General features: G+C 72.0%; 48 protein-coding genes and 1 pseudogene (1 of these 49 running past the window's edge). 29 read left to right on the top strand and 20 right to left on the bottom strand.

Annotated elements, in window-relative coordinates; genetic code table 11:
- Positions 1-94: 94 nt before the first annotated feature.
- The 4 genes and pseudogenes from ACWD5Q_RS17295 to holA all read left to right on the top strand — a co-directional run.
- Positions 95-1,831 (top strand): annotated as a pseudogene (locus ACWD5Q_RS17295) (ComEC/Rec2 family competence protein); the annotation flags it as partial.
- 4 nt (positions 1,832-1,835) lie between these two features.
- The gene (locus ACWD5Q_RS17300; protein WP_451427845.1) at positions 1,836-2,675 is read left to right on the top strand and encodes an arylamine N-acetyltransferase family protein; all 840 of its coding nucleotides are present in this window, start codon (positions 1,836-1,838) and stop codon (positions 2,673-2,675) included.
- 145 nt (positions 2,676-2,820) lie between these two features.
- Positions 2,821-3,066 carry a hypothetical protein gene (locus ACWD5Q_RS17305; RefSeq protein WP_451427846.1) on the top strand — a complete coding sequence of 82 codons (246 nt, stop codon included), beginning with the start codon at positions 2,821-2,823 and terminating at the stop codon, positions 3,064-3,066.
- A 72-nt stretch (positions 3,067-3,138) separates the two neighbouring features.
- A complete protein-coding gene (gene holA / locus ACWD5Q_RS17310; RefSeq protein ID WP_451427847.1) occupies positions 3,139-4,128 on the top strand; it encodes a DNA polymerase III subunit delta in 990 nt (329 codons plus the stop codon).
- 225 nt (positions 4,129-4,353) lie between these two features.
- Here holA and rpsT read toward each other — a convergent pair whose 3' ends face one another.
- Complete coding sequence (gene rpsT / locus ACWD5Q_RS17315; RefSeq protein ID WP_451427848.1) at positions 4,354-4,620, bottom strand: 30S ribosomal protein S20; 267 nt, start codon at positions 4,618-4,620, stop codon at positions 4,354-4,356.
- Positions 4,621-5,025: 405 nt separating this feature from the next.
- On the opposite strand from rpsT, the gene lepA reads away from it, so the two are divergent.
- The 5 genes from lepA (at position 5,026) to ACWD5Q_RS17340 (ending at position 13,192) form a co-directional block, all read left to right on the top strand.
- Complete coding sequence (gene lepA, locus ACWD5Q_RS17320; RefSeq protein WP_451427849.1) at positions 5,026-6,894, top strand: translation elongation factor 4; 1,869 nt, start codon at positions 5,026-5,028, stop codon at positions 6,892-6,894.
- A gap of 233 nt (positions 6,895-7,127) precedes the next feature.
- Positions 7,128-9,002: an AMP-dependent synthetase/ligase gene (locus tag ACWD5Q_RS17325; RefSeq protein ID WP_451427850.1), complete on the top strand. Its 1,875-nt coding sequence runs from the start codon at positions 7,128-7,130 to the stop codon at positions 9,000-9,002.
- Between the two features lie 292 nt (positions 9,003-9,294).
- A complete protein-coding gene (locus ACWD5Q_RS17330; protein WP_451427851.1) occupies positions 9,295-11,232 on the top strand; it encodes a SpoIIE family protein phosphatase in 1,938 nt (645 codons plus the stop codon).
- 48 nt (positions 11,233-11,280) lie between these two features.
- Entirely contained in the window at positions 11,281-12,513 is a 1,233-nt protein-coding gene (hemW, locus tag ACWD5Q_RS17335; RefSeq protein WP_451427852.1) for a radical SAM family heme chaperone HemW, read from the top strand.
- A 100-nt stretch (positions 12,514-12,613) separates the two neighbouring features.
- The gene (locus ACWD5Q_RS17340) at positions 12,614-13,192 is read left to right on the top strand and encodes a Uma2 family endonuclease (RefSeq protein WP_451427853.1); all 579 of its coding nucleotides are present in this window, start codon (positions 12,614-12,616) and stop codon (positions 13,190-13,192) included.
- On the opposite strand, the gene ACWD5Q_RS17345 is transcribed toward ACWD5Q_RS17340, so the two are convergent.
- Complete coding sequence (locus tag ACWD5Q_RS17345) at positions 13,170-13,979, bottom strand: DUF3097 domain-containing protein (protein WP_451427854.1); 810 nt, start codon at positions 13,977-13,979, stop codon at positions 13,170-13,172. The genes ACWD5Q_RS17340 and ACWD5Q_RS17345 overlap by 23 nt on opposite strands.
- Positions 13,980-14,025: 46 nt before the next feature.
- The gene (locus tag ACWD5Q_RS17350; protein ID WP_451427855.1) at positions 14,026-14,760 is read right to left on the bottom strand and encodes an MBL fold metallo-hydrolase; all 735 of its coding nucleotides are present in this window, start codon (positions 14,758-14,760) and stop codon (positions 14,026-14,028) included.
- A gap of 195 nt (positions 14,761-14,955) precedes the next feature.
- On the opposite strand from ACWD5Q_RS17350, the gene hrcA reads away from it, so the two are divergent.
- The 9 genes from hrcA (at position 14,956) to ACWD5Q_RS17395 (ending at position 25,404) form a co-directional block, all read left to right on the top strand.
- On the top strand, positions 14,956-15,972 hold the full coding sequence (gene hrcA / locus ACWD5Q_RS17355; RefSeq protein WP_451427856.1) for a heat-inducible transcriptional repressor HrcA: 1,017 nt from the start codon (positions 14,956-14,958) through the stop codon (positions 15,970-15,972).
- A complete protein-coding gene (dnaJ, locus tag ACWD5Q_RS17360) occupies positions 15,973-17,109 on the top strand; it encodes a molecular chaperone DnaJ (RefSeq protein WP_451427857.1) in 1,137 nt (378 codons plus the stop codon). It begins immediately after the preceding gene.
- 192 nt (positions 17,110-17,301) lie between these two features.
- Complete coding sequence (locus ACWD5Q_RS17365) at positions 17,302-18,378, top strand: nitronate monooxygenase (RefSeq protein WP_451427858.1); 1,077 nt, start codon at positions 17,302-17,304, stop codon at positions 18,376-18,378.
- Complete coding sequence (locus tag ACWD5Q_RS17370; protein WP_451427859.1) at positions 18,375-19,112, top strand: 16S rRNA (uracil(1498)-N(3))-methyltransferase; 738 nt, start codon at positions 18,375-18,377, stop codon at positions 19,110-19,112. Before ACWD5Q_RS17365 ends, ACWD5Q_RS17370 begins: the two co-directional genes overlap by 4 nt.
- 18 nt (positions 19,113-19,130) lie before the next feature.
- Positions 19,131-19,523, top strand: a complete 393-nt coding sequence (locus ACWD5Q_RS17375; protein ID WP_451427860.1) for a VOC family protein — start codon at positions 19,131-19,133, stop codon at positions 19,521-19,523.
- A 170-nt stretch (positions 19,524-19,693) separates the two neighbouring features.
- Complete coding sequence (locus tag ACWD5Q_RS17380) at positions 19,694-22,915, top strand: S41 family peptidase (protein ID WP_451427861.1); 3,222 nt, start codon at positions 19,694-19,696, stop codon at positions 22,913-22,915.
- Between the two features lie 192 nt (positions 22,916-23,107).
- Positions 23,108-23,461: a histidine triad nucleotide-binding protein gene (locus tag ACWD5Q_RS17385; protein WP_451427862.1), complete on the top strand. Its 354-nt coding sequence runs from the start codon at positions 23,108-23,110 to the stop codon at positions 23,459-23,461.
- Between the two features lie 6 nt (positions 23,462-23,467).
- Complete coding sequence (locus tag ACWD5Q_RS17390) at positions 23,468-24,373, top strand: ribonuclease Z (RefSeq protein ID WP_451427863.1); 906 nt, start codon at positions 23,468-23,470, stop codon at positions 24,371-24,373.
- Positions 24,374-24,393: 20 nt separating this feature from the next.
- Positions 24,394-25,404: an adenosine deaminase gene (locus ACWD5Q_RS17395; protein WP_451427864.1), complete on the top strand. Its 1,011-nt coding sequence runs from the start codon at positions 24,394-24,396 to the stop codon at positions 25,402-25,404.
- A 182-nt stretch (positions 25,405-25,586) separates the two neighbouring features.
- Here ACWD5Q_RS17395 and ACWD5Q_RS17400 read toward each other — a convergent pair whose 3' ends face one another.
- Complete coding sequence (locus ACWD5Q_RS17400) at positions 25,587-26,999, bottom strand: MFS transporter (protein ID WP_451427865.1); 1,413 nt, start codon at positions 26,997-26,999, stop codon at positions 25,587-25,589.
- Positions 27,000-27,214: 215 nt separating this feature from the next.
- Positions 27,215-27,997, bottom strand: coding sequence for an IclR family transcriptional regulator (locus ACWD5Q_RS17405; protein ID WP_451427866.1), 783 nt, complete (start codon positions 27,995-27,997; stop codon positions 27,215-27,217).
- 166 nt (positions 27,998-28,163) lie between these two features.
- On the opposite strand from ACWD5Q_RS17405, the gene ACWD5Q_RS17410 reads away from it, so the two are divergent.
- On the top strand, positions 28,164-29,471 hold the full coding sequence (locus tag ACWD5Q_RS17410; protein WP_451427867.1) for a glucarate dehydratase family protein: 1,308 nt from the start codon (positions 28,164-28,166) through the stop codon (positions 29,469-29,471).
- Positions 29,472-29,596: 125 nt separating this feature from the next.
- Positions 29,597-30,727: a carbohydrate kinase family protein gene (locus ACWD5Q_RS17415; protein ID WP_451427928.1), complete on the top strand. Its 1,131-nt coding sequence runs from the start codon at positions 29,597-29,599 to the stop codon at positions 30,725-30,727.
- 84 nt (positions 30,728-30,811) lie between these two features.
- On the opposite strand, the gene era is transcribed toward ACWD5Q_RS17415, so the two are convergent.
- From era to ACWD5Q_RS17460, 9 genes are all read right to left on the bottom strand, one after another.
- Entirely contained in the window at positions 30,812-31,762 is a 951-nt protein-coding gene (gene era, locus ACWD5Q_RS17420; RefSeq protein WP_451427868.1) for a GTPase Era, read from the bottom strand.
- A 124-nt stretch (positions 31,763-31,886) separates the two neighbouring features.
- The gene (locus tag ACWD5Q_RS17425) at positions 31,887-32,240 is read right to left on the bottom strand and encodes a cytidine deaminase (protein ID WP_451427869.1); all 354 of its coding nucleotides are present in this window, start codon (positions 32,238-32,240) and stop codon (positions 31,887-31,889) included.
- 105 nt (positions 32,241-32,345) lie between these two features.
- Complete coding sequence (locus tag ACWD5Q_RS17430; RefSeq protein WP_451427870.1) at positions 32,346-33,653, bottom strand: hemolysin family protein; 1,308 nt, start codon at positions 33,651-33,653, stop codon at positions 32,346-32,348.
- A complete protein-coding gene (gene ybeY, locus ACWD5Q_RS17435) occupies positions 33,650-34,147 on the bottom strand; it encodes an rRNA maturation RNase YbeY (RefSeq protein WP_055489941.1) in 498 nt (165 codons plus the stop codon). Before ybeY ends, ACWD5Q_RS17430 begins: the two co-directional genes overlap by 4 nt.
- Before the next feature lie 12 nt (positions 34,148-34,159).
- Positions 34,160-35,236: a PhoH family protein gene (locus ACWD5Q_RS17440; RefSeq protein WP_451427871.1), complete on the bottom strand. Its 1,077-nt coding sequence runs from the start codon at positions 35,234-35,236 to the stop codon at positions 34,160-34,162.
- Between the two features lie 196 nt (positions 35,237-35,432).
- Positions 35,433-36,740 carry an MFS transporter gene (locus ACWD5Q_RS17445; protein ID WP_451427872.1) on the bottom strand — a complete coding sequence of 436 codons (1,308 nt, stop codon included), beginning with the start codon at positions 36,738-36,740 and terminating at the stop codon, positions 35,433-35,435.
- Positions 36,737-38,062 (bottom strand): GH1 family beta-glucosidase, encoded by a 1,326-nt coding sequence (locus ACWD5Q_RS17450; protein WP_451427873.1) that lies wholly within the window; start codon positions 38,060-38,062, stop codon positions 36,737-36,739. The genes ACWD5Q_RS17445 and ACWD5Q_RS17450 overlap by 4 nt, the downstream gene beginning before the upstream one ends.
- A 66-nt stretch (positions 38,063-38,128) precedes the next feature.
- The gene (locus ACWD5Q_RS17455) at positions 38,129-38,395 is read right to left on the bottom strand and encodes a protealysin inhibitor emfourin (protein ID WP_451427874.1); all 267 of its coding nucleotides are present in this window, start codon (positions 38,393-38,395) and stop codon (positions 38,129-38,131) included.
- A gap of 32 nt (positions 38,396-38,427) precedes the next feature.
- Complete coding sequence (locus tag ACWD5Q_RS17460; RefSeq protein WP_451427875.1) at positions 38,428-39,507, bottom strand: M4 family metallopeptidase; 1,080 nt, start codon at positions 39,505-39,507, stop codon at positions 38,428-38,430.
- A 357-nt stretch (positions 39,508-39,864) separates the two neighbouring features.
- Here ACWD5Q_RS17460 and leuA point away from each other — a divergent pair, with 357 nt between their 5' ends.
- The 3 genes from leuA to ACWD5Q_RS17475 all read left to right on the top strand — a co-directional run bounded on the left by leuA (position 39,865) and on the right by ACWD5Q_RS17475 (position 43,949).
- Complete coding sequence (leuA, locus tag ACWD5Q_RS17465; protein WP_451427876.1) at positions 39,865-41,586, top strand: 2-isopropylmalate synthase; 1,722 nt, start codon at positions 39,865-39,867, stop codon at positions 41,584-41,586.
- A 181-nt stretch (positions 41,587-41,767) separates the two neighbouring features.
- Complete coding sequence (locus ACWD5Q_RS17470) at positions 41,768-42,472, top strand: TerB family tellurite resistance protein (protein WP_451427877.1); 705 nt, start codon at positions 41,768-41,770, stop codon at positions 42,470-42,472.
- Positions 42,473-42,737: 265 nt separating this feature from the next.
- Positions 42,738-43,949 carry a sialidase family protein gene (locus ACWD5Q_RS17475; RefSeq protein WP_451427878.1) on the top strand — a complete coding sequence of 404 codons (1,212 nt, stop codon included), beginning with the start codon at positions 42,738-42,740 and terminating at the stop codon, positions 43,947-43,949.
- Between the two features lie 3 nt (positions 43,950-43,952).
- On the opposite strand, the gene ACWD5Q_RS17480 is transcribed toward ACWD5Q_RS17475, so the two are convergent.
- The 5 genes from ACWD5Q_RS17480 to ACWD5Q_RS17500 are packed head-to-tail and all read right to left on the bottom strand — an operon-like array spanning position 43,953 to position 50,586.
- Positions 43,953-44,888, bottom strand: coding sequence for a dihydrodipicolinate synthase family protein (locus ACWD5Q_RS17480; protein ID WP_451427879.1), 936 nt, complete (start codon positions 44,886-44,888; stop codon positions 43,953-43,955).
- On the bottom strand, positions 44,888-46,000 hold the full coding sequence (locus ACWD5Q_RS17485; RefSeq protein ID WP_451427880.1) for an oligopeptide/dipeptide ABC transporter ATP-binding protein: 1,113 nt from the start codon (positions 45,998-46,000) through the stop codon (positions 44,888-44,890). Before ACWD5Q_RS17485 ends, ACWD5Q_RS17480 begins: the two co-directional genes overlap by 1 nt.
- Positions 45,997-47,979 (bottom strand): dipeptide/oligopeptide/nickel ABC transporter permease/ATP-binding protein, encoded by a 1,983-nt coding sequence (locus tag ACWD5Q_RS17490; protein ID WP_451427881.1) that lies wholly within the window; start codon positions 47,977-47,979, stop codon positions 45,997-45,999. Before ACWD5Q_RS17490 ends, ACWD5Q_RS17485 begins: the two co-directional genes overlap by 4 nt.
- A complete protein-coding gene (locus ACWD5Q_RS17495; protein WP_451427882.1) occupies positions 47,976-48,938 on the bottom strand; it encodes an ABC transporter permease in 963 nt (320 codons plus the stop codon). Before ACWD5Q_RS17495 ends, ACWD5Q_RS17490 begins: the two co-directional genes overlap by 4 nt.
- Before the next feature lie 19 nt (positions 48,939-48,957).
- Positions 48,958-50,586 (bottom strand): ABC transporter substrate-binding protein, encoded by a 1,629-nt coding sequence (locus tag ACWD5Q_RS17500; protein WP_451427883.1) that lies wholly within the window; start codon positions 50,584-50,586, stop codon positions 48,958-48,960.
- A 238-nt stretch (positions 50,587-50,824) separates the two neighbouring features.
- On the opposite strand from ACWD5Q_RS17500, the gene ACWD5Q_RS17505 reads away from it, so the two are divergent.
- Complete coding sequence (locus ACWD5Q_RS17505; protein WP_451427884.1) at positions 50,825-51,574, top strand: FadR/GntR family transcriptional regulator; 750 nt, start codon at positions 50,825-50,827, stop codon at positions 51,572-51,574.
- 147 nt (positions 51,575-51,721) lie between these two features.
- On the opposite strand, the gene ACWD5Q_RS17510 is transcribed toward ACWD5Q_RS17505, so the two are convergent.
- The gene (locus tag ACWD5Q_RS17510) at positions 51,722-52,258 is read right to left on the bottom strand and encodes a GNAT family N-acetyltransferase (protein WP_451427885.1); all 537 of its coding nucleotides are present in this window, start codon (positions 52,256-52,258) and stop codon (positions 51,722-51,724) included.
- A 248-nt stretch (positions 52,259-52,506) separates the two neighbouring features.
- Here ACWD5Q_RS17510 and ACWD5Q_RS17515 point away from each other — a divergent pair, with 248 nt between their 5' ends.
- The 5 genes in view from ACWD5Q_RS17515 to ACWD5Q_RS17535 are tightly spaced (at most 48 nt apart) and all read left to right on the top strand, a layout consistent with a single transcriptional unit that may run on beyond the window.
- On the top strand, positions 52,507-53,292 hold the full coding sequence (locus tag ACWD5Q_RS17515; protein WP_451427886.1) for an SCO2525 family SAM-dependent methyltransferase: 786 nt from the start codon (positions 52,507-52,509) through the stop codon (positions 53,290-53,292).
- Positions 53,293-53,340: 48 nt separating this feature from the next.
- Positions 53,341-55,182 (top strand): SCO2524 family protein, encoded by a 1,842-nt coding sequence (locus ACWD5Q_RS17520; RefSeq protein ID WP_451427887.1) that lies wholly within the window; start codon positions 53,341-53,343, stop codon positions 55,180-55,182.
- 4 nt (positions 55,183-55,186) lie between these two features.
- Positions 55,187-56,101, top strand: a complete 915-nt coding sequence (locus ACWD5Q_RS17525; protein WP_451427888.1) for an SCO2523 family variant P-loop protein — start codon at positions 55,187-55,189, stop codon at positions 56,099-56,101.
- Positions 56,098-57,051, top strand: a complete 954-nt coding sequence (locus ACWD5Q_RS17530) for an SCO2522 family protein (protein WP_451427889.1) — start codon at positions 56,098-56,100, stop codon at positions 57,049-57,051. Before ACWD5Q_RS17525 ends, ACWD5Q_RS17530 begins: the two co-directional genes overlap by 4 nt.
- A gap of 1 nt (position 57,052) precedes the next feature.
- On the top strand, positions 57,053-57,671 hold the 5' portion of the coding sequence (locus ACWD5Q_RS17535) for an SCO2521 family protein (RefSeq protein ID WP_451427890.1). Its footprint extends 347 nt past the window's final position; only the first 619 of its 966 coding nucleotides appear in the window; the start codon lies at positions 57,053-57,055; its stop codon lies off the right edge, out of view.

Raw genomic sequence — 57,671 nt, forward strand, 5'->3', positions numbered from 1 at the left:
CGACCGAACCAGCTACAAAGCCACCACCAGCATCGAAATCCTTGCGGCCGCAAGCCCTTGACAACGTGCCCCAGCCACAAACTTCACGGCCTTGGGGCTAGACCCGGACGCGCGGGCGCTGCTACCCGGACTGGTCGTCGGGGACACCTCGCGGGTCGCGCCCGAGCTGGACGACGCCTTCCATCGGACGGACCTCGCGCACCTGCTCGCGGTGAGCGGGGGCAACTTCACGATCCTCCTGGCCCTGCTCGTCGGCCCGGCCGGACTGGCGCAGCGCGCGGAGCGGCGCGGACTCGCGCCCCGGCTCGGCATCCCGCTGCGGGGGACCGCGCTGCTCGGCGGAGTGCTCACGCTCGGGTTCGTGGTCGTGTGCCGGCCGGACCCGAGCGTGCTGCGGGCCGCGGCCTGCGGAGCGATCACGCTGCTCGCCCTTGCGACCGGGCGGCGTAGATCCCTGATCCCCGCGCTGGCCACGGCGGTGCTGGTGCTGGTCCTCTGGGACCCCTGGCTCGCCCGGAGCTACGGGTTCCTGCTCTCCGTGCTGGCGACCGGTGCCCTGCTCACGGTCGCCCCGCGCTGGAGCGCGGCGCTGCGGCGGCGCCGTGTGCCGCCGCGACTTGCCGAGGCGCTGGCCGCCGCGGCTGCCGCGCAGGCGCTGTGCGCGCCGGTCGTCGCGGTGCTGTCGGCGCGGGTGAGTCTGGTCGCGGTGCCGTGCAATCTGCTCGCGGAGTTCGCCGTGGCGCCGGCCACCGTGCTGGGGTTCGCCGCGCTGGCGGCGGCGCCGGTGACGATGCCGGTCGCCACGTCGCTGGCGTGGTGCGCGAGTTGGCCCGCCGGATGGATCGCGGACATCGCGCGCACCGGTGCCTCGTTGCCGGGCGGCGCGGTGGACTGGCCGGGAAGCTGGGCCGGGGCGGTGCTGCTGGCGGTGGTGACGGCGGTCGTCGTCCTCGTCGGCCGGCGGCTTCTGCGGCGCCCCTGGGCGGCCGGGGTCTGCATCGTGGTGCTGCTGCTCGTGGTGGTGCGGCCGCCGCCGCTGACCCGGGTGATCACCGGATGGCCGCCGCCGGGCTGGCGGTTCGCGATATGCGATGTGGGGCAGGGAGACGCGACGGTGCTCGCGGCAGGCCACGGCACGGCGGTGGTCGTGGACGCGGGGCCCGATCCGGTGCTGGTCGACCGATGCCTGACCGCGCTCGGTGTCACTCGCGTCCCGCTGCTCGTGCTGACCCACTTCCACGCCGACCATGTGGCGGGGCTGCCGGGAGTGCTGCGCGGCCGGTCGGTGGGGGCGATCGAGACGACCGGGTTCGAGGAGCCGCCGGAACAGGCGGCGTTCGTCCGCGCCCGGGCGGCCGCCCGGCACATTCCGGTGACGCGCGCCGTGGCCGGGGAGCGCCGCCGCATCGAGGCCCTCGACTGGCGGGTGCTGTGGCCTCCGCCGGACCCGGCACCCTCGCCGGACGGTCCGAACGACGCGAGCGTCGCCCTGTTCGTACGGTCGGCGGGGCTGACCCTGCTCCTGCTCGGCGACCTCGAACCTCCGGCGCAGGAGGCACTGTTGAGATCGCCCGAGGGTGCCGGGCTGGGCCCCGTGGACGTTCTCAAGGTCGCCCACCACGGGTCGGCGTACCAGGACCCCGAGCTGATGCGGAGGGTCGCGCCGCGGCTCGCGTTGATCTCGTGCGGCCGGGACAACCCGTACGGCCATCCGGCGCCGGCGACGGTCGTGGGTTTGCGGGGCGAGGGCGCGCTGGTGCTGCGGACGGACCGGGACGGGGCGATCGCGGTCGTCGGGGCGGGCGGTGAACTGAGGGCCGCGAGAGACTGAGGTCATGAATTCCGCACAGGCTGACGCGTATCTCCACAGGATCGGGGCTGCCCACCCCGCGTGGCCCACCATCGATGTGCTGCGCGAGCTGCAACTCCGCCATCTGCAGACCGTCCCGTTCGAGAACCTGTCGATCCATCTGGGCGAGGAGATCGTGCTGGAGGAGAAGCGGCTGTTCGACAAGATCGTGGGGGCTCGCCGAGGCGGCTTCTGCTACGAACTCAACGGCGCGTTCGCGGCGTTGCTGGCGGCGCTCGGCTTCGATGTCACGCTGCTCGCGGCGCGGGTGTACGGGGAGGAGGGGAGGCTCGGGGTGCCGTACGACCACCTGGCGTTGCGGGTGCGGACCGTGGACGGAGGCGACTGGCTGGTCGATGTCGGGTTCGGGGCGAACAGCCACTTTCCGCTGGCGTTCGGGGAGCGGGGCGAGCAGCGGGATCCGGGCGGTGCGTTCCGGGTGATCGAGGCCGGGGTGGACGCGGCGGGGGTACGAGGGGGCGGAGGTTCGGCGGAGTCCGGTGACCTCGATGTGCTGCGGGAGGGCAGGCCGCAGTACCGCCTGGAGGTACGCCCGCGGGTGCTCGAGGACTTCGCCGTCGGAGTCTGGTGGAACACCACCTCGCCGCTCTCGCACTTCGTGCGCTCGCTGGTGTGTTCGCGGGTCGCCGAGGAGGGAGGGCGGATCACGCTCAGCGGCCGCCGTCTCACGGTGACGGCTCCGGACGGGCGTAAGGAGGTGTCGGAACTGGCGAGCGACGAGGAGGCGCTGGCGGTGTACCGGGAGCGGTTCGGGATCGTCCTGGACCGGGTGCCGACGGTGCGGCAGGGCGACCGGACCGACTGACCGGGAGCCGGGTTCACGGCGTCAGGACGTCATGGCCGGAGGCGCTTTCCGTGCGCGGGGCGGTGCGGGCGACGGCGTGGGCGGGCGGGAACTTTCCGGGCGCCCCCCGGCGTCGGCGGTGTCCCGCGTAGCGGAAGATGGCCAGGTGAGCGATGTGAGACATGTGCTGGTGCTGCCCGACCGTGACGCGGCGGAAGCGGTGGCGGAGGCGCTCGGGGAGCGGTTCGCCCTGGATGAGGAGCCGCGGATCGTACGGGACGCGCTGGCCGGTGAGGACGACGCCGAGGACGCGCAGTGGCTGGTGGTGCTGCGGGACGAGGAGGAACGCCTCGACCCGGCGGCGTTGGACACGTTCGTGGGGGAGTGGGACGGCTGGCGGGAGGAGCCGTAGTCGGTCCGGGGACCGGCCGGGCGGGGCGGCGGCGGGACCGCGATGTCAGTGGCGCGTGCGATGCTGTCCGTGATGGCCAAGAAGACCGCGCATGACGACCCTCTCGCCCCCGTCACCCTTGCCGTGGGCCAGGAGGACCTGCTGCTCGACCGTGCCGTGCGGGAGGTGGTGGCCGCCGCCCGGGCCGCCGATGCCGACACGGACGTACGGGACCTGACCTCGGACCAGTTGCAGCCCGGCACGCTCGCCGAGCTGACGAGTCCGTCACTGTTCGCCGAGCGCAAGGTCGTGGTCGTACGCGACGCGCAGGATCTGGGGGCCGACACGGTCAAGGAACTGAAGGGGTACTTCGCCTCGCCCGCCGAGGAGATCACCCTCGTGCTCCTGCACGCGGGCGGAGCCAAGGGCAAGGGCCTGCTCGACGCCGCCCGCAAGGCGGGGGCGCGGGAGGTGGCCTGCCCGAAGATGACGAAGCCGGCGGACCGGCTGGCCTTCGTGCGGGGGGAGTTCCGGGCCCAGGGGCGTTCGGCGACGTCCGAGGCGAGCCAGGCGCTGGTCGACGCGATCGGCAGCGATCTGCGGGAGCTGGCGTCCGCGGTGTCGCAGCTCGTCGCGGACGTCGAGGGGACGATCGACGAAGCGGTGGTCGGGCGGTACTACACGGGTCGGGCCGAGGCATCGAGCTTCACGGTCGCGGACCGGGCGGTCGAGGGACGTGCGGCGGAGGCACTGGAGGCGCTGAGGTGGTCGCTGGCCACGGGGGTGGCGCCGGTGATGATCACGAGCGCGCTCGCACAGGGGGTGCGCGCGATCGGCAAGCTGTCGTCGGCCCGGGGCGGGCGTCCCGCGGACCTCGCCCGGGAGCTCGGCATGCCGCCGTGGAAGATCGACCGGGTGCGCCAGCAGATGCGGGGGTGGACGCCGGAGGGGGTGGCGGTCGCGCTGCGGGCGGTGGCCGAGGCCGACGCGGGCGTGAAGGGCGGCGGTGACGACCCGGAGTACGCCCTGGAGAAGGCGGTCGTCACGATCGCGAGGGCGGCCCGGTCCAGGGGCCGGGCGTAGACCGACGACCCGGGCCCGGAGGCGGCGCCCGTACGGCGGCGCGTAGGCGGCGCGCACGCCGAAGGCCCCGCCGTCCGTCCTGGGGAAGGACGGGAGGCGGGGCCTTCGGTCGAGCTCGTGGGTCCGCACCCGCGTGGCGAACGCAGGCCGCGTGCGGACCCGGGGTGCCGGGTGGGAGCGGATGAGAGAGGGCCCGCTCGGTTCCCTCCGGCGTCAAATCAAGTGTCAGCCCTTGAGGGCACCGACCTTGGAAGCCAGCGCCGACTTCTTGTTGGCGGCAGCGTTCTTGTGGATGACGCCCTTCGAGACGGCCTTGTCGAGCTGACGCGCGGCGGCGCGCTGGAGCACGGTGGCCTTCTCGACGTCACCCGCGGCGGCGGCCTCACGGGCCTTGCGGATCGCGGTGCGAAGCGAGGACTTGACGGCCTTGTTGCGCAGGCGCGCCTTCTCGTTCGTCTTGTTCCGCTTGATCTGGGACTTGATGTTCGCCACGAATGAGCCTCTACAGGTTCAGGCACGGGAGACGGGCTGTCTCACGCGCCGGTGATTTCTTGGAGACGTGTCTCCGCTGAGAGGGCAAGAGACACAGCCACCCAGGCTACCAGCCGCCTTCCGGCCCGCCCAAACCGGTCTCGCGGGCCTCCGTCCCGGCCCCCGGGCCTCCGTCCCGGCCCGTGGAGGCCGCCCGGCCCCGTGCGTGCGCCGCCCCCCCGCACCCCAAACCGCTCCCAAACCGGTCACAATGCTCCTTGTGTGCGTCCCCGCGCACGCCCCCGCGGCCCGTCTCGGCCCGGCCCGCACCGGTCGCAGCCTCCCGCGCGTGGGACCATGGAAGCTACGTATCGATCCGACCCGAGACCGCAGACACTGCGGACGCCTCAAGAATCAGGACCCTGCGTGCCCGCGATCCCTAGCCATGTGCCCGAGCCGAGCCGTACCGCCCCGGCTCTGATCCGCAATTTCTGCATCATCGCGCACATCGACCACGGCAAGTCCACGCTCGCCGACCGGATGCTCCAGCTGACCGGCGTCGTCGAGCAGCGGCAGATGCGCGCTCAGTACCTCGACCGCATGGACATCGAGCGCGAGCGCGGCATCACGATCAAGTCCCAGGCGGTGCGTCTGCCGTGGGCCCCGACCCATGATCCGGGCAACACGCACATCCTGAACATGATCGACACCCCGGGGCACGTCGACTTCACCTACGAGGTCTCGCGGTCGCTCGCCGCGTGCGAGGGTACCGTCCTCCTCGTCGACGCCGCCCAGGGCATCGAGGCCCAGACCCTCGCCAACCTCTACCTGGCGATGGAGAACGACCTCACGATCATCCCCGTACTGAACAAGATCGACCTGCCGGCCGCGCAGCCCGAGAAGTTCGCCGAGGAACTCGCGAACCTCATCGGCTGCGAGCCCGGCGACGTGCTCAAGGTCTCCGCCAAGACCGGTCTCGGCGTCGAGGCGCTGCTGGACAAGGTCGTCGAGCAGATCCCGGCGCCGGTCGGCGTCGCGGACGCGCCCGCCCGAGCGATGATCTTCGACTCGGTGTACGACTCCTACCGCGGCGTGGTCACGTACGTCCGTGTCATCGACGGTCAGCTCAACAAGCGCGAGCGCATCAAGATGATGTCGACCGGCGCGACCCACGAGCTGCTGGAGATCGGCGTCAACTCGCCCGAGATGCTTCCGGCCGACGGGCTCGGGGTCGGCGAGGTGGGCTATCTGATCACCGGTGTGAAGGACGTCCGCCAGTCCAAGGTCGGTGACACCATCACCAGCCAGGTCAAGGGCGCCGAGGAGCCCCTCGGCGGGTACAAGGACCCCAAGCCGATGGTCTTCTCGGGTCTGTATCCGCTGGACGGGTCCGACTACCCCGACCTGCGCGAGGCCCTCGACAAGCTCCAGCTCAACGACGCCGCGCTCGTCTACGAGCCGGAGACGTCCGCCGCCCTCGGCTTCGGTTTCCGCGTCGGCTTCCTCGGCCTGCTCCACCTCGATGTGATCCGCGAGCGGCTGGAGCGCGAGTTCGGGCTCGACCTGATCGCCACCGCGCCCAACGTGGTCTACCGCGTGGTCATGGAGGACGAGACCGAGATCACGGTCACCAACCCCAGCGAGTTCCCCGAGGGGAAGATCGCCGAGGTCTACGAGCCGGTCGTACGGGCCACGATCCTCGCGCCCACCGAGTTCATCGGCGCGATCATGGAGCTGTGCCAGACCCGCCGCGGCACGCTGCTCGGCATGGACTACCTCTCCGAGGACCGCGTCGAGATCCGTTACACCCTCCCGCTCGCGGAGATCGTCTTCGACTTCTTCGACCAGCTCAAGTCCAAGACCCGCGGCTACGCGTCCCTCGACTACGAGCCCACCGGCGAGCAGAACAGCTCCCTGGTCAAGGTGGACATCCTGCTGCACGGCGACAAGGTCGACGCCTTCTCCGCGATCACCCACAAGGACCAGGCGTACGCGTACGGCGTCCGGCTCGTCGCCAAGCTGAAGGAGCTGATCCCGCGGCAGAACTTCGAGGTGCCGGTGCAGGCCGCCATCGGCTCCCGGGTGATCGCCCGCGAGACCATCCGCGCCATCCGCAAGGACGTCCTCGCCAAGTGCTACGGCGGTGACATCTCCCGTAAGCGGAAGCTGCTGGAGAAGCAGAAGGAGGGCAAGAAGCGGATGAAGATGGTGGGTTCCGTGGAAGTTCCGCAGGAGGCCTTCATCGCGGTGCTCTCCAGCGATGACAGCGCGGGGCCGGCCAAGGGCAAGAAGTAGCCGCCGCCGGCGGTGCAAACCGGGTGGAACGGGCCCGTCGTGCGCGGCGCGGCGGGCCCGCGCGGTGCGTCGGGTGGTTCCGCGGGGGAAGCGAGAGGCCTTGGCCCCTTACGAAGTGGCTGGTCGGGCTTTACCCTGATGCCTGCTCGGTAGTTACTCGCGAGTTAAGCAAGGCGCGCGAGTGGAAACAACAGAAGTGAGCCAGCCACACCGTCGCGGGCCCGGAGGATGTCGTGAGCCATCAGCAGACTGTGATCGAGAACCGTCCGCCGTCTGTCGCGGCCCTCTTCCTGGAGCGCGTGGCGGCCACGCCGGACACCGAGGCCTACCGCTACCCCGTACCGTCGCCCGCCGGCGAGGGGCCCGACGAGTGGAGGTCGCTGAGCTGGGGACAGGCCGCCGAGCGGGTCCACGCGATCGCCGCCGGACTGATCGAGCTGGGCGTGCGGCCCGAGGAGCGCATCGCGCTCGCCTCCTCCACCCGTCTCGAATGGATCCTCGCCGACCTCGGCATCATGTGCGCCGGCGCGGCCACGACCACCATCTATCCGCAGACCAACGCCGACGAGTCGGCCTTCATCCTCTCCGACTCCGAGAGCAGGGTCCTCGTCGCGGAGAACGCCGACCAGCTCGCCAAGGCCCTTCAGAAGCGCTCCGAACTGCCCGACCTCCACCACGTCGTCGTCATCGACCCGGCGGGCGTCGAGTCCGGGGACTGGGTTCTCACCCTCGCCGAGCTGGAGGCCCGTGGCGCGGCCTACCTGCGCAAGCACCCGGGGCTGATCAAGGAGCGGGTCGGCGCGATCACCAGGGACCAGCTCGCCACCCTCATCTACACCTCCGGCACCACCGGCCGTCCCAAGGGTGTCCGCCTGCCGCACGACAACTGGGCCTACATGGCGAAGGCGATCGCCGCGACCGGGCTGGTCGGCAGCGACGACGTGCAGTACCTGTGGCTGCCGCTCGCGCACGTCTTCGGCAAGGTGCTCACCTCCGGCCAGATCGAGGTGGGGCACGTCACCGCGGTCGACGGCCGCGTCGACAAGATCATCGAGAACCTTCCGGTGGTGCGGCCGACCTACATGGCGGCCGTGCCGCGCATCTTCGAGAAGGTCTACAACGGCATCGCCGGCAAGGCCCGCGCGGGCGGGGCGGCCAAGTACAAGATCTTCCAGTGGGCCGCCGAGGTCGCCCGCGAGTACGCCAAGGTCACCCAGGACACCTTCCGGCGCACCGGCACCCGCTCCGCGCCCTTCGCCCTCGCCGCCCGGCACAAGGTCGCCGACGCGCTCGTCTACGCCAAGATCCGCGAGGCGTTCGGCGGCCGGCTGCGGGCCTGTGTCTCCGGCTCCGCCGCCCTCGCGCCCGAGATCGGCTACTTCTTCGCCGGAGCCGGCATCCACATCCTGGAGGGCTACGGCCTCACCGAGTCCTCCGCGGCCTCGTTCGTGAACCCGGGCGAGGCGTACCGCACGGGCACGGTCGGCAAGCCGCTGCCCGGCACCGAGGTGCGCATCGCGGAGGACGGCGAGATCCTGCTGCGCGGCCCCGGCATCATGCAGGGCTACCACAAGCTGCCGGAGAAGACCGCCGAGGTGCTGGAGGCGGACGGCTGGTTCCACACCGGGGACATCGGCGAGCTGTCCCCGGACGGCTATCTGCGCATCACCGACCGCAAGAAGGACCTCATCAAGACCTCCGGCGGCAAGTACATCGCGCCCGCCGAGGTCGAGGGGCAGTTCAAGGCGGTGTGCCCGTACGTCTCCAACATCCTGGTGTACGGCGCCGACCGGAACTACTGCACCGCGCTCATCGCCCTGGACGAGGCCGCGATCCTCGAGTGGGCGAAGGGGAACGGCCTGGAGGGCAGGTCGTACGCCGAGGTGGTCGCCGCGCCCGCCACGGTCGCGATGGTCGACGGCTATGTCCGCGAACTCAACGCCGGGCTCCAGCGGTGGCAGACCATCAAGAAGTTCCGGCTGCTGCCGCGCGACCTCGACGTCGAGCACGGTGAGATCACACCGAGCCTGAAGCTGAAGCGGCCGGTGGTGGAGCGGGAGTACAAGGACCTCATCGACGAGATGTACGCGGGGACGCGCGAGGCGTGAGAGGCCGCTCGCGGCCACGGGGCCGGGGAGCGGTCCCCGGCCCCGTACCACTCGGGCGAATCGAGACGAACGTCGATGGGCTTGACGAACCGTCACAAGCCCCCCGGCGGACAGAGGACGTAGATCCGTTGCCCGAATCCGACCGACTCCGAGCGCATCTGTAGCACCCTTCTCACCCTTAGCAGGCCACTTCGGTAACTCGGTGCTTATGGGCGGGTCCGGTCTGTCACTCTGTCCGCATCGCCAAAGGCGTATGCGCCGGAGTTCGTCGGAACCGCTCGGGGAGCCGTCCATGGGGGCCATTCCCACGCAAGGGGAGACCATCTTCCGTGCCCCTGACACGCCCGCGCACGAGGGCGCGGAGCTGCACACGGTGGTGCGTACGACGCTGCCCGGCGGCCCGCTCGCGCCGGGCGCCGCCCGCCGCTTCGTGTGCGCCGCCCTCTCCATGTGGGCCGAGGCGGCCGAGCCCGGCACCTTCACCGAGCGACTGGCCGACGACGCCCTGGTCGTGGTCAGCGAACTGGTCACCAACGCGGTCGTGCACGCGGGCACCGACGTCGACATCGTCTGCCGCCTCCACGAAACGGACGACGAACCGCCCGGCCTCCTCGTCGAGGTCTCCGACCACCACCCCTCGCGCCCGGTGCGGGACGAGACCACCGAGTGCGCCCACGGCATACCCGAGTACGGCCGCGGTCTGCGTCTCGTCGCCGCGCTCTCCACGGCCTGGGGGATCACCTACCGCACCGCGACCAAGACCGTCTGGGCGCGGCTGCCCCTCGACGGCGCCCCGCCGGCCCCGGACGGCATCGAGGCGTACGCCGGTGAGGACGCCCCCGAGCGCGGCCCGGGCACCGGCGAGATCCTGGGGCCCGAACCCGTCGTCCTCACCGACCCCGGACGCGGTGCGCCCGAGCGGGACTGGCGCGGCCGCGGCGCGCTCTCCTTCCTCGCCGAGGCGTCCGACCTGCTCACCGGACAGCTCGACGAGGATCTGGTCGCCGCGCTCACCGGGCAGCTCCTCGTGCCGCGGCTCGCCGACTGGTGCGCGGTGTGGCTGGAGGACGAGGCGACCGGCTGGCACGGTCCCGAGACGGCGGTCGCCACCGGGCCGCGGCTGGCCCGGGTCTGGCACGGCAGCGAGAACCGCATCGAGGAACTGCGCCGGGCGCTGGAGAAGGACCCGCCACGGCTGCCGGAGTCGGTGCGTTCCCGGGCGGTGCCCGTGCCCTGGCCCGGGGAGGCGCTCGGCCCGCGCGGCGCGACCGGGGCGGCGCTGGCCTACCGGCTGATCGCCGGCGGCCGGCCGCTCGGCACGCTGGTCATCGGCCGGGCGGGGCTGCCGTGCTTCCCCGACGAGGTCACCGGGCTCGTCGAGGACCTCAGCCGCCGGGTGGCACTCGCCATCGGGGCGGCCCGCCAGTACGCGCGCCAGGCCACCATCAGCAGGGTGTTGCAGCGGGGGCTGCTGCCCGGAGCCGTCGCCGAGATCCCCGGGGTGAGCAGCGCGCTCGTGTACGAGCCGTGCGACAAGGGCGGCCCCAGCGGCGACTTCTACGACCTCTTCCCGGCCGGCCGCGGGCGGTGGCACTTCGCGCTCGGCGACGTCCAGGGCAAAGGCCCGGAGGCGGCGGTCGTGATCGGGCTGGCCCGGCCCTGGCTACGGCTGCTGGCCCGCGAGGGGTACGAGGTCCCCGACGTCCTGGACCGTCTCAACCAGCTCCTTCTCGACGACGCCACGGAGGCGTCGGACGCGGCGGCGCGGGCGCTGGTGGCGGCGGGTGCCCCCGTGCCGGTCGCCGACGGCGGCCCCCACGCGCGTTTCCTCTCCCTGCTCTACGGGGAACTCGTCCCCTTCGACGGCGGGGTGCGCTGCACGCTCGCCTCGGCCGGACATCCGCTGCCGCTGCTGCTGGGCCCGGACGGCGACGTACGGGTCGTGGCCCAGCCGCAGACCCTCCTCGGGGTCGTCGAGGACGTCACCTACGGGTGCGAGACCTTCGAGCTGCACCCCGGCGACACGCTGCTGTGCGTCACGGACGGGGTGACCGAGCGGCGCAGCGGGTCCCGCCAGTTCGACGACGGGGACGGGCTCGCGGCGGCGCTCGCCGGCTGCGCCGGGCTGAGCGCCCAGCTCATCGCGGAGCGGATCCGGACCCTGGTGCACGAGTTCGGGAGGAAGCCGCCGGAGGACGACCTGGCGCTGCTGGTGCTGCGCGCGGAGTGACGTGCCACACCCGGCCGGTCACGTCTTCGGTGCTGGACAATGGAGGACATGCCTTCCGCTCTCCCCGACGGCGAGCCCGTCCCCGCCGACGGCGCCCTGCCCGCACACGCGCTCGCCGGAGCCGCCGAACGCCCCCTCGGGTTCTATCTCCATGTGCCGTACTGCGCGACGCGCTGCGGCTACTGCGACTTCAACACGTACACGGCGACGGAGCTGCGCGGCACCGGCGGGGTGCTGGCCTCCCGCGACAACTACGCGCAGACGTTGATCGAGGAGATCCGGCTGGCCCGCAAGGTGCTGGGCGACGACCCGCGCGAGGTCCGCACGGTCTTCGTCGGGGGCGGCACACCGACACTGCTGGCCGCCGCGGACCTCGTACGGATGCTGGGCGCGATCCGTGACGAGTTCGGGCTCGCGGACGACGCCGAGGTGACGACGGAGGCGAACCCGGAGTCGGTCGGCCCGGAGTATCTCGCGGCCCTGCGGGAGGGCGGCTTCAACCGGATCTCCTTCGGCATGCAGAGCGCCCGCCCGCACGTGCTGAGGATCCTGGACCGCACCCACACCCCGGGCCGTCCCGAGGCCTGTGTGGCCGAGGCGCGGGCGGCGGGCTTCGAGCAGGTGAACCTGGACCTGATCTACGGCACGCCGGGCGAGTCGGACGACGACTGGCGGGCCTCGCTGGACGCGGCGCTGGGCGCGGGCCCCGACCACGTGTCGGCGTACGCGCTGATCGTCGAGGAGGGCACCGGGCTCGCCCGCCGCATCCGCCGCGGCGAGATACCGATGACGGACGACGACGTCCACGCGGACCGGTATCTGATCGCGGACGAGGTGCTCGGCTCCGCGGGCTACGACTGGTACGAGGTCTCCAACTGGGCCACCTCTAAGGCCGGCTGCTGTCTGCACAACGAGCTGTACTGGCGCGGCGCCGACTGGTGGGGCGCGGGCCCCGGCGCGCACAGCCATGTGGGCGGCGTGCGCTGGTGGAACGTGAAGCACCCGGGGGCGTACGCGGCGGCACTCGCGGCGGGCCGCTCCCCGGGGGCCGGACGGGAGGTCCTGTCGGAGGAGGACCGCCGGGTGGAGCGCATCCTGCTGGAACTGCGCCTGAGGGAGGGCGTGCCGCTGTCGCTGCTGCGGGAACAGGGGCTGGCGGCTTCGTGCCGCGCCCTGGCGGACGGGCTCCTGGAAAAGGGGCCGTACGACGAGGGCCGGGCGGTTCTCACGCTGCGGGGGCGGCTGCTGGCGGACGCGGTGGTGCGGGACCTGGTGGACTGATCACTCCGGCGAGTGAACCGGTGCGGAACGCCGGTCCGTTCCCTAACCTGGTTCGTAGGCTGCCGCCAAAAGGACGCGGCGGATGTGGAGGGCCACGGAGATGACCGCTGTGGACGAGTACGGGATGACCAGGTTCTTCGAGGGGTTCGAGCCTCCGGAGGGCGTCACAGCCGAGCTTCTCCGGGGGGAAATCGTGATGATGGCGAGCCCTGATGTGGTGCACAACGTCATCGTGATGCTGATCGGCAGACAGATCCCCCTCGAACGCTGGTATTGCCTCCAGACACAGGACATCGACATCGTCGACGAGGCCAGCGAGCCCGTTCCGGACCTGGTAGTCGTGGCACCTGACCTCTTGCCTGCCTCGGGCCGCCTGCTTCCTTCCCAGTTGACCACGATGGTCGTCGAGGTCGTTTCCAAGACCAGCGTCGGCCGGGATTACGGCGTCAAGCGTTCGATCTACGCCGCGGGTAAGGTGCCCGCCTACCTCATCGTCGACCCGATCATGGCGCAGTGTGTCCTGCTGACGAAGCCAGACGGAGAGGGAGAGGAGGCCGACTACAGGACGCAGCACATCGCGAAGTTCGGTGAGCCGTTGTCGCTGGAGGGGCTGGGAGTCGAATTGGACACGAGCGAGTTCGGAACGTTTCCGGACGTCAGGCCCCACCGCTATCCGTGACGAAGTCGATCAACTCCTCCACCCGCCCCAGCAACTCCGGCTCCAGGTCCTTGTAGGACCGCACCCGCGACAGAATCCGCTGCCAGGCCGCACCCGTGTTCTCCGGCCACCCCAGCGCCCGGCACACCCCCGTCTTCCAGTCCTGCCCGTGGGGGACCCGGGGCCAGCCGGGAATCCCCAGGCTCGACGGCTTCACGGCCTCCCAGATGTCGATGTACGGATGGCCGACGACCAGCGCGTGCTCACTCGTCACCGCCTGAGCGATCCGCCACTCCTTCGTACCCGGCACCAAGTGGTCCACGAGCACGCCCAGCCGCGCGTCCGGGCCCGGCGCGAAGGAAGACACGATCGACGGCAGGTCGTCCACGCCCTCCAGGTACTCCACGACCACGCCCTCGATGCGCAGGTCGTCGCCCCACACCTTCTCCACCAGGTCCGCGTCGTGGCGGCCCTCCACATAGATGCGGCCGGCGCGGGCCACCCTCGCGCGCGCCCCCGGGACGGCCACCGAGCCCGACGCGGTACGCGGGGGACGCACCGGCGCCCGCGACGGGCGCACCAGGGTCACCACCCGGCCCTCCAGCAGGAACCCCCGTGGCTCCAGCGGGAACACACGGTGCTTGCCGAAGCGGTCCTCCAGGGTCACCGTGCCCGCCTCGCAGCGGATCACCGCGCCGCAGAAGCCGGTGCGCGGCTCCTCGACCACCAGACCGGGATCCGCCGGGACCTCCGGCACGGGCGCGGGCTTCTTCCACGGCGGGGTCAGGTCCGGCGAGTACGAGCGCATTCGGATGACGATAGGAGAAGCCGGGCCGTGACGGGCGCAGAAGGCGTCACGACACGCCGAAACGGGCCGCGAGCGCGTCGCGCTGCGCCCGGACGAACGCCGCGTCCACGACGGCCCCGTGCCCCGGCACGTACACCGCGTCCTCGCCGCCCAGTTCGAGCAGCCGGTCCAGGGCCGCCGGCCAGTGCGAGGGGACCGCGTCCGGGCCCGCCTGCGGCTCGCCGGACTCCTCCACCAGGTCCCCGCAGAAGACCACCTCCCGCTCGCCGGGGACGAGGACCACCAGGTCGTGGGCCGTGTGGGCCGGGCCCACGTTCGCCAGCAGCACCTGCACCCCGCCCAGGTCCAGCGTCCATTCGCCCGAGACCTGGTGGCGCGGGCGGACCAGCACGTCCCCGGCCCCGGCCGCCTCGGCCGCGTCCAGGCCGTGCCGCACCGCGTCCGCGATCAGCGCGTCCCGCTCGTGGACGAACACCGCCTCGACGCCCACCGCCCCGAACACCTCCGCGCCCGCGAACGCCGCCGCCCCGAAGACATGGTCGAAGTGCGGGTGCGTGAGCGCGAGATGTGTCACATGCCGGTCCCCGCCGAGCGGCGCGAGCAGCCGCCGTGCCTGGGTGCGCAGCCTCGCGCCCTCGCCGAGGCTCGACCCGGCGTCGACCATGAGCGCCCCGCGCTCGCCGGCCACCAGTCCCGCCGTGCAGTCCCAGCCCGGGAGCCGGGTGCGCCCCGCCCGCGCGCTGAGCGCCTCCCACCCGCACTCTTCCCACCACACCGTCATGGGGTGACGCTACCCGCAGGCGGCCCCGCAGGACGGGACACCCCGGGACAGGTCGGTACACGTCGGCAGGGCAGGTGAGCCCGCCCTTGCCCGGGGTGTACCGGACAGCCGTACACTTGCCCAGGGGATGCTGGCACTCACCACTGCAGAGTGCCAGGGGAAGCGTCAAGGGGACAGACCGCTGGAGGTGTGCGCATGCTCAGTGAACGCAGGCTCGAAGTGCTGCGCGCCATCGTCCAGGACTACGTGGGCACCGAGGAGCCGGTGGGCTCCAAGGCACTCACCGAACGGCACAACCTCGGCGTCTCCCCGGCCACCGTCCGCAACGACATGGCCGCACTGGAGGAGGAGGGCTACATCGCCCAGCCGCACACCAGCGCCGGACGCATCCCCACGGACAAGGGCTACCGCCTCTTCGTCGACAAGCTCGCGGCGGTCAAGCCGATGAGCCCGCCCGAGCGCCGCGCGATCCAGAACTTCCTGGAGGGCGCCGTCGACCTCGACGACGTCGTGGCGCGTACGGTGCGCCTGCTCGCGCAGCTCACCCGGCAGGTCGCCGTCGTGCAGTACCCGTCGCTGACCCGCTCGACGGTGCGGCACGTGGAACTGCTGGCGATGGCGCCCGCGCGGGTGATGCTCGTGCTGATCACCGACACCGGCCGGGTCGAGCAGCGCATGGTCGACTGCCCCGCGCCGTTCGGAGAAACGTCACTCGCGGATCTGCGGGCGCGGCTCAACAGCCATGTCGCCGGCCGCCGTTTCGCCGACGTCCCGCAGCTTGTGCAGGACCTGCCCGAGGCCTTCGAACCGGAGGACCGGGGCGCGGTCTCCACGGTGCTCGCCACTCTCCTGGAGACCCTCGTGGAGGAGACCGAGGAGCGGCTGATCATCGGCGGCACCCCCAATCTCACCCGCTTCGGGCACGACTTCTCGCTCACCATCCGCCCCGTCCTGGAGGCGCTGGAGGAGCAGGTCGTCCTCCTCAGGCTGCTGGGCGAGGCGAAGGATCCGGCCATGCGGGTGCGTATCGGCCATGAGAACGCACACGAGGGACTCAACTCCACGTCGGTGGTCTCCGTGGGCTACGGTTCGGGCGGCGAGGCAGTAGCGAAACTCGGCGTGGTCGGACCGACCCGCATGGATTACCCGGGAACGATGGGAGCGGTACGAGCGGTGGCACGGTACGTCGGACAGATCCTGGCGGAGTCGTAAGTGGCCACGGACTACTACGCCGTACTCGGCGTACGCCGCGACGCGTCGCAGGAAGAGATCAAGAAGGCGTTCCGCCGGCTCGCCCGCGAGCTGCACCCGGACGTCAACCCCGATCCCAAGACGCAGGAGCGGTTCAAGGAGATCAACGCCGCGTACGAGGTGCTCTCGGACCCGCAGAAGAAGCAGGTCTACGACCTCGGCGGCGACCCCCTCTCCCAGGCGGGCGCCGCGGGCGCGGGCGGCTTCGGCGCGGGCGGTTTCGGAAACTTCTCCGACATCATGGACGCGTTCTTCGGCACGGCGTCGCAGCGCGGACCGCGCTCGCGCACCCGCCGGGGCCAGGACGCCATGATCCGGTTGGAGGTCGAGCTGGACGAGGCGGCCTTCGGCACCACGAAGGACATCCAGGTCGACACGGCCGTCGTCTGCGGGACCTGCAACGGCGAGGGCGCCGCGCCCGGCACGTCCGTGCAGACCTGTGACATGTGCCGCGGTCGCGGCGAGGTCTCGCAGGTCACGCGGTCCTTCCTGGGCCAGGTCATGACCTCCCGGCCCTGTCCGCAGTGCCAGGGCTTCGGCACGATCGTCCCGACCCCCTGCCCGGAGTGCGCGGGCGACGGGCGGGTGCGCTCCCGCCGGACGCTCACCGTCAAGATCCCCGCGGGCGTCGACAACGGCACCCGGATCCAGCTCGCGGGCGAGGGCGAGGTCGGCCCGGGCGGCGGACCCGCCGGCGACCTGTACGTCGAGATCCACGAGCTGCCGCACGCGGTGTTCCAGCGCCGCGGCGACGACCTGCACTGCACGGTCACCCTCCCGATGACGGCGGCGGCCCTCGGCACCAAGGTGCCGCTGGAGACGCTGGACGGCATGGAGGAGGTCGACATCCGCCCCGGCACGCAGTCCGGGCAGTCGATCCCGCTGCATGGCCGAGGCGTCACACATCTGCGCGGCGGCGGCCGGGGCGACCTGCTCGTGCACGTCGAGGTGCAGACGCCGGCGAAGCTGGACCCCGAGCAGGAGCGCCTGCTGAGGGAACTGGCGAAGCTGCGCGGCGAGGAACGCCCGCAGGGCCAGTTCCAGCCGGGGCAGCAGGGGCTGTTCTCGCGCCTGAAGGACGCCTTCAACGGGCGCTGACCGTGAGCGGACACCGGTGCCGGTCGACCCGACCGGCGCCGGGCGCGTTCTTCGGGACGGCCGCGCCCCGGCCCCCGCTTCGGCCCCCCGCGTGCGCCCTCCCACCACCTCTGACCCGCGAACCCGTCCTCCGGCATATGCCGGAGGACGGCTGGATTCGGACTCGTTCGAAGGACGTGACACCATGCCGTCATGTCCACCGTGCTGACCGATCTCCTCCGCCACCCGATCGTGCAGGCCCCCATGGCGGGCGGTACCTCCGTGCCCCCGCTCGCCGCCGCCGTGTCCGAGGCGGGCGGCCTCGGGTTCCTCGCCGCCGGATACAAGACCGCCGACGGCATGTACCAGGAGATCAAGCAGCTCCGCGGGCTCACGGCCCGCCCCTTCGGCGTGAACGTGTTCATGCCGCAGCCCGACCACGCGGACCCCGCCGCCGTCGAGGTCTACGCCGAACAACTCGCCGGTGAGGCCGCCTGGTACAAGACCGAACTGGGCGACCCCGACGGCGGACGCGACGACGGATACGACGCCAAGCTCGCCGTCCTCCTCGACGACCCGGTGCCGGTGGTCTCCTTCCACTTCGGGGTCCCCGCCCCGTCGGTCCTTCGATCCCTGCGCCGCGCGGGCAGCTTCACCCTGGTCACCGCGACCACCGTCGAGGAGGCCCTCGCCGTGCAGGAGGCGGGCGCCGACGCGGTGATCGCACAGGGCGTCGAGGCCGGCGGCCACCAGGGCACCCACCGCGACTGCACCGAGAGCGACCGCTCCGGCATCGGCCTGCTCTCCCTGGTCGCCCAGATCCGCGATGCCGTACGGATCCCGATCGTGGCGACCGGCGGCCTCATGCGCGGCAGCCAGATCGCCGCGGTGCTCGCGGCGGGCGCGAGCGCGGCCCAGTTGGGCACCGCGTTCCTCGCCACCCCCGAGTCCGGCGCCCACCCCCGGCACAAGCAGGCGCTGACCGACCCCCGGTTCGTCCGGACGGAACTGACGCGCGCGTTCTCCGGGCGCCCGGCCCGCGCTCTGGTCAACCGGTTCATGCGGGAGCACGGGCCGTACGCGCCCGCCGCCTACCCCGAGATCAACCACCTCACCTCGCCACTGCGCAAGGCGGCGGCCAAGGCGAACGACCCGCAGGGCATGTCGCTGTACGCCGGCCAGAGCCACCGCCTGGCCCGTGACCTGCCCGCCGGGCGGCTGGTGGAGGTACTGGCCGCGGAACTTCAGGAGGCGGCGTCCGCGGTGTCCACGGGTGGTGCCGGGCGATGACGGCGCCCGTGTTCGTCGTGGAGCGGCTCGACGGCGTCGGGCCCGAGTTCGTGCTCGACGGCCCCGAGGGGCGGCACGCGGTCTCGGTGAAGCGGCTGCGGCCGGGGGAGGCCGTCGTGCTGACCGACGGCGCCGGACGCCGGGCGGAGGGCGAGGTCGTCGGCACCGAGGGCAAGGACCGACTGATCGTCCGGGTGACCTCGGTGTCCGAGGAGGCGTCGCAGACACCCCGGATCACCGTCGTCCAGGCCCTCCCCAAGGGCGACCGGGGGGAGCTGGCCGTGGAGACCATGACCGAGGTCGGCGTCGACGCGATCGTCCCCTGGCAGGCCGCACGCTGCATCACCCAGTGGAAGGGCGAGCGGGGACTGAAGGCCCTCGGCAAATGGCGGGCCACCGCCCGCGAGGCGGGCAAGCAGTCCCGCCGGGTGCGCTTCCCCGAGGTCGCGGACGCGGCGACGACCAAGGAGGTCGCCGCGCTGCTCGCCAAGGCAGACTTCGCCGCCGTCCTGCACGAGAGCGGCGAGGAACCCCTCGCGACCGTGGAACTCCCCGCCGAGGGCGAGATCGTGCTGGTCGTCGGGCCCGAAGGGGGCGTCGCCCCCGAGGAGTTGGCCCAGTTCGCACAGGCGGGCGCGAGGGCCTTCCGGCTGGGGCGCACCGTCCTGCGCACCTCGACCGCCGGCACCGCGGCGGCCGCGCTGCTGCTCGGCCGCACCGGACGCTGGTCCTGACCACAAGGGGGGCACACCATGGAACTCGCCCAGGTACGGCTGCTGGTCTCGGACTTCGCCGCCTGCTACCGCTTCTACGCCGACGTCCTCGGCCTCAAACCCCAGTCGGGAGCGGTTCAGGGGCCGTACGAGAAGTTCTCCCCCGCCGTCGGCTCGGCGGGCATCGCGCTCCAGGACCGGGCCGTGATGGCCCGGATCCTGGGCGAACTGGGCGACGCGGCCACGGGCCACCGCTCGCTCGTGGTGCTGCGCGTGGACGACCTGGACGCGTACTGCGCGCGGATCACGTCCCGCGGCGCGACTCTCCTGCACGGCCCGGCCCCCCTGACCGAGCGTTTGCGCGTGGCCCATCTCAAGGACCCCGAGGGCAACCTGGTCGAACTCCAGGAATGGCTTCTGCTGCGCGGCTGACGGTGCGTCGGGAGGCGGCGTGCCCGGGCCCACCGTCACCGTGACGCGGACCGTCCGGTGCCAGGGCGACCCCACCTGCCGGCCGGTTCAGGGCGGATGACCCCCACGACGAACCAGGGCAACCGGCAAAACCCCTGTCCGTGAACGCGCTTGCTGCTTAGGGTGACCTGGTGATTCAGTCCTCATCGCCCGCGTATCTCCGCTTCCCGCATCCGCACGGCGAGTTGGTCGCCTTCACCGCCGAGGACGACGTCTGGGTCGCTCCCCTCGACGGTGGCCGTGCCTGGCGGGTCAGCGCCGACAACGTCCCGGTCAACCACCCCCGGATATCCCCGGACGGCCAGACCGTGGCCTGGACCTCCGTCCGCGACGGCGTCCCCGAGGTGTACACCGCCCCGGTCGACGGCGGCCCCGCCCGGCGCCTGACCCACTGGGGCGGTGTGAGGACCCAGGTGCGCGGCTGGACCCCCGACGGACGGGTGCTCGCCCTCAGCGCGGTCGGCCAGGCCTCACTGCGCCGCACCTGGGCGCACGCCGTACCGCTCGACGGCGGCCCGGCCACCACCCTGCCGTACGGGCCCGTCGGCGAGGTCGCCCACGGCCCGGCCACCGTACTGCTGTCCGCGCCCATGGGCCGCGAGGCCGCCTGGTGGAAGCGCTACCGGGGCGGCACCGCCGGCAAGCTCTGGATCGACCGGTCGGCCCGCGACGGCGAAGGGGCCGGGGAGTTCGTACGACTGCACGAGGACCTCGACGGCAACATCGAGTACCCGGTGTGGGTGGGGGACCGCCTCGCCTTCCTCTCCGACCACGAGGGCACCGGAGCGCTGTACTCGTCGCTCGCCGACGGCTCGGACCTGCGCCGCCACACCCCCCTCGGAGGCTTCTACGCCCGGCACGCGGCGAGCGACGGAACCCGGGTCGTGTACTCCTCGGCCGGTGAACTGTGGCTCCTGGAGGACCTGGACGGGGCCGAGCCCCGGCGGCTCGACCTCCGGCTCGGCGGGCAGCGCGTGGATCTCCAGCCGTATCCGGTGAGCGCGAGCCGCTGGTTCGGGGCCGCCTCGCCCGACCGCACCGGACGCGGCAGCGCGATCTCGGTGCGCGGCGCCGTCCACTGGATCACCCACCGCTCCGGGCCCGCCCGCGCGCTCGCCGACGAGCACGGCGTACGGGCCCGGCTGCCGCGCACCTTCCGCGTGGACGGCGAGGAATGGGTGGTGTGGGTGACGGACGCGGAGGGCGAGGACGCGCTGGAACTCGCGCCCGCCACCGGACTCGCGCCCGGCACCACCCCGCGGCGGCTCGCCGCCGGGCGCCTCGGCCGGGTGCTCGGGCTCGCGGTGGCGCCCGACGGCAGCCGGATCGCGGTCGCCGCGCACGACGGGCGGGTGCTGCTCGTCGAGCGGGACAGCGGCGAGGTGCGCGAGGTCGACCGCAGCGAGGACGGCGAGGCCGGCGGACTCGTCTTCTCCCCGGACTCGGCATGGCTGGCCTGGTCGCACCCCGGCCCCCGCCCGCTGCGCCAGCTCAAGCTCGCGAGCACGGCCGACCTGTCGGTCACGGAGGCGACCCCGCTCCGCTTCCGGGACTACGAGCCCGCGTTCACGCTGGACGGCAAGCACCTGGCGTTCCTCTCGGCCCGCTCCTTCGACCCGGTCTACGACGAGCACGTCTTCGACCTGGCCTTCGTGGGCGGCGCACGGCCGCACCTGATCACCCTCGCCGCGACCACCCCGTCCCCCTTCGGGCCCCAGCGGCACGGCCGTCCGTTCGAGGCACCCGAGAAGGACGAGACACCCGACAGCGAGGGCGCGCCCACGACCCGGATCGACCTGGAGGGGCTCGCCGACCGGATCGTGCCGTTCCCGGTCGAGGCCGCGCGCTACTCCGGGCTGCGGGCCGCCAAGGACGGGGTGCTCTGGCTGCGGCACCCGGTGCGCGGTGTCCTCGGCACCTCACGGGCCACGCCCGACGACCCCGATCCCAAGAGCGAGCTGGAGCGCTACGACCTCGTCCAGCAGCGCATCGAGCATCTCGCCTCGGACGCCGACCACTTCGCGGTCAGCGGCGACGGCAAGCGGGTGCTGCTGTGGACCGACGGCAAGCTCAAGGTCGTACCGAGCGACCGGCGCGCCCCCAACGACGACGACAGCGACGCCAACATCACCGTCGACCTGTCCCGGATACGGCAGACCGTCGACCCGGCGGCCGAGTGGCGGCAGATGTACGAGGAGACCGGCCGCCTCATGCGCGACAACTTCTGGCGGCCCGACCTCGGCGGGGCCGACTGGGACGGCGTGCTGGACCGGTACCGGCCGCTCCTGGAGCGTATCGCCACGCACGACGACCTGGTGGACCTCCTGTGGGAGGTGCAGGGCGAACTGGGCACCTCGCACGCGTACGTCATACCGAACGGCTACGCGCCCGGCGCGGACCACCGGCAGGGGCTGCTCGGGGCCGACCTCTCGCGGCACCCGGACGGGAGCTGGCGCATCGACCGGGTGCTGCCGTCGGAGACCTCCGACCCGGACGCCCGGGCGCCGCTCGCCGCGCCCGGAGTGGCGGTACGGGCCGGGGACGCGATCGTCGCGGTCGGCGGCCGGCCGGTGGATCCGGTGGCCGGACCGGGACCGCTGCTGGTCGGGACGGCGGGCACACCGGTGGAGCTGACCGTCTCGCCGGCGGACGGGGGCGATCCGCGGCATGTGGTGGTCGTGCCGATCGCGGACGAGGAGCCGCTCAGGTACCACGCGTGGGTGGCGGACCGGCGGGCGTACGTGCACGAGAAGTCCGGCGGGCGGCTCGGGTATCTGCACGTGCCGGACATGGTGGGCTCCGGGTGGGCGCAGCTCCACCGCGATCTGCGGATCGAGGTCGCCCGGGAGGGACTGGTGGTGGACGTCCGGGAGAACCGGGGCGGCCACACCTCCGAGCTGGTCGTGGAGAAGCTGGCGCGGCGGATCGTGGGCTGGGACGTGCCGCGCGGGCTGCGGGCGCACAGCTATCCGGAGGACGCTCCGCGCGGTCCGGTCGTCGCCGTCGCCAACGAGTTCTCCGGCTCGGACGGCGACATCGTCAACGCGGCGGTCAAGGCCCTCGGCATCGGACCGGTGGTCGGGACGCGGACCTGGGGCGGCGTCATCGGGATCGACAGCAGGTACCGGCTGGTCGACGGGACGCTGGTGACCCAGCCCAAGTACGCCTTCTGGCTGGAGGGGTACGGGTGGGGCGTGGAGAACCACGGTGTCGATCCCGACGTCGAGGTGATCCAGGCGCCGCAGGATTACGCGGCCGGGCGGGACGTCCAGCTCGACGAGGCGGTGCGGCTGGCGCTGGCCGCGCTGGAGGAGCGCCCGGCGAAGCGTCCCCCGGAGCTGCCGGCCGGGTGACCCGCCGGACCAGGAGCACCGCGGCGGATGCTCCTGGGTGGTCCGCCCCCTTCCGCCTGTCCCGAGGTGTGCCCGATGCGCCTGGTGCTCCGCGGTGTTGCCCGCCCTCCGGCCCCTTTCGGACCGGTGGGCGGGCCGGGCCGATACGATGCCGTCGTAGGTAGTGATCAGTCTGTGTGAGGAGGCGCGCATATGGCGGGAGAGCCGCAGGACGACTGCCTGTTCTGCAAGATCGTCGCGGGGCACATTCCGGCGACGATCGTCCGGGAGACCGACACCACGGTCGCCTTCCGGGACATCAACCCCCAGGCACCCACCCACATACTGGTCATCCCGAGGCTGCACCACCGGGACATCGCGACCCTCGCCGCCGCCGCGCCGTCCGTGGCCGCCGATCTGCTCCGTGAGGCCGGCGAGGTCGCCGCGCGGGAAAAGCTGGAGAGCTACCGCATCGTCTTCAACACCGGCAGCGGCGCCGGGCAGACCGTCTGGCACGCGCACGCCCATGTGCTCGGCGGCCGCGGACTGCAGTGGCCCCCCGGATGACGCGCCATGTCCGTCCGTGAACTGGTGGTGCTCGGCACCGCCAGCCAGGTCCCGACCCGGCAGCGCAACCACAACGGCTATGTGCTGCGCTGGGACGGCGAGGGAATCCTCTTCGACCCCGGCGAGGGCACCCAGCGGCAGATGCTCCGCGCCGGGGTCGCCGCCCACGACCTGCACCGGATCTGTGTCACGCACTTCCACGGGGACCACTCGCTGGGGCTGGCCGGGGTCATCCAGCGGATCAACCTGGACAAGGTGCCGCACGAGATCACCGCGCACTACCCGAGGTCGGGGCAGCGGTTCTTCGAGCGGCTGCGGTATGCCACCGCCTACCGCGAGACCGTCCCGCTGACCGAGGCACCGGTCGCCGCGGACGGGGTGCTCGCGACGACCGGCGCGTACACGCTCGAAGCGCGCCGGCTCTCCCATCCCGTGGAGTCGTTCGGCTACCGGCTGGTCGAGCCCGACGGGCGGCGGATGCTGCCCGAGCGGCTCGCCGCGCACGGGATCGCGGGCCCGGACGTGGGCCGTCTCCAGCGCGAGGGCTCCCTCGGCGGTGTCCCGCTGGAGGCCGTGAGCGAGGTGCGGCGCGGCCAGCGGTTCGCGTTCGTCATGGACACCCGGCTCTGCGAGGGGGTGTACGCCCTCGCCGAGGGCTGCGACCTGCTCGTCATCGAGTCGACCTTCCTCGACGACGACGAACAGCTCGCCGTCGAGTACGGACATCTGACGGCACGTCAGGCAGCGCGGGTGGCCCGGGAGGCGGGGGTGCGGCACCTGGTCCTCACCCACTTCAGCCAGCGCTACCCGGAGCCGGAGGAGTTCGAGCGGCAGGCGCGGGCCGCCGGGTTCGAGGGAGAGCTGACCGTGGCGCACGACCTGCTCAGGGTGCCGGTCCCGAAACGGCTGTGACCCGGCCGTACGATGCGTTGATGCCCCTCCCCAAAGCGGAACTGCACCTTCATATCGAAGGCACCCTGGAGCCGGAGCTGGCCTTCGAGCTGGCCGCCCGCAACGCCGTCGCGCTGCCGTACGCCGACACCGACGACCTGCGCAAGGCCTACGCCTTCGAGGACCTCCAGTCCTTCCTGAACCTGTACTACGAGCTGATGGCCGTGCTGCGGACCGAGCGGGACTTCGAGGACCTCGCGCACGCGTATCTGGAGCGGGCCGCCGCACAGGGCGTACGCCACGCCGAGATCTTCTTCGACCCGCAGGCCCATATCGCCCGGGGCGTGCCCCTGGGGACGGTCGTCGAGGGCCTGTGGCGCGCGCTCGGCCGCAGTGAGGAGGACCACGGGGTCTCCACCCAGCTGATCATGTGCTTCCTGCGGGACGAGTCCGCCGACTCGGCCATGGACACGCTGCGGGCCGCCGAGCCGTACCTCGACCGGATCGTCGGCGTCGGCCTCGACTCCGCCGAGGTCGGCCACCCGCCGGCCGCGTTCCGCGAGGTGTACGAGGCCGCCGCCGCCCTCGGACTGCGCCGGGTCGCGCACGCGGGTGAGGAGGGGCCGCCGGAGTACATCACCGAGGCCCTCGACGTGCTCGGCATCGAGCGCGTCGACCACGGGCTGCGCGCTCTGGAGGACCCGGCGCTGGTCGAGCGGCTGGTGCGCGAGCGGGTGCCGCTCACGCTCTGCCCGCTGTCCAACGTCCGGCTGCGCGCGGTCGACGCCCTCGCGGACCACCCGCTGCCCGCGATGCTGGACGCCGGACTGCTGTGCACCGTCAACTCCGACGACCCGGCGTACTTCGGCGGCTACGTGGGGGACACCTTCCATGCCGTGCGCGAGGCCCTCGGGCTGAGCAGGGAGCGGATGCGCGAACTGGCCCGCAACTCGTTCGTCGCGTCCTTCCTGGACCACGACGAGGAGCGGCGGGCCCGCTACCTCGCCGAGGTGGACGCGTACGAGTTCACCGGGAACCAGGGCCTGTTCTGAGTTTCCCGCCTGCGCCGCGACGCCTGGCACGCACTCCCCCAAGCTCTTCGAGCAGGGGGGACCCCCAGCCGCGTTGTCGGGATCGCCCACGTACGCCCAGTGCGCGGGCGACCCTCCGCCTTGCGATCGCACGCACCAGACGCCGCGAGCTGATCGGACTCCCCTTTTGTTCGGAGCTCTAGCTAGGAGCTTCCGGGTCCCGGCGCGGCGGTCGTCGTCTGCCGGGGCCCGGCCGTGCCGTAGGCCCCCCGCCGGTCCGGGGCCGCCGGTGCGTCGAACGGGATCTCCACGACCGGCTGTCCGGATCCGCCGGCCGGTGCGACCGCGCCCGCGGCGCCGCCCGTCGACGAGGCGACCACGGTGGCCGGGGTGCCTGCCGCGACCTGTTCGAGCAGGGGGCGGCCGCGGCGGCGCACGGCGGCCGGCAGCAGCGGCCGGCCGCCGGTGTGCCGGGCGACGGCGGCCAGCGGGAGGGCGATCGCCAGCAGCCCGGCCGCGAGGATCGCGCCCATCGCGGGGAAGCCCGCCCGCGCGGCCAGCACGCTGCCGGTGAGGGGGCCCGCCGCGGTGCCGAGCGAGGACGCCGAGCCGACGAGGACGGCCCAGCGGCCACGCCGGTCGAGCGAGGCGGCGAGGCCGATCAGATACGACAGCACGATCGGGTAGAGCGTGTTCCAGGCGATCTCGCCGGCCGCGAAGGCGCCAGGGCCGGTGGCGGAGGCGCTGAGCGCGATACAGCCGGCGATGAGCGCGGTGCCCACGCCGACGGGGAGCGCGCGGCCGAGGCGCGGCCCGAGCATGCCCGCGCCGATCACGCCGAGCAGCCCGGCGCCGAGCGCGATCGCGAAGACCAGGCCGACGGTGACCTCGCTCAGGTGCGCCTGGGTGATGCCGATGCGTCCGCTGACGCCCCACAGGGAGTTCTGGGCGAGGGACCAGCACAGGATGCTCCCGGCCAGGACGAGCCCGGAGCCGCGATGGGGCAGCCGGCCCGCCCCGCGGGGAGCCGCGGTGACGGGCGCGGGGGAGGAGAGGCGGCCGGTCGCGGGCCACACCAGCAGGGCGGTGAGCGCGATCGCGGCGAGCGGGAGGCCATGGCCCGGGCCGAGGCGGGGGACCGTCAGATAGACGGCTCCGGCGAGCGCGGAGACGCCCAGCAGGCCCAGGATGGAGGCGCTGTGCGGGTCCTTCCCCCAAGCTCTCGCCTTCGTTCCGGCAGCGGGCACCCTCATGGCGGCGATGCCGGCCGCGGCGACCGTGGTGGCCGTGCCCGACCCGAAGCCGCCGGTGACCGCTCCCGCGACGACCACGGGAATGCTGTGGCTGACGGCGGCCGTGCCGTATCCGGCGGCGGCGAGCAGCAGCCCGATGCGGGCGAGCCGCCGGGGGCCGATGCGGGAGACGTGGGCGGCCAGCAGAAAGCCCGCGGAGGCAGAACTCAGCAGCAGGGCGCTGCCGATGGAGCCGGCCTCGGTGGCGGAGAGCGGCAGACCCGCGTCGAGTCTGCCGACGGTGGTGGGCAGGAGGTACGCGGCGAGGTACCCGGCCGTGAAAAGGGCGACGAGGGGCCAGGTCGGGGCGGTGCGCGAGGACACGGGCGTTCCAGGGCGTGCGAAAGGGCGGCTCGGAAAGGGGGGTTGGGGCGCCGTCCGTCGACCGACAGGAACGCGCGGGCAATTTGTATCAAGCACGCGGTTTCAAGAAGAAGCGCAGAAGGTGTGAGGTGAGTCACTGTGTGGTTTGCGGCCGGTGAGCCCGGGTAGACGAGCGCTTTTTCGGTGCCTTCGGTGCCTTCGGTGGCGCGGTCCGCTCAGCGCCAGTGCGGCGCCCCCGAGCCGCCGGGCGCGGCCCCCTCGATCCCGGCCCGTACCTCCCGCATCACCGCCACGATCCGCTCCTCGTGCTCCGGCGTCAGCCGGGCCACCGGCACCGAGCAGCTGATCGCGTCCTGCGCCGGGGTGTCGTAGCGCAGGGCGAAGCCGAAGCCGGCGATGCCGATGACGCTCTCCTCGCGGTCGACCGCGTGGCCGCGCTCGCGGGTCGCGGCCAGGTCCGCCGAGAGGGACGCCCGGGTCGTGCGGGTGTGCGGGGTGAGTGCCGCGTACGGGCCCGGAGGCAGCGCGTCGTCGGGCCGTTCGGCCAGCAGCGCCTTGCCGAGCGCGCCCGCGTGGGCGGGCAGGCGCCGGCCGACCCGGCTGATCGTGCGCAGATACGCGTGCGACTCGCGGGTCGCCAGATACGCCACGTCCATGCCGTCGAGGCGGCCCAGATGGATCGTCTCGCCCAGCGCCTCGGACGCCTCGTCCAGGAACGGGCGCACGGCGCGGACGTGCGGGTCGGAGTCCAGATAGCTCGTGCCCGTCAGCAGGGCGCGGAGGCCGATGCCGTAGAGCGAGCCCGTGGCGTCCGTGCGGACCCAGCCCCGCGAGATCAGGGTCTGCAGCAGGGCGTACATCGAACTGCGCGGTACCGAGAGCTGGTCGGCCAGCTCCTGAAGGCGCGCCGGACGGTCGCCGCGGGCCGCGAGCACCTCGAGCAGTTCGACGGTGCGCGCGGCCGACTTCACCTCGCGGACGCCCCCGGTGTCTGACATGCGCCGATCGTAGTCCGGGCGGGGGAGGGCGCGGCCCGCGCGAGCCGGGCCATTGACGGCCCCCGTTCACCTACCTAGGCTTCATCTCCCTACATAGATGACGTCTCCATAGGGAGACAGGCATGTCACCGCTCACCGCCGGACCCGACCTCGCAGGAGCCGCCCCGTGACCGCCGCGACCCGCCCCGACCTCACCATCGACGAGGTGCGACTGACGCCGATCCTGGTCGCCGACCCGCCGCTGCTCAACACCCAGGGCGTGCACCAGCCGTACACCCCTCGGCTGATCGTGGAGGTGGTGACCGTCGACGGGACCACGGGGATCGGCGAGACCTACGGCGACACGAAGTACCTCGATGCCGCCCGGCTCTTCGCCCAGCGGCTGACCGGCCGTCAGGTGACCGACACGGGCGGCCTGTTCGCCCTCGCCGACGAGGTCGCCGTCGGCGCCTCCCCCGACGGCGGCCGGCTCGACGTCGGCGGGCTGCGCGGGGTCCAGACCGCCGACAAGCTCCGGCTGTCCGTCGTCTCCGCCGTCGAGGTCGCCTGTCTCGACGCCCTCGGCAAGACCCTCGGCCTGCCCGTGCACGCGCTGCTCGGCGGCAAGGTGCGGGACGAGGTCGAGTACAGCGCGTATCTGTTCTACCGGTGGGCCCGCCACCCCGAGGGCGTGGCCGCCGAGCAGGACGACTGGGGTGCCGCCCTCGACCCGGCGGGAGTGGTCGCACAGGCCCGGACCTTCAAGGAGCGGTACGGCTTCGGCTCCTTCAAGCTCAAGGGCGGGGTCTTCCCGCCCGACGAGGAGGTCGCCGCGATCCGCGCCCTCGCCGAGGCGTTCCCCGGGCATCCGCTGCGCCTGGACCCCAACGGGGCCTGGACGGTCGAGACCTCGCTGAAGGTGGCCCGGGAACTGGGTGGCCTCCTCGAGTACCTGGAGGACCCCGCCCTCGGGACGGACGCGATGGCCGAGGTCGCCGCGAGGACCGACGTGCCGCTCGCCACCAACATGTGCGTGACCACCTTCCCGGAGATCGAGGAGGCGTTCACCCGCGGCGCCGTCCAGGTCCTGCTGTCCGACCACCACTACTGGGGCGGGCTGCGCACCACCCGGGAACTCGCCGCCGTCTGCCGGGCGTTCGGGGTCGCGCTGTCCATGCACTCCAACACGCACCTCGGCATCTCCCTCGCCGCGATGACCCATGTCGCCTCGACCGTGCCCGGCCTCCACCACGCCTGCGACACCCACTACCCCTGGCAGTCCGAGGACGTCATCACCGAGCGTCTGACCTTCGAGGACGGCAGGATCGCCGTACCGGACGCGCCCGGTCTCGGGGTCACACTGGACCGCGACCGGCTGGCCGCCCTCCACGCGCGCTGGCTCGCCGACGACGGCACCCTGCGCGACCGCGACGACGCCGCGGCGATGCGTGTCGCGGATCCCGGGTGGGTCACCCCCGTGGTGCCCCGCTGGTAGGGCACGGCTCCGGGCAACCGCCGCCGCCCACCGGGACGATTGGTGCACACTGACTGGATCCGCACCACGTCAGGGAGCCCACCGTGACCGCCACCACCGGAGAGGGACCGCACCGCCACCCCGGCCTGGAGGAGGGGCCGCACCCCCATCCCCACATCGGGGACGGGCCGCACCACCACTCCCATGTCGACCCCCTGGCCGCCCTGCGCGCGCCGGGGGACCCGCCCCGGGACGTGTACCTCACGGGGACGGTCTTCCTCGACATCATCTTCACCGGGCTCGCATCCGCCCCCGTGCGCGGCACCGAGTCCTGGGCGCGCGGGATGGGATCCAGCCCCGGCGGGGTCGCCAACATGGCCACCGCGCTGGCCCGCCTCGGCCTGAAGACCTCCCTGGCCGCGGCCTTCGGCGACGACCACTACGGCGAGTACTGCTGGGACGAGCTGGAACAGGGCGAGGGCATCGACCTCTCGCCGTCCCGGCGGGTCCCCGGCTGGCACTCCCCGGTCACCGTCTCCATGGCCTACGAGGGCGAGCGGACCATGGTCTCCCACGGCCACGAGCCGCCGCCGGAGAAGCCCGACCCCCTCTGCCCGCCCCGCGCCCGTGCCGCCGTAGCCTCGCTGACCCCGGGCCGCCGCGCCCCCTGGATCGCCGAGGCCGCGAAGCGGGGCACCCGGATCTTCGCCGACGTCGGCTGGGACGACACCGGGGCCTGGGACCTCACGGGCCTCGCCGATCTCGAACACTGCGAGGCGTTCCTGCCGAACGCCGAGGAGGCCATGCGGTACACGGGCACCGACTGCCCGCGCGCCGCCGCGCACGCGCTGAGCACCTGTGTGCCGCTGGCCGTGGTCACCCTCGGCGCGGAGGGCGCGTACGCCGTGGACGGGCGTACCGGGGAGACCGCCGCCGTGCCCGCGATCGCCGTCGAGGCGCTGGATCCGACGGGCGCGGGCGATGTCTTCGTGGCGGGCTTCGTGACCGGGACGCTCGCCGAGTGGCCGCTGGCCGACCGCCTCGCCTTCGCGGGCCTGACGGCGGCGCTCTCGGTGCAGGAGTTCGGCGGGTCGCTGTCGGCGCCCGGATGGTCCGAGGTCGCGGCGTGGTGGCGCCGGGTCCAGTCCTACGAGAACCAGGACCCGGCGGCCCTCAGCCGGTACGCGTTCCTCGACCGGCTGGTTTCGCAGGAGTGCGGGGAGCCCTGGCCACGGCGGCGGGCCGTACCGACGATCGGGTTCCGCGGATCGGCGTGAGCGCGCGCGACATGAGCGCGCGCTGTCGCCGGGAGCGCGCGCCGCGGCCGGGAGCGGCGTCCGCCCGCGACGGCCCGGCGCCGCTCAGAAGCCCAGACGGCGCAACTGCTTCGGGTCCCGCTGCCAGTCCTTGGCCACCTTCACATGGAGGTCCAGGAACACCGGGGTCCCGAGCAGCGCCTCGATGTGCTTGCGGGACTTGATGCCGACCTCCTTCAGCCGCTTGCCCTTGGGGCCGATGATGATCCCCTTCTGGCTGGGGCGCTCGATGTAGAGGTTCGCGTGGATGTCCAGGAGCGGCTTGTCCGCCGGACGGTCCTCGCGCGGCAGCATCTCCTCCACCACCACCGCGATGGAGTGCGGCAGTTCGTCCCGCACGCCCTCCAGCGCCGCCTCCCGGATCAGCTCGGCCACCATCACCTGCTCCGGCTCGTCCGTCAGATCGCCCTCGGGGTACAACGCGGGCCCCTCGGGCAGCAGCGGGATCAGCAGGTCGGCCAGCAGCTCCACCTGCTCGTCCCCGACCGCGGACACGGGCACGATCTCCGCCCACTCGATCCCGAGCTCCTTGCCGAGCTGGTCGATCGCGATCAGCTGCTCGGCCAGGGCCTTGGAGTCCACGAGGTCCGTCTTGGTGACGATCGCGACCTTGGGGGTCTTCCTGATCCCCGCCAGCTCCTTGGCGATGAAGCGGTCACCGGGACCGAGCTTCTGGTCGGCGGGCAGACAGAAGCCGATCACGTCCACCTCGGCCCAGGTCGTCCGCACCACGTCGTTGAGCCGCTCGCCGAGCAGCGTCCGCGGCTTGTGCAGACCGGGGGTGTCGACCAGGATCAGCTGCGCGTCCGGCCGGTGCACGATGCCCCGTACCGTGTGCCGCGTCGTCTGCGGCCGGTTCGAGGTGATCGCCACCTTCTGCCCTACCAGAGCGTTCGTGAGGGTGGACTTGCCCGCGTTGGGACGACCCACGAGACAGGCGAAGCCCGCCCGGTGGACGGCCTCGGTCGGCTCGGATGACTGACTGCGCACGCTCATGACGCCCATTCTCCCTGATCCACGGAGCGCCTCCGCACGGTCGCCCGCACGCCGGGCCCGATGAGGCCCCGGACATCCCGACGCGCGCGGGCAACGGCCGCAGTCGTGCGGCGCGTACGGCCCCTCAGCCGGCCGTCAGGCGCGCGCGGACCGTGCCGTCCGGGCCCGCCACCAGCACCGGCGTCCCGGGGCCGCCGAGGTCCCGCACCGCCGCCCGGTCCTCGGCGGACGCGGACTCGGCCTCCGTGACCAGGGCCGCCGCCTCCAGCGACGTCGCGCCCGACGTCACCGCCATCGCCACCGCCGTCTGCAGGGCGCTCAGTTTCAGTGACTCCAGGGCGACGGTTCCGGCCACATACGTACGCCCGGTCTCGTCGCGCACGGCGGCACCCTCCGGCACGCCGTTGCGGGCCCGCGCCGAGCGGGCCAGGGTGACGATCTTGCGGTCCTCGGGGTCGAGCGCGCTGCTGTCGGTCATGGCCCGAGCATACGGAGCGGCCCGGACCCGGCGGCCCTCAGGGGAGCATGTCCGAGTGCGCCGGCGAAGTGCGGCCCGCCCCGCGCGCCCGGTCCCGCCGAGGGCTCACTCCGGCTGCGGCTCCCGCGCCGCGGGCTCGGCCGCGCCCACCGGCTCCACCAGCACGGTGACGATCTTGTTCCTGCGGCCCGCCGCGGCCTCCGCGGTCAGCCGCAGTTCCCGGCCGTCGGGGAGTTCGACCACGGACGACGCCCCGGCGATCGGCACCCGGCCGAGCGCCTTCGCGAGCAGTCCGCCGACCGTCTCCACGTCCTCGTCGTCGTACGCCTCCAGCCCGTACAGCTCGCCGAGGTCGCCGATGTCGAGGCGGGCGGTGACGCGGTAGCGGTCGTCGCCCAGGTTCTCCACCGGCGGCAGTTCGCGGTCGTACTCGTCGGTGATCTCGCCGACGATCTCCTCCAGGATGTCCTCGATGGTGACGATCCCGGCCGTGCCGCCGTACTCGTCGATGACGACGGCGACGTGGTTGCGCTCCTTCTGCATCTCCCGCAGCAGGTCGCCCGCGTTCTTGGTGTCGGGCACGAAGGTGGCCGGGCGCATGGCGGTGGACACCAGCTCCGCCTCGGCGTCCCGGCTGATGTGCGTCTTGCGGGCCAGGTCCTTCAGATACACGATCCCGACGATGTCGTCCTCGCTCTCCCCGGTGACCGGGATGCGCGAGAAACCGGACCGCAGGGCCAGGGTCAGCGCCTGGCGGATGGTCTTGTGGCGCTCGATGACCACCAGGTCCGTCCGCGGGACCATCAGCTCCCGCACCAGGGTGTCGCCCAGCTCGAACACCGAGTGCACCATACGGCGCTCCTCGGCCTCGATGAGGGACTCCTTCTCCGCCAGGTCGACCAGGGCGCGCAGCTCCGCCTCGGAGGCGAAGGGGCCGCGACGGAAGCCCTTGCCGGGGGTGAGCGCGTTGCCGATGAGGATGAGGAGGGACGGGATCGGGCCCATGATCCGGGCCAGCGGCACGAGGACGTACGCCGCCGCCGTCGCCGTGTTCAGCGGGTGCTGGCGGCCGATCGTGCGCGGGGAGACGCCGACGGCGACGTACGACACGAGGACCATGACCGCGATGGCGACCAGCAGGGCCCCGGCCGTCCCGGAGAACTCCTGCAGACAGGCGTAGGTGACGAGCGCGGCGGCGGCCATCTCGCAGGTGACCCGGACGAGCAGGGCCACGTTGAGGTAGCGGGTGGGGTCCGCGGCGACCTGGGCGAGCTTGGCGCTGCCGCGCCGGCCGCTGCGGACGGCCTCCTCGGCACGGAAACTGGAGACCCGCGCGAGGCCCGCCTCCGCGCAGGCGGCCAGCCAGGCGACGACGACCAGGGCGACGGCGCCGACGACGAGCTGGGCACTCATGACACGGTGGGGGCCGGGGACGGGCCGGTCAGGCCCTTCTCCGCGCGCCAGCCGTCCACGATGGCGGCCTGAAGGCCGAACATCTCGGCCTTCTCGTCGGGCTCCTCGTGGTCGTAGCCGAGCAGGTGCAGCACACCATGGACGGTCAGGAGCTGGAGCTCCTCGTCCATGGAGTGCTGCGTCGGTGCCTCGGCGCCCTGCCGGGCGGCGACCTCCGGGCACAGCACGATGTCGCCGAGCAGCCCCTGCGGGGGCTCGTCGTCGTCCTTGGACGGCGGTCGCAGCTCGTCCATCGGGAAGGACATGACATCCGTCGGTCCCGGCAGGTCCATCCACTGGATGTGCAACTGCTCCATGGCGTCGGCGTCCACGACGATCACCGAGAGCTCGGAGAGCGGGTGGATGCGCATCCGCGCGAGTGCGTAGCGGGCGATGTCGAGGATCGCCTGCTCGTCGACCTCGGTGCCGGATTCGTTGTTGACGTCGATCGACATGGTGCTGCTGGTCTACTTCCCCTTGTGCGCGTGCCCGCCCTTGTCGCGGCCGGGCTTGTGCGTGCCGTTCTCGGTGCCGTTCTGGCTGTCGTACTTCTCGTACGCGTCGACGATACGGCCGACGAGCTTGTGCCGTACGACATCGTGGGACGACAGACGGGAGAAGTGGACGTCCTCGACGCCTTCCAGGATCTCCTGGACCTGCCGCAGACCGCTCTTGGTGCCGTTCGGCAGGTCCACCTGGGTCACATCACCCGTGATCACGATCTTCGAGTCGAAGCCGAGGCGGGTGAGGAACATCTTCATCTGTTCGGGGCTCGTGTTCTGGGCCTCGTCGAGAATGATGAAGGCGTCGTTCAGGGTGCGGCCGCGCATGTACGCGAGCGGTGCGACCTCGATCGTCCCGGCGGCCATCAGCCGCGGGATGGAATCGGGGTCGAGCATGTCGTGCAGCGCGTCGTAGAGCGGGCGCAGATACGGGTCGATCTTCTCGTACAGCGTGCCGGGCAGGAAGCCGAGACGCTCGCCCGCCTCGACGGCCGGACGGGTCAGGATGATCCGGTTGACCTGCTTGGACTGCAGGGCCTGGACCGCCTTGGCCATGGCGAGGTACGTCTTGCCGGTACCGGCGGGGCCGATGCCGAAGACGATCGTGTGCTTGTCGATCGCGTCGACGTACCGCTTCTGGTTGAGTGTCTTGGGACGGATCGTCCGGCCGCGCGAGGACAGGATGTTCTGCGTCAGCACCTCGGCCGGGGTCTCGGGTCCGTCGCCCTCACCGTTCTCGCTCGACCTGAGCATGGCGATCGAGCGTTCCACTGCGTCCTCCGTCATCGGCTGCCCGGTGCGGAGCACGAGCATCATCTCTGCGAACAGGCGCTGGACCAGGGCGACATCCGCCGGGTCGCCGACCGCGCTGATCTCATTGCCCCGGACATGGATGTCGACCCCCGGGAAGGCCGTCTCGATCACGCGCAGCAGGGAGTCGCCCGAACCCAGCACCATCACCATGGGGTGCTGGGCAGGGACGGTGATCTGTGTTCGCGCCTGCCCCTGCGCGGGGGTGTGAGCTGTGGGTGTCTGCGTCATGGGCCGGCCGGTAGGCCTGCGATTCCTCCTCCGTAGGGCCGCGCAGCTGAGGGCGGCCTCGCGGTTTCAAGAGTACGACGCGGCACTGACAGAGCCGTAGGACTTTTTTGTGTGCTGGTACGACCCCGGAGTGGGACCGCACTCAGAGCGGGACGACCCTGACCCGGGCCGTGGTATGGCGTCCCTGTCCGGGCTTTCACTCCACTCCCCGGATCCGCCCCACCAGCACCGCCCCGGCCAGTGCGATCACCGCCGCCACCAGATACAGCACCCGGTAGCCGCCCAGCTGCGTGACGATCGGCGCGGCCAGGGCCGGGGCCGCGACCTGGGGGAGGGCGTTGGCGATGTTGATCACCCCCAGGTCCCTGCCGCGGTCCAGGGCCGCTGGCAGGACGTCCGTCATCAGCGCGAAGTCCACCGAGGTGAACACCCCGAAGCCCACGCCGAGGACCGCCGCCGCGACGACCGTGCCCGTCCAGGTCTGCCAGCCCGCCAGAGCCGCCGTCGCCACCGCCATCAGCACTCCCGACCAGACCACGAACGGCTTGCGGCGCCCCACCCGGTCCGACCAGACGCCGCCGACGACCACCGTGGCGAGCAGGGTGACGCCGTTGACCGCGGTCAGGACGAGGACGCCCTGCTCGGGGTCGTGGACGGGAATCCCCGCGGCCCGGACGGAGCCGGGGCCCCGGGGGAGGATGCGGTCCCGCAGGTAGTACAGGAGATACAGCAGCACCAGCGCGTTGCTGAGGTTGATCAGGAAGCGGGTCAGCCAGGCCCACCCCAGGTCGGGATGGCGGCGCGGACTGAGCCGGAACCCGGCCAGGAAGCCCCGCCACGACCAGGGCGGGCGGTCCGCCGCCGGCAGCCGCAGGTCCGCGTGGCGCAGGACGTACGGCGCCACGCCCACCACCGTGAACACCGCGCACGCCGCATAGCCCGCCCCGATGCCCCCGGCCACCGTCGCCAGGCCCGTCCCGCCCACCACCCCGAGGATCTGCGCCGCCCCCAGCCAGCCGCCCACCGAGCCCCGCTGGAGCCGCGGCACCCGGTCCGGCACCGCCGCCGTCACCGCCGCGAAGGCCGCGTTCAGCGTGAGCTGCACCAGGCACCAGCCCAGTGCCATGATCCACACGCCGTCCGCCGCGGCCAGCAGCAGGAGCGACAGCGCCCCGCCCGCCGCCCCCGCCACGATCCACGGGGTACGGCGGCCGAAGCGTCCCGTGGTGCGGTCCGAGAGCGCGCCGAAGAACGGGTTCGCGACCAGGGACACCACCGCGCCCGCGCCCGTGACCCAGGCCAGCATCATCTCCTTGGACAGTCCGGAGCCGGGCGCGAAGTCCTTCGCCTGCGAGGCCAGCAGGATCTGCAGCGGGCCGTACCAGCCCACCCAGATCGCCCCGTTGGCCAGCGACAAGGCCGAGACCCAGCCCCGGCCGACCCGTTCGACGGGCTCGGCGAGGGCGTTCTGGGGCCGGCCGGCGGGCCGCTTCGCCGTCGTCATCCCCGCGCCCGCAGCAGGTCCCGCAGCCAGGCGTACGACGCCTTCGGGGTCCGCTGAAGCGTCGTGTAGTCCACGTGCACCAGGCCGAAGCGGCGCGCATACCCCTCGGCCCACTCGAAGTTGTCCAGCAGGGACCACACGAAGTAGCCGCGCACGTCGGTCCCCGCCTCCACCGCCCGGTGCAGCGCCCGGATGTGGCCGTCCAGATAGGCGATGCGCTCCTGGTCGTCGACGCCCTCGTAGGAGCAGCCGTTCTCGGTGATGACGACGGGCGGCAGCCGGTCGCCGTAGCGGTCACGGAAGCCGGTCAGCAGCTCGGTCAGCGCCTCGGGGACCACCGGCCAGCCGAAGTCGGTGACCGGATGGCCCTCGATCCCCCGGACGGAGAAGGGCAGTTCGGCGGGCAGGGTGAGGCCGCCGAACTCGATGTCCTCGCCCTGCGGGGCGCCCACCCGCGTCGGCGCGTAGTAGTTGATCCCGTACCAGTCGAGGGGCTCGGAGATGACCTTCAGATCGGACGCCACACCCTCGGGACCGCCCGGCATCAACGCGTCGATGCCGTCCGGGTAGCGGCCGAGCAGCAGCGGGTCGGCGAACAGCCGGTTGAGCAGGATGTCGTAGAACTCCGCGGCCGCCACGTCCTCCTCCCCCGCGGAGGCGGGCCACGTCGGCCCGTGCGAGTTGGCGATCCCGATGTCGCCCGCCCCGGCCGCGCGCAGCGCCTGTACGGCCAGACCATGGGCCAGTAGCTGGTGGTGGGCGACCGGCAGCGCGTCGAACAGCAGGTGTCGGCCCGGCGCGTGGACGCCGAGCGCATGGCCCAGCAGGGTGTGTTCGGCGGGCTCGTTGAGGGTGATCCACGTGGGCACGCGGTCGCCGAGCCGCCCGGCGACGACCGACACGTACTCGGCGAACCGGAAGGCCGTGTCCCGCTCCAGCCAGTCCAGCGTGACCGGGAGGTCCCAGTGGAAGAGGGTCACGACCGGGCGTACGCCCGCCGCGCACAGCTCGTCCACCAGCCGGTCGTAGAAGTCCAGGCCGCCGGGGGAGTTCACCCGGGGCCAGGAGACCGAGAAGCGGTACGCGTCCACACCGAGGTCCGCGAGGAGGGCCACGTCCTCGCGGTAGCGGTGGTAGTGGTCGCAGGCCACCGCCGCCGTCGAGCCGTCCTTCACCCGGCCCGGTGCGGCGGTGAACACGTCCCACACGGAGGGCTCGCGCAGATCGGCCGCCCCCTCGATCTGGTGGGCCGAGGTGGACACGCCCCACAGGAAGCCGGCGGGGAACGGGGGTATCGGGTTCGTCGCCATGCGCCGGATCATCCTTACCGCCGGTAAGGCGCGTCAACGGGTGCGCGCGAACTGCCGGTCACCGCGCGGACCGGGGGCTCACGCCCCCTCCTTCAGTATCCGGGAGATCAGCGTCCGCTGGTCCTCCGTGAGCCGGGGATCCGCGCAGTACACGGTCCTGCCGTCCACGGTGATCTCGTAGGTGAAGCCGTCCGGCACACCGGCCGGCGGCGTGCCCCGGCCGCCGGCCAGGGCACGCTCGGCCAGGGCGTGCCACTCCTGGGCGTCGGTCCGTTTCGAGGTGTCCACCTCGGCCCGGCGCTCGATGCCTGAGAACCCGCCCGTACGCCTCACTCGAATACGCATGGCACCTGTCTAGTACGAGACGGGCGCCCGGGCTACGACGCCTGCACCCCGACCTGCTCCCAGGCCTTGTGGACGGCCTCCTGCTCCGGGCCCTCGCGGTAGCGGCTCCGCGCCGCCGCCACCGTCAGCCGCGCGAAGTCCGCGAAGGTCGCCTGCGGGTCCAGATCTCCGCCGGTCAGCACGTCGTACCAGATCTGCCCGGCCCGTTCCCAGGCGTGCCCGCCGAGTTCGGTGGCGACCAGGTAGAACGCGTGGTTGGGAATGCCGGAGTTGATGTGCACCCCGCCGTTGTCCCGGCCGGTGCGCACATAGCCGTCCATCGTCCCCGGCTGCGGGTCCTTGCCGAGCGCGTCGTCGTCGTACGCGCTGCCCGGTTCCTTCATCGAGCGCAGCGCCTTGCCGTTGACGCGCGGGGCGAGCAGCCCGGCCCCGATCAGCCAGTCGGCCTCGGTGGCGGTCTGGCCGAGCGTGTACTGCTTGATCAGCGAGCCGAACACGTCCGACATCGACTCGTTGAGGGCGCCCGGCTGGCCGAAGTAGGCCAGGTTCGCGGTGTACTGGGTGACGCCGTGGGTGAGTTCGTGGCCGATGACGTCGACCGGGGTGGTGAAGTCGAGGAAGATCTCCCCGTCCCCGTCGCCGAACACCATCTGCTCGCCGTTCCAGAAGGCGTTGTCGTAGTTCTCGCCGAAGTGGACGCTCGCGTCCAGCGGCAGGCCCTTGCCGTCGACGGAGTCGCGGCCGTACGCCTGCCGATACAGCTCGAAGGTGGCGCCGAGGCCCGCGTACGCACGGTTGACCGTGGCGTCCTCGCCGGGCTCGTCGCCCTCGCCGCGGACCTTGGTGCCGGGCAGGGTCTGCTGGTGCCCGGCGTCGTAGACCGTGCGGTGCGGTGTGCCGGTGCCGGTGCCGGTGCCGGTCGTGGGCGGGGTCGGCGCGGGTGTGCCGATGACCGTGGTCAGCCTGCGGCGGGTGCGCTCCAGGGCGTCCCGCTCCAGGGTGCGGCGCGCGGGAGTGGCGAGCGCGGAGTCCTCGTGCCGGGCGAGCTTGTCGAGGACATGCGGCGGCACGATGGTGCAGAAGACGGGCTCGAAGCCCCCGTGGGTGTTCATGTTCGGCACCCTTGCACTGTGTGACGGCACTGTCACCACCCGCAACGGTGATTGGTGAAAAGCCACGCCATGGAGCGATCTGTTCCGTGAACAGGTGACATGGGCGGCGATCTCGGGAGAATACGGCCGGCTGTGAGCTGCCGCACTTTTTGTCCGAAATGTCATCGCGGTCCCGCATACTGATACGACCCCTCGCATCCGGCGCGGCTCGACTACGATGCGGAGCATCATGCGTTTCGGGCTGCTCCTCCTTAGCTGCCGCGGCGAGGGCCTGTAGTCGAGGCCGACCCCCTCCCCGCGGAGTTTGGCGTTGCGCCGTCGGCCGTCCTTCCGGACCCCCTGAGGAGCCCACGCACCATGGCGAACCGCCAGCAGCCCACATCCATGCCCATCCACAAGTACCGCCCGTACGAGCAGGTCGACATCCCCGACCGCACCTGGCCGGACCAGCGGATCAGCCGCGCCCCGCGCTGGCTCTCCACCGACCTGCGCGACGGCAACCAGGCCCTGATCGACCCGATGTCGCCGGCGCGCAAGCGGGCGATGTTCGACCTGCTGGTGAAGCTGGGCTACAAGGAGATCGAGATCGGCTTCCCGGCCTCCGGCCAGACCGACTTCGACTTCGTCCGCTCGATCATCGAGGACGAGGGCGCGGTCCCGGACGACGTGACGATCTCCGTACTGACCCAGGCCCGCGAGGACCTGATCGAGCGCACCGTCGAGTCCCTGAAGGGCGCGCGGCGGGCGACCGTCCACCTCTACAACGCGACCGCCCCCGTCTTCCGCCGCGTGGTCTTCCGCGGCTCCAAGGACGACATCAGGCAGATCGCCGTGGACGGCACACGGCTGGTGATGGAGTACGCGGAGAAACTGCTGGGCCCCGAAACCGAGTTCGGCTACCAGTACAGCCCCGAGATCTTCGTCGACACCGAGCTGGACTTCGCCCTGGAGGTCTGCGAGTCGGTCATGGACGTCTGGCAGCCCGGCCCGGACCGCGAGATCATCCTCAACCTGCCCGCCACCGTGGAGCGCTCGACCCCCTCCACCCACGCGGACCGCTTCGAGTGGATGCACCGCAACCTCTCCCGCCGTGAGTACATCTGCCTGTCGGCCCACCCGCACAACGACCGCGGCACCGCCGTGGCCGCCGCGGAGCTGGCCGTGATGGCCGGCGCCGACCGCGTCGAGGGCTGCCTGTTCGGCCAGGGCGAGCGCACCGGCAACGTCGACCTGGTCACCCTGGGCATGAACCTCTTCTCGCAGGGCGTCGACCCGCAGATCGACTTCTCCGACATCGACGAGATCCGCCGCACGTGGGAGTACTGCAACCAGATGGAGGTCCACCCCCGCCACCCGTACGTCGGGGACCTCGTCTACACCTCTTTCTCCGGCTCCCACCAGGACGCCATCAAGAAGGGCTTCGACGCCATGGAGGCCGACGCGGCCGCCCAGGGCAAGACCGTCGACGACCTCGAGTGGGCGGTGCCGTACCTGCCGATCGACCCCAAGGACGTCGGCCGCTCCTACGAGGCGGTCATCCGGGTGAACTCGCAGTCCGGCAAGGGCGGCATCGCGTACGTCCTGAAGAACGACCACAAGCTGGACCTGCCGCGCCGGATGCAGATCGAGTTCTCGAGGATCATCCAGGCGAAGACGGACGCCGAGGGCGGCGAGGTCACACCGGCGGAGATCTGGAGCGTCTTCCAGGACGAGTACCTGCCGAACCCGGACAACCCCTGGGGCCGTATCCAGGTGAGGACGGGCCAGACGACCACCGGCAAGGACGGCGTCGACACCCTGACGGTCGAGGCCACGGTCGACGGCCAGGACACCGTCCTCACCGGCTCCGGCAACGGTCCGATCTCGGCCTTCTTCGACGCGCTGCAGTCCATCGGCATCGACGTACGCCTGCTGGACTACCAGGAGCACACGATGAGCGAGGGAGCCTCCGCCCAGGCGGCCTCGTACATCGAGTGCGCGATCGACGGCAAGGTCCTGTGGGGCATCGGCATCGACGCGAATACGACACGTGCCTCGCTGAAGGCCGTCGTCTCCGCGGTCAACCGCGCCGACCGCTGACCCTCTGACCGGCACGTTCCCGGCCCCGTCCGCCCTCCCGGGCGGGCGGGGCCACGTCATGGACCGGCCATTCCGTCCGAAGATCACGGAGAGGTCTCGTCCGGGGTACTGACTCCGCATCACCAATGTGGCTAACATCACGCCACACGGCGATGCTGCCGCGTGGTGACGGAGGTGCGACGTGCTGCCAGGACGGGGACGCAACGGCCGTGGAGTCCGCAAGGCCCGTGCCGCGCAACTTCTGGGCATCCGCACCGTATGGACCGCCGTGGGCGACGGCGAGTTCTACTGCCCCGGCTGCGGAGGCGACCGCAACTACCAGCGCCTCACCGGACGCCGCCGCCTCGCCCTCGTCGGCGTCCCGGTCCTGCCGCGCGGCGAGACGGGCCCGGTCGTGGAGTGCGCGGCCTGCGGCCACCACTACGGCACGGACGTCCTGGACCACCCCACCACGACCCGCTTCTGCGCGATGCTCCGCGACGCCGTCCACACGGTGGCCCTCGCGGTCCTCGCCGCGGGCGGCACCTGCTCCCGTACGGCCCTGGAGACGGCCGCCGCCGCCGTCCGCTCCGCCGGCTTCGACGACTGCACCGTGGACGGGATCGGCGCCCTGGTCGAGGCCCTGATCGCCGACACCGGCCGGGTCTGCGGCGAACCGGGCGGCGCGAGCCTCGCCATAGAACTGCACGAGGCCCTGGACCCCCTGGCCCCGCACCTCGCCCCCGCCGGCCGCGAGTCGATCCTTCTCCAGGGCGCCCGCATCGCCCTCGCGGACGGCCCCTACACCCCCGCCGAGCGCGAGGTTCTCACCACGGTCGGCGCGGCCCTGACGATCTGCTCCAACGAGGTGACCCGGCTGCTGGCGGCAGCGCGCACCCCCTCGTGACGGGAAAGCCAACGGCCCGCCACCAGCCCCCACCCCTCGGCCGGGACGGCCGCCGGGCCGAACGCCCCACACCCCGCTACGCCCTCCTCCGCCTCGGCACCGGCCGAACGCTCCGCCCGCGCACGGTCCTCCGTGTACTCCGAAAGAGGGTCCGACCGCACATCAGATCCCCCGCGCCGCAGGTCTACCGCCATCACGTCCGTGGCACATTCACGGCAACGGGAGGTGACACATCCCGTGCCCACCGCAGCGCAGGGAGCGTGCCATGACCCGCATCCGTCGCCCCGCCGTCCGAGCCACGGTCGCCGCCGGGCTGCTCAGTGTCCTCCCGGTGACGCAGACGGCGTCCGCCCTGCCGCTTCCGCACCGCGGCGGCTGCGTCTCCTCCGTGCCGTACACCGCCGGACAGGGCGGGTACCGCTCCTACCGGATCCCGGCGACCGTCGTCACGGGGAAGGGGACCGTGCTCGCCTTCGCCGAGGGGCGGCGGAACGGATCGGGGGACAGCGGGGACATAGACGTCGTGCTCAGACGGTCCCCGGACGGCGGCTGCACCTGGGGACCGCTCGCGGTCGTCGCGGCCGGCAAGGGCGACACCCGGGGCAACCCGGCACCGGTCGTGGACCCGAAGACCGGGCGGATCGTCCTCGTCACGTCCTACAACAGCGGTGCGGTGACCGAGGCGCAGATCATGCGCGGCGAGGTGACGCCCCGCCAGAGCCGCCGCGTCTTCGTCCAGACGAGCCGGGACGACGGGCGGCACTTCTCGGCCCCACGGGAGATCACCGCCGCGGTGAAGCGGGCGGACTGGCGGTGGTACGCCACCGGCCCCGGTCACGCGATCGCCCTCACTCGCGGCCCGCACGCCGGACGTCTCGTCGTGCCCGCCAACCACTCCGCCGCGCCGCCTCACGGTTCCCCCGACACCGGGCGGGAGGCCAGGTACTACGGCGCGCACGCGATCTACTCCGACGACGGCGGCACCACCTGGCACCTGGGCTTCAGCGACGACCCCCACGAGGGGCACGACAATCCCAACGAAAGCAGCGCGGCCCAGCTCCCCGACGGGCGGCTCTACTTCAGCGCACGCGACCAGAACGGCAGCAGCGCCGGAAACCGCCTCGACAGCTACTCCGACGACGGGGGTCGGACCCTGGAGCGCCCCTACGCCGTACAGCACACCCTGGACGACGTCCCCGTCGTCCAGGGCAGCGTCCTCCAACTCCAGGGCACACACGCCCCGCTGCTCTTCTCCGCGCCCTCCAAGCCCACCGCACGCGAGGCGATGGCGATCTGGCGCAGCACCGACGACGGGGCGAGCTTCACCAAGGTGCGGACGCTGTCCTGGCAAAAGGCGGCCTACAGCGACCTGGTCCAACTGCGCGGCGGACAGGCCGCGATCCTCTACGAGACCGGGGCGAAGGGAACGTACGACACGATCGAGTTCCGGCGGAACCTCCTCGCCGGCCGGAACTGACGGCTACAGCAGCCCCGCCGCCGCCAGGTACTTGCCCACCCGTTCCGTCTCCGCCTCCGACAGTGCCACCTGGGGCTCGGCCGTCGCCGGGCACGCGATCACGCCCCTCAGCCACAGGGCCGTCTTGAACGCGCCCAGGCCCGAGGAACTGCCGCCCATCCGCGCCGGGTCCCCGGCGCCGGTGATGCCGAACAGCGCGCACAGCCGCTCCTGCTCCTCCCGCGCCCCGGCCCAGTCGCCCGCACGGCACAGGCGGTCCAGGCGGACGTACCCCTCGGGGTCCACGTTGGCCAGCCCCGGGACCGCCCCGTCCGCGCCCAGGGCCAGGGCCGAGTCCACGACCAGCTCGGAACCCGTCAGCACGCTGAAGCCCCTGATCCCGGGCCGCGTTCGGGCGCCCGTCACCACCGCGCGGAAGGCGGCCAGGTCGCCGCTGGAGTCCTTGAGACCGGCCAGGGTCCCCTCCTCGGCCAGCTCCAGGACCAGCTCCGGGCTCAGCTTGGTGTGGACGGACACCGGGATGTCGTAGGCGAACACCGGCACGGGAGAGCGCTCGGCGACCAGACGGTAGTGGCGGGCGACCTCCGCGGGATGCGTGCGCGTGTAGAAGGGCGCCGTCACCACCACCGCGTCCGCGCCCGCCCCGGCCGTGTACGCCACATGGTCCAGCACCCGGGGCGTGGTCATGTCGATCGCCCCGGCCAGGACCGGGACCCGGCCGGACACATGGGACACGACCCTCTCCACCACCAGCCGGCGCTGGCGGTCCGTCAGATACGCCGCCTCCCCGGACGACCCCAGCACGAACAGGGCGTCCACCCCGGCCGACAGCAGCCGGTCCACGAGCCTGACGAGCGAGGGGACGTCCACCTCGCGGTCCGGTGTCAGAGGGGTGCAGACGGGCGGGACGACACCAATGAGCGGGGTGGGCAGGGTCATCAGGGCTCCCGGGCATGTTTCTTGTCGGGCCGTACGTGTTCCGGCAGTACCTCGGCCACGGCGGTGACCGGGGAGGGCCGTGCGGCCTGGCGCACGAGGTCGCGCGTCGGCTCGTCCTCCTCCACAGGATGGTGGCAGCGGAAGCGGTGACCGGCGGCCGACGCGCCCGAGAAGGCCGGCATCGCCGTGGCACACACCTCGTCCGCCTTCCAGCAGCGGGTACGGAACGGGCAGCCGCTCGGCGGCCGGGTGGCCGACGGCACCGGACCGGCCAGCGGGATCGGGTCGATCGGGTCCAGCAGACCGGGCGTCGCGGAGAACAGGGCACGGGTGTACGGGTGCCGGGCGTGCTCGGTGACCCGCCCGGCCGGAGCCTCCTCGACGATCCGGCCCAGATACATGGTGATCACCCGGTCGCTCATCCGCCGAACCGTCTGGATGTCGTGCGAGACGAAGACGAGCGCCAGGCCCAGGCGTTCCCGCAGATCCAGCAGGAGGTTGAGGATCTGCGCACGGACCGACACGTCCAGCGCGCTCGTCGGCTCGTCGGCGACCACCAGCTCGGGGTCGAGGGCGAGGGCGCGGGCGATGGCCACGCGCTGCCGCTGGCCGCCGGAGAGCTGCCCGGGCAGGGCGTCGGCGAGGGCACGGGGAAGGCCCACGAGGGACATCAGCTCCCGCACCCGCTCCCTACGCGCCTGAGGTGTACCGCGCCGGTGCACATCCAGCGGGTCGCGCAGGATCCGGTGCACGGTCAGCCGCCGGTTCAGTGCCGTCGACGGGTCCTGGAAGACCATGCCGGTGCTTCCGCCGACGGCGGCCCGGCGTTCGGCGGGCGGCATCGACCACAGGTCGCGGCCCCGGAAGAGCACCGTGCCGGACGTCGGCCGCTGAACGCCCACCAGCACCTTCGCCAGGGTCGACTTGCCGCACCCCGACTCGCCGACCACGCCGACCGTCTCGCCGGGCGCCACGGTCAGCTCCGCGCCGGTCAGGGCGTACACGCGGTCCCGGGTGAACAGACCGCCGCCGCGCGCCTTGTGGACGACATGGGCGTCGGAGACCTCCACGAGCGCCTCAGGGGCACCGGACGGCTCGACAGTCGCACTCACGTCACGGCCTCGCTCTCCTCCGTCGTCACCAGATCGACCGCCGGGTGGTGGCAGGCCGCCGTGTGCGTCCGCGTCCCCAGCAGGGCGGGCGCCGTCGTCCGGCACACCTCGCTCGACCGCGGGCAGCGGTCCGCGAAGCGGCAGCCGGCCGGGAAGTCGGCGGGGGCGGGGACGACCCCCCTGATCTGCGTCATCCGTGCGGCGGCCGACTCCAGGGACAGCACACTGCCGAGCAGCCCGCGCGTGTAGTGGTGGGCGGGCGCCGCCACCAGCTCGGCGGTCACCCCGGTCTCCACGATCTGCCCGCCGTACATCACCGCCACCCGGTCCGTGACGTCCGCCACCAGCGCCAGGTCGTGCGAGACGAGGATCAGCGCGAACCCCAGTTCCGCCCGCAGCCCGAGCAGCAGCTCGATGATCTGCGCCTGGACGGTCACGTCCAGCGCGGTCGTCGGCTCGTCCGCGATGATCAGCCTGGGGTCGCGGGAGAGCGCCAGGGCGATCAGCACCCGCTGACGCTGACCGCCGGAGAGTTCGTGCGGATAGCTGCGCAGGGTGCGCTCGGGGTCCAGGCCGACCAGGGCCAGCAGCTCCGCGGGGCCCCGGCGGCCGCCGCGCCGTACCACCTGCCTCAGCTGCGCCCGGATCGTCATCGCCGGGTTCAGGGAGGACAGCGCGTCCTGGTAGATCATCGCCATCTCGTGGCCGAGCAGCCTGCGCCGCACGCGCATCGGCTCGGCCAGCAGCTCCCGCCCGCCGAACCGGACCTGGCCGCGCACCCGGGCGCCCTTCGGCTCCAGCCCCATGACCGCGAGCGCGGTCAGCGACTTCCCGCTGCCCGACTCGCCCACCAGCCCGAGAACCTCCCCGGGGTGCACCTCGAAGCTGATGCCGTCGACGACGTCCACGCCCGCGTGCCGGCCGGGGAAACCGATGGCGAGGTTCTCCACCGCGAGCACCGGCTGCCCGCCCGGCAGGGGACGTGCGCGCGAGCGCAGCCGCTGCGCCGCCTCGGCCAGCCCCGGCAGCGCCACCACCGCGCCGCTGCCGGGCTCCGGCGCCTGAAGCCGGTCGCCGGCCTCGCCCCGCACCTCCAAGGCACGGGCCGCGGGAGCCGCCCACGCGTCCGAGACGCCCTCGGACAGGATGTTCAGCGACAGGACCGTGACCAGCATCAGCAGACCCGGGAAGACCGTGGCCCACCAGCCGCCGGTCAGCACCATGTTCTTGCCGTCCGCGATGACGCTGCCCCAGGACGGGTCCGGGGGCCGTACGCCCGCCCCGATGAAGGACAGCGACGCCTCGAACACGATGGCCTCGGCGACCTGCACCGTGCAGAAGACCAGTACGGGGGCTGCGCAGTTGACCGCCACGTGCCGCAGCACGATATGGGGAGTCCGCGCGCCGATCACGCGTTCGGCGGTGACGTAGTCCTCGCCGTACTGGTCCAGTACGTTCGCCCGGACGACCCTGGCGACCGGCGGGGTGAACAGGAACGCGATCGCGCAGATCAGCACGGTGATGCCGCCGCCGAAGACGGCGACGAGGACGGCGGCGAGCGCGATGCCGGGGAACGCCATCACGACGTCCAGGCAGCGCATCAGCGTCTCGTCGACGGCCTTGCGGGAGGTCGCCGCGACCGCGCCGAGCAGGGCCCCCACGACCAGGGCCAGCGCGGTCGCCCCGAGTCCGATCGCGAGCGACCAGCGGGCCCCGTACATCAGCCGGCTGAGGATGTCCCGGCCGAGGCTGTCCTGGCCCATCCAGTGGCCGGCGGAGGGGTGCCCGGTGCCACCGGCCGGCTCCTGCTGGTCGAGCGGGTCGTGCGGGGCGATGACCGGCGCGAGCAGCGCCACCAGCACGACGACCGCCAGGAAGCAGACCGCGGCCTTCGACAGCGGCGGCAGCCGGCGCCAGCCGCGCAGCCGGACACCGGGACGGGACAGGGCCCGGCCGAGATCTTTGCGTGTGGTGATCATCGGTCGGCATCCCTCAGTCGCGGGTTGACCAGCAGATACAGGATGTCGATGACGAGGTTGACGACCACGAAACCGGTCGCCGTGGTCAGGACGACGCCCTGGACGACGGCAGGGTCGCCGTTCTGCACGGCGTCGATCATCAGCTTGCCCATCCCGGGCAGCGAGAAGATGGTCTCGATGACGACCGCGCCGCCCAGCAGATACCCGACCCGCAGGCCCAGCACGGTCAGCGGGTTGACGAGCGCGTTGCGCAGCACGTTCCGGCCGACCACCACCCGCGGCGGCAGCCCGCTGCCGACCGCCGTGCGCACATAGTCCTTGTCCAGTTCCTCCACCACGGCCGTCCGCACGATCCGGGTCAGCTGCGCCGCCACCGGCAGCGACAGCGCGAACGCGGGCAGGGCCATCGTCCGCAGCCACCCGGTGAAGGAGTCCGCCGGGTTGATGTAGCCGCCGGTCGGGAACCAGCCCTGGTCGACCGCCAGGTACTGGATCATCAGCAGCGCCAGCCAGAAGCCGGGGGCGGCGACCCCGGTCAGGGACGCCACCCGGATGATCTGGTCCGGCAGCCGGTCCCGGTGGATGGCGGCCGTCACCCCGCCGACCAGGGCCAGCACCACCGCGATGCCGAGCCCGAGGAAGGTGAGCTGGAGGGTGAGCGGCAGCGCGGTGGTGACCTGGTCGACCACCGGCGCCCGGGTCAGGGCGCTGGTGCCCAGGTCGCCGTGGAGCAGATCGCCCACGAAGTGGACGTAGCGCACCGGCAGCGGATCGAGCAGCCCGTTGCGCTCCCGGAAGTCGTGCAGTTGCCGGGGTGTCGGGTTGGCGCCCTGGAAGAACGCGGACGCCGGGTCGACGTCCGAGAACCGCATCACGAGGAACACGAACAGCACGATGCCGAGCATCAGCGGCACGAGCAGCAGGACGCGGCGGACCAGGATCCTGGCGACGGCGACCATGGACCAACTCCCGACGTCGCTAGACCCACTTGGCCGTCAGGAGGTTGATGCCCGGGTAGGGCTGCGCCCTTATCCCGGTGAGTTCCCGGGGGTTCCAGGCGGTCATCAGCTCGTTGTGCACGACCGGGTAGAGCACGGCCTGCTCGGCGACGACGTCGATGTAGTCCTGGATCATCGCCTTCTTCCGCGCCGGGTCGGGCTCCCGGGTCGCCCGGTCCATGTCCGCGAAGAGCTTCCTGGCGACGGGGTCGTCGGCCCAGCGGGCGTACTGCATCCACAGGTTCTGCGGGCCGTGGTTGTAGTGCATGATCAGGTCGGCGTCGAGGCCGAACTGGTTGGGGTTCGAGGCGGCGGCCACGACCTGGTAGTCCTGCTTCTGGTCCATCTTGGTGAAGACCGCCGTGGTCTCCTGCGGTGACAGCGTGGTCCGCACCCCGATCGCGTCCCAGGAGGACTTGATGGTGGGCAGGCAGTCGACGATCCAGCTCACGTTCACCGAGAGGATGTCGATCTCCAGCCCGCTGACCCCGGCCTCCTTCAGCAGCGCCTTCGCCTTGTCGGGGTCGTAGTCGTAGACGGTCCTCGCCCGCCGGTAGGCGGGATTGGCCTCGTTGAGGAAGGAGGACGACGGCTTCCCGTGGCCTTTCAGGGCCACCTCGACCATCTTGCCGGTGTCGATGGCGTAGTGGAGCGCCTGCCGGACCCGGACGTCGTCGAAGGGCTTGTGCCGGGTGTTGAACATGAGGAACAGGTTGTTCATCCCGGCCCCGCCCCGGACCGTCAGCCCGCTGCCGGTGAGCTGCCGGATGTTGGCGTACGGGATGTTGTCCGCGATCTGCGCCTGCGCGCCGGCGCCGGAGATCCTGGCGACACGCGGCGCGGCGTCGACGATCGTCAGCCAGTTCATCTTCTTGAAGGCGGGCCCCCGCGGGCCGTTGTAGTCGGCGAACGCCTCGAAGGTGGTGTTGGACTTCGGGTGGTGCGCGGTCTGCCGGTACGGCCCCGAGCCCACCGCCAGCCCCTTGATCGCGTCGTCCCACGCGCCGGGCCTGGAGAAGACGTGCCTGGGCATGATCTTCGCCAGCGTCAGCCGCGAGAGGCCGTCCGGGAAGGGGAACTTGAGCACCAGCTCGACGGTCCGCGCGTCGACCTTGCGGACCTCGCCGAGCCAGCTCGCGAAGAACCCCTTGGCGAGGGTCTGGGTCTTCGGGTCCAGGATCCGGTCGAAGACGAACACCACGTCGTCGGCCGTGACCGGATGCCCGTCGTGGAACGTCGCCCCCGCCCGCAGGGTGAACCGCCAGGACGTGGCGCCGGGGTCCTTCGGCACCTGTGTGGCGAGCGCCGCGTAGGGCTCGCGGGTGAGGGGGTCCGTGTCGAGCAGGCCCTCGTAGATGTGGTTGTTGGCGGCCATGGAGAAGGCCGAGGCGGTCTGGGTGGGATCCCAGCTTCCGTCGTTGCCGTAGCCGATGACCGCCGTCAGCGTCCGGTTCCCGCCACCCCCGCTGCCGGTGTCGTTGGTGGACTGAGGGCCCGAGGAGCAGGCGGCCAGCGACGAGGACAGGGCGGCGGCCGCGCCCAGCGCGCCGGAGTGCTTCAGGAACGTCCGGCGGGCCGGTGCCGGTACGTCGGGGATCACGTCGCGCACGGTTCCTCCAGCAAAGGTGGTCTGAGTGGGGGGCGTGTAGGCGGGACTCGAGGATGGGAGATACGACGTCCTACGTCATGGGCGGCAGCGTGACCATAGGTGGGGGCGTGGGGGCGGTCAAGGGGACGCACACGAATGGCCCAGCCGTCACCGACGCGATCAATGGCGCTGTGGAATACGGGTACTTGACGTTTTCACACCTGCGGGGAACGGGACGCGCAAGGGGCACGCGCGTACGATGCGGCGCATGTCCGATGACCCCGTGAACCGGCGCAGGACCGAGCGGCGCGTCAGCAGCCGGATCCAGCGCGAGGTCATGCAGCTCATCCTCGATCGCAAACTCAGAGCCGGTGCGCCGCTGCCCACGGAGTCGGAACTGATGGCGGACCTCGGGGTGAGCCGCAACTCGGTGCGGGAGGCGCTCAAGGCCCTTCAGGCGCTCGACATCGTGGAGATCCGGCACGGCTACGGGACGTATGTCGGGCAGGCGTCGCTGACCCCGTTCGTCGACGGGCTCACCTTCCGTACGCTCACCCGGCCGGACGACGAGATGGACGCCCTGAACGAGATCCTCCAGGTCCGCGAGGTGCTGGAGGAGGGGCTGATCAGACGGGTCGCCATGACGCTCTCCGAGCCGGAGCTGGAGCGTCTGGAGGCGGTGGTGACCCGGATGGAGGAAGCGGGCCGGGCGGGACTGCCCTTCGCCGAACTGGACCGGGAGTTCCACGAGTTGCTCTACGGCTCGCTGGGCAACGCGCTCGTGCCGCAGTTGCTGAGCGCGTTCTGGACGGTGTTCCGGCGGGTCGCCCGGGCCCGGGACTGGTCGGACGGCACGACCCCGCAGCTCACGGTGCGCCGCCACCGCGACATCGTCCGCGCCCTGCGGGCCCGGGACGTCGAGGGCGCGGAACGCGCGATGACGGACCACTTCCGGGGCATCGAGGACCGCACGGTCCCGGAGTACGGCGAGCCGTCGGGCGGCTTGTGACCGTTGCCGTGGCCATCCGTCCGCCGCGCACGAAGACCGTGGCCCGCACGTGAGTTCGTACCCCACGCCTTCCCCGCACGCCCCGGAGGCCCCTGGCAGCGGCGCTCCGGGGAGCGCTTCACCCGCCGGGCCCCGGTTGCCCTCCGGTCACAGGCTCAGCTCCAGCACCAGGCGGTGCTCGCCCGGCCCGAAGTAGTCCCTGCGCAGCCCGCCCTCGGGTGCCGCGGGGGAGAAGCCGGAGGACTTGTAGAGGGCGATCGCCGCGGCGTTGGTGGGGTCGACGGTCAGTCTGACCTCCCGTACGCCGTCGTCGCGCAGCCGCCGCAGCATCTCCAGCATCAGCCGCCGCCCCAGGCCCTCCCCCCGGCGTTCCCGGGCGACACCCAGCCCCAGCACCCAGCAGAGTCCGGAGCCGCGCCCGGTGCCGGCCAGGACATAGCCCTGGAACGCCTGGCCGTCGTCCAGGACCAGGAGGTGGGCGGCGTACATGTCGAACAGCTGGCGCAGCATGAAGTACGGGTACGCCACCTCCTGGAAGACCTCCCGGTCGAGGCGGTGCAGCTCCGGCAGGTCCGCCTCGGTGACCCCTCTCATCCGCACGGGTCGTTTCCGGGCGGGACGGAACACCTGGCCGGCGAGCGGGGCGAAAGGATCTCCTGAGCGTTCCGCTGGATAAGCGGCCATGCCACCCCCTGGTCAAAGGACAAGGGCACACCGGCCCCATATGGGTGAATACGACTCGGATGGCGCACACCCCGCCGTCCGGGTTGCTTTCGACAGGGTTTGGACCAGCATCGCCCGTCAGGGTCCGGCCGCTCAAGGAGTGTTCAGGACCAAAATCCCATTCTTCACCCCCCGTCCGCCCGCCACGGGTTGGAGGCATGGCGGCACAGGGGGGTCCGTGCCGGCACAGCCGTTGGTACCGTTTGCCAATGGACCTGGAAGCCTTGCCGAGGGCGCCTAAACTCAACGCCGACGCCCCGTGGGACGCATTCGACCCTCACGCGTACGTCGATCGCAATTACCGTGAGCTGCTCGACGTGGACGCGGAGATCATCACGTATGTACGCGATCATTTCAGCGATCATTTCCATAAGCGTTTCGAACGGCCGGTTCTCGGCGTTGACGTCGGTGCGGGTGCCAACCTCTACCCCGCACTGTGCATGCTGCCGTGGTGCAAGGAGATCACCCAGCTCGAGCTCTCGAGTGCGAACGTCGAGTATCTGAGAGAGCAGCGGGTCAACTTCGGTCCGGGGTGGGAGAGTTTCTGGCAGGTGCTGCGACAGGATCCCGCCTACGAGGAGATCCACGAAAACCGGAGGGCGAGATTCACGGACACCGTCCGCGTCGAACCCGGCAACCTTTTCGATCTGGTGCGCCGCCCCGCGCACTGGACCATCGGAACGATGTTCTTCGTCGCCGAGTCCATGTCCGACTCCCCCGCGGAGTTCCGCCGCGGTGTCGCGTGCTTCCTGCAGGCCCTGGCGCCCGGGGCTCCCTTCGCCGCCGCGTTCATGGCCGGGTCCACGGGGTATGACGTGGGCAGCGAGTATTACCCGGCGTGCGACATCGGCGAGGCGCAGGTGCACGAGGCCCTGGAGCCATTCGCCGAAAACTCCAGGGTTCTGCGACTGGACAAGCCGACAGACATGGTACGCCCGGGGCACGAGGGAATGATCCTGGCCCTCGGTCACCGGAATTCCACGGTTCATTTCTGACCGAGAGCACGAAATGCAGGCAGAGCGACCTGTGTGAGGGGCATGGGGATGCAGATCAAGCCACGCCAGCACTTGCTGGACATCTGGCAGGCCATGGCCCGCCACTCCTTCGACGGCGGCACGTGGTCGTGGGGGGAAGGAGGCGGACTCAGCAGTGTCGCGGACGCGGAACGGCTGCTGTGCCTCATGTATCCCGCCACCGAGATCCCCGCGTTCCGCCTCGACGAGCCCGACACCACCCAGACGGACGTGGAGAAGGCGCTGAAGCGGGTCGGCGGGCGCACCGAGATCCCCGTCGGCCTCGTGACGGCCCTCGAGCAGTTCATGCGCACGCACACCGCCCCGGACGCCACCCCCACCTTCGCCGGCGGCTCCTACTTCACCTCCCAGGACTCCAAGCAGGAGGTCGCCCAGGAGCAGCGGGAACTGGGCGTGGTCGACTCCTTCTCCATGTCGGTCACGCTGTGCCTCGCCACGCTCGGCTTCCTCAAGGTCTACGAGGACCGCACCTCCCGCAGCGACACGAAGAGGGCCATCGCGCAGCTGAGGGAGACGACCAGGACCCGGCTGACCGCCGCGATGGTCAGCCTGCTGCGCTCCTTCACCGTCAACGTCTTCGACGCCGACTCCGGCCAGGGCCGGCGGTTACGCCGGCTGGTCGGCCAGGGACAGATGTCGGAGCGGTCCGTCCTCCAGCAGTTCCAGCGCAGATTCAAACCGCTGCGCGCCACGATCACGGAGAGCTTCTTCCTCGGCGTCGACGTCGAGGAGCGCCTGCGGGACGACAACCAGCTCTTCGAGTGCGGCTGGGCCTGGAGCCTGGTCAAGGACGCGCCCAAGGTGGAGACCAGCGACCCGGTCGGCACACAGCCCGACGGCCAGGCCGACCCGGTGCCCTACCTCTACTTCACCGTGGTCGCACTCGACGGAATCCAGGACCTGTTCTCCGACCGCACCCTCACCCTCGGCCTGCTCAACCCCGAACAGCAGAGGCTCGCCGAGGCGCTGCGGCTGCGCTGGGAGATCACCCAGCAGTACTGGTCGGGCATCGCCCGCTTCGACCCCGAGCGCTGGCCGCTGGAGGACCTCCCCTGGCGTACCACCGGCCAGTCGCTGGAATCCGAGTACTTCTCGCTCTCCGTCGCCGCCATCCTGGTCCACGACCTGGTGCGCCGGCGGGCCACCGACGAGGACCTCACGCGCACCGTGACGGTCATGGAGCGCCTCGCCGAACGCGGCCGTATCACCAGCCGCATGACGCGCGACGACCCGGCCGTACGGCTCCACACCCCCGGCGTCACCCTGCCCCTGCTGGGCAGCGAGGACGCGGGCGGCGCGCCCCTGCAGTGGACGATGACCGACTTCTCGGCCCAGCTCCTCAAGCGCACCATCCAGCTCAGCGAGCTGTCCCGCAACATCACCGCCCAGGACCGCCTGCTCCGGCTCGCCGAGGAGATCTTCGGCCATCTGTGGCAGCGCCGTATCCAGGAGGGCGAGGGCATCGGGCTCTGGGACAACGTCCGTGCCGTGTACCCCTTCGTGCCGGACAGCCCGGCCCAGGTGTCCTGGAGCGTCACCGAGCGGGTCACCGAATGCATGGTGGCCGCCCGCAAGCTGTATGTGCAGCGGCCCATCCGCAGCGCCGAACTGGCGGTCCTGGCCCGTGCGTTGCTCAGCGAGTCCACCCATCTGTTCGGTTACGAGCAGATGGAGCCCGCCCTCGCCGCCGACGGCGAGCGCGCGAAGTCCCTGCGGAGCATAGAGATCAGGCTGCGGCGGGCGCGCCGGATCCTCGACGAGCAGCCGGGCACGGCCTGTGCACTGACCCTGTCCGTACTCGGTGAACTCGACGTCCTGGCCCAGGCCCGGGACGCGGCCCGGGAGGTGTGACACCGTGCTCGTCTTCGCCGCCTCCGACAAGGGAGGCACGGGCCGCTCCGTGACCAGCGCCAACATCGCCTACCAACGCGCGCTCGCCGGTGACGACGTGTGCTACGTCGACTTCGACTTCGGCTCGCCCACGGCCGCCGCCGTCTTCGACGTCCCCGGAGAGCTGGGCATCGACCGGGGCGGCCTGCACACCTATCTGGAGGCCGGCACGGCAGAGCCCGCCCGGGTCGACATCTGGGCCCACACCCTGCACCCGGTGCTGCGCAACCGGCCCAACGGCTCCGGCCGGCTGGTCCTGCTGCCGGGCGACGCGAGCGGCGGCGAGTTCGCCACGGACCAGGACACCCTGCGCCGCTGCGTCGATCTGCTGCTCCGCCTCAACAGCGAGTTCGACGTCATCATCGTGGACCTGAGCGCCGGACGCAGCTACGCCATGGACATGGTGCTGGAGGCGACGGCGCAGCCCGAGCTGCGGGGCGTCGAGGCCCGCTGGCTGGTCTTCCACCGCTGGACCCGGCAGCACGTGCTCGCCGCGTCGGGCCTGGTCTTCGGCGAGCACGGCATCCTCAACGGCGCGGCGGCCGGCCTGCACGACAAGGAGGCGCTGCGCCGGTCGATCCGCTTCGTCCGGGCCGCCGTACCCGACCCCGAGTCCGCGCTGTGGTCCCAGGTGTCGCCCGCCCAGTCCGTCTGGATGCAGAGGTGCGACGACTATCTGCGGCAGCTCGCCTCGGACCGGAAGATCGGGGACAGCGTGGTCCTCGGGACCGTCCCGCTGGAACCCGTTCTGCAATGGCGTGAGCAGCTCATCACCGAGGAGGACGTGCTGTCCACCCAGATCGCCAACAAGGAGACGCTGGAGGCACTGGAGGAACTCGCCCGAAGCCTGACCGACGAGACCCACTGGGGGCTGTCGTGACGCACTCCAGCTTCCGGGAGACCACCGCCGAGCCGCTCACCCGCTCCCTGGCGCTGTCCCATCTCTCCCTGGAGCTGGGGCATCTGTACATGGAGGACTTCGAGGGCGGGCCGCAGCGGCTGCGGCGGCACTTCGAGCGTGTGAAACCCTGGGCGGACGCGGCCCGTGCCGACGCCACCGCCCGGGGCCCTCGCCCCCGGATCAGCACCTGTTTCCTCATCGACGACTACTTCACGCGCTTCTCCACACCCGCCGAGGTCGTGCCGGTCCTGCTCGCCGAGGCCGAGCGCGCGGGGCTGGTCATCGACTACCTGGCCAGGGAGTCGGGCTGTGCCGTGGCGGACAAGGTGCCGCTCGCGGAGTCGGTGGCCGGCCGGCTGGTCGAATCCCCGCCGCCCGGCAGCTACGGCCTGCGCCCGCCCGTCGACCAGACCGGCTGGCTCGCCAACGGGGTGCGCACCCCCGCCCAGCGGGCCCAGGCGATGAAGCGGTCCGGAGCCTGGCAGCCTCCCCAGGAGACCGCCGCCCACCGGCACTCCGTCTTTCTGGACGTCGAGCTGTGGGACGACCAGGACGGGCGGCGCACCTGGTCGTGTCCCTTCCTCGCGGCGGTCTGGCAGCTGACCCGCCTCGGTCTGCTGCGCAACGAGGGCGAGCCGGTCCTCGTCCCGCGCGCCCACTTGGCGGACGGCTTCCCGACCGAGTGGGACCAGTTGGCGCCGCTGCTCCAGCTCAACGCCGCCGCCGCCCCCTTCAACGCCTACCGCACCTGCTCCGTGCTGCCGTCGCGGTTCCTGCCCGTCGAACACGCCGTACGCGTCATCCTCGACCAGACCGAGGTGGACGCGGGCGCGCTGCGGCAGGTCGCGCAGCGGTCGGCCGGCGAGGGCATCGCGGTGCCCGACTCCGTGGCGGACCGGGCCTCCTACGTCTTCTATCCGGGGTGGTGACATGGGCATTCCGGGGCAGGCAAGACCCTCGACGCTCGCCTGCGGCGAAGTACGGACCTGTCTGCTGCCGACGTCCCAGGCGCTGGACCTCCGGGCGGCCGGCCATATGCTGCGGCTCAGAGCCGACGAGCGCGTCCTCGTCTCCGAACGCCCGAACCTGTACGCCCTCTCGCCCGACACCCTCGTGGGGGTCGACTGCCCGCTGCCCGCCTCGAACGGCGCCAGGGTGCGCGCCGTCGGCACGGTGGTCACCCGGGCGGCGCTCACCGAGGGCCGTGTCCTCCAGGCCGGCTCGTCCTTCCGCGTCCCCGCGGCGGGCCCCGACCAGCGGCAGCCCTGGGGCCACTACCTGGTACGCCCAGGAGCGGTGGAACCCCTCGGGAAGCTGCCCGCGCAGGCGGTCGCCGAGGGGCTCCTCAAGGGCGGCCGGCCCGGGGAACTCGACCCTGGCCTGATCGCCGAGGGGCTGTTGACCAGGCTGCTGCGGCACCCGCTGCTGGACCAGAAGAGCCCGTTCAAGAGCCGCCGCACCCGGCTGCGCTGGGCGGCCCTGCCCGTCGCGGACGGCCAGGCCCCCTCGATCCACTTCACGGTCGTCGACGACGAGTTGCGCACGGTGC

Source organism: Streptomyces sp. NPDC002513 (assembly GCF_053595355.1).

Coding starts and splice junctions, on each gene's coding strand:
- ACWD5Q_RS17300 (WP_451427845.1), top strand. CDS start 1,836: ATGAATTCCGCACAGGCTGACGCGTATCTCCACAGGATCGGGGCTGCC.
- holA (WP_451427847.1), top strand. CDS start 3,139: ATGGCCAAGAAGACCGCGCATGACGACCCTCTCGCCCCCGTCACCCTT.
- ACWD5Q_RS17330 (WP_451427851.1), top strand. CDS start 9,295: ATGGGGGCCATTCCCACGCAAGGGGAGACCATCTTCCGTGCCCCTGAC.
- hemW (WP_451427852.1), top strand. CDS start 11,281: ATGCCTTCCGCTCTCCCCGACGGCGAGCCCGTCCCCGCCGACGGCGCC.
- ACWD5Q_RS17340 (WP_451427853.1), top strand. CDS start 12,614: ATGACCGCTGTGGACGAGTACGGGATGACCAGGTTCTTCGAGGGGTTC.
- ACWD5Q_RS17345 (WP_451427854.1), bottom strand. CDS start 13,979: ATGCGCTCGTACTCGCCGGACCTGACCCCGCCGTGGAAGAAGCCCGCG.
- ACWD5Q_RS17350 (WP_451427855.1), bottom strand. CDS start 14,760: ATGACGGTGTGGTGGGAAGAGTGCGGGTGGGAGGCGCTCAGCGCGCGG.
- hrcA (WP_451427856.1), top strand. CDS start 14,956: ATGCTCAGTGAACGCAGGCTCGAAGTGCTGCGCGCCATCGTCCAGGAC.
- ACWD5Q_RS17365 (WP_451427858.1), top strand. CDS start 17,302: ATGTCCACCGTGCTGACCGATCTCCTCCGCCACCCGATCGTGCAGGCC.
- ACWD5Q_RS17370 (WP_451427859.1), top strand. CDS start 18,375: ATGACGGCGCCCGTGTTCGTCGTGGAGCGGCTCGACGGCGTCGGGCCC.
- ACWD5Q_RS17375 (WP_451427860.1), top strand. CDS start 19,131: ATGGAACTCGCCCAGGTACGGCTGCTGGTCTCGGACTTCGCCGCCTGC.
- ACWD5Q_RS17385 (WP_451427862.1), top strand. CDS start 23,108: ATGGCGGGAGAGCCGCAGGACGACTGCCTGTTCTGCAAGATCGTCGCG.
- ACWD5Q_RS17390 (WP_451427863.1), top strand. CDS start 23,468: ATGTCCGTCCGTGAACTGGTGGTGCTCGGCACCGCCAGCCAGGTCCCG.
- ACWD5Q_RS17395 (WP_451427864.1), top strand. CDS start 24,394: ATGCCCCTCCCCAAAGCGGAACTGCACCTTCATATCGAAGGCACCCTG.
- ACWD5Q_RS17405 (WP_451427866.1), bottom strand. CDS start 27,997: ATGTCAGACACCGGGGGCGTCCGCGAGGTGAAGTCGGCCGCGCGCACC.
- era (WP_451427868.1), bottom strand. CDS start 31,762: ATGAGCGTGCGCAGTCAGTCATCCGAGCCGACCGAGGCCGTCCACCGG.
- ACWD5Q_RS17425 (WP_451427869.1), bottom strand. CDS start 32,240: ATGACCGACAGCAGCGCGCTCGACCCCGAGGACCGCAAGATCGTCACC.
- ACWD5Q_RS17430 (WP_451427870.1), bottom strand. CDS start 33,653: ATGAGTGCCCAGCTCGTCGTCGGCGCCGTCGCCCTGGTCGTCGTCGCC.
- ybeY (WP_055489941.1), bottom strand. CDS start 34,147: ATGTCGATCGACGTCAACAACGAATCCGGCACCGAGGTCGACGAGCAG.
- ACWD5Q_RS17440 (WP_451427871.1), bottom strand. CDS start 35,236: ATGACGCAGACACCCACAGCTCACACCCCCGCGCAGGGGCAGGCGCGA.
- ACWD5Q_RS17445 (WP_451427872.1), bottom strand. CDS start 36,740: ATGACGACGGCGAAGCGGCCCGCCGGCCGGCCCCAGAACGCCCTCGCC.
- ACWD5Q_RS17450 (WP_451427873.1), bottom strand. CDS start 38,062: ATGATCCGGCGCATGGCGACGAACCCGATACCCCCGTTCCCCGCCGGC.
- ACWD5Q_RS17455 (WP_451427874.1), bottom strand. CDS start 38,395: ATGCGTATTCGAGTGAGGCGTACGGGCGGGTTCTCAGGCATCGAGCGC.
- ACWD5Q_RS17460 (WP_451427875.1), bottom strand. CDS start 39,507: ATGAACACCCACGGGGGCTTCGAGCCCGTCTTCTGCACCATCGTGCCG.
- leuA (WP_451427876.1), top strand. CDS start 39,865: ATGGCGAACCGCCAGCAGCCCACATCCATGCCCATCCACAAGTACCGC.
- ACWD5Q_RS17475 (WP_451427878.1), top strand. CDS start 42,738: ATGACCCGCATCCGTCGCCCCGCCGTCCGAGCCACGGTCGCCGCCGGG.
- ACWD5Q_RS17480 (WP_451427879.1), bottom strand. CDS start 44,888: ATGACCCTGCCCACCCCGCTCATTGGTGTCGTCCCGCCCGTCTGCACC.
- ACWD5Q_RS17490 (WP_451427881.1), bottom strand. CDS start 47,979: ATGATCACCACACGCAAAGATCTCGGCCGGGCCCTGTCCCGTCCCGGT.
- ACWD5Q_RS17495 (WP_451427882.1), bottom strand. CDS start 48,938: ATGGTCGCCGTCGCCAGGATCCTGGTCCGCCGCGTCCTGCTGCTCGTG.
- ACWD5Q_RS17505 (WP_451427884.1), top strand. CDS start 50,825: ATGCGGCGCATGTCCGATGACCCCGTGAACCGGCGCAGGACCGAGCGG.
- ACWD5Q_RS17510 (WP_451427885.1), bottom strand. CDS start 52,258: ATGGCCGCTTATCCAGCGGAACGCTCAGGAGATCCTTTCGCCCCGCTC.
- ACWD5Q_RS17515 (WP_451427886.1), top strand. CDS start 52,507: ATGGACCTGGAAGCCTTGCCGAGGGCGCCTAAACTCAACGCCGACGCC.
- ACWD5Q_RS17520 (WP_451427887.1), top strand. CDS start 53,341: ATGCAGATCAAGCCACGCCAGCACTTGCTGGACATCTGGCAGGCCATG.